This is a genomic window from Varibaculum sp. C0165D1 (assembly GCF_056590355.1).
Genome location: NZ_JBWPVY010000003.1, coordinates 288,357 through 346,027, shown reverse-complemented (window position 1 = coordinate 346,027; position 57,671 = coordinate 288,357). Strand labels below are relative to the sequence as shown.

Sequence of the window (57,671 nt, the reverse complement as noted above, 5' to 3'; positions counted from 1 at the left end):
GCGCGCTAAAAATGCGGCGGAAGGCATTGAACTATCTCGCCAAATGGTGGAACAAGACGGGCTGGGACACAGCGCCGCTATTCACTGTCGAGAGTGGGAAGTTATCGACAAGTTCGCCAAAGAAGTTAATGCGGTACGGATTATTGAAAACTCTCCCAGTTCCTTCGGGGCTATCGGGGGTCTATATAACGCGATGGTGCCCTCCCTGACTCTCGGCTGTGGCTCCTATGGTCACAACTCGGTGTCAAATAATATCAGCGCAGTTAACCTGCTTAATATCAAACGGCTAGCCAGGAGGAACCCGGTAATGACGCCTTTCCAAGTACCTAACCAAATCTATCTCGGTTCTGGCTATATTCGGCAGCTAGCCAATCTGGAGCTGGGGACCAAAATTACGGTGATCACTAACCAGCGCGCCGCCAATAGCGGGCAGTTGGATGTGGTGATGCAGCTGCTATATACGCGCAGTGAAAAAATATCTGTGCAGGTTATAGATGATGTCGAAAAGAGATTCACCCCAGAATATCTAGAAAAAAAGGTGCAAGAAATCGCGGGCTACGCTCCGCAAACAATTATTGCGGTGGGGGAGCGCTGCGTTATTAATGCAGCGAAGTTCCTGCGTCTATTCGTTGCCTGCCCCGAGTTATCAATTAAAGAGGTCTGTGCCGGACAAATTTCCTTGCCCTCCCATATTAATTCTCCGCAACTCATCTGCGTGCCTACTATTACCGGAGGGCGAGCTTCAGTAGCGCCCTCGACAGCAATTACCGACATTGATACCGGTTTTGCTCGCCCAGTCAAATCAACCGCATTCTTGCCGCAAATCGTGATTATGGATACTACCTGGGCACCCTTTTCTCGAAAAGATGCGCTGCGGCGGGGTTTCCAAGGTGTTTCCTGTGCGATCGAGGCGTACACCTCCACCCAAGCCAGTGAATACACGGATTCTTTGGCGCTGCATGGTCTGGAGAACGTCTATCAGACTTTGCCGCGGGTCGTTAATGCCGCGGAGGACAGTCAAGAATTGGTGGATCAGCGGGAAAAAGTTATCGAGGGGGCGTTCTTGATTTCTACCGCGCAAGGTAATACCGCGATGGGCTTGGCAGATTCACTGACCAAGACTTTTGCGGCCGCCTTCGGGGGGAGCAATCAGGAATACTTCCCTGCAGTACTCCCCAATGTGGTGCGCTTCTTAGGAGGTCGGCCGCGCAAGTTCGTGGCTTCTCCAAACTATTTGCGTTTCCAAGCGCCGCGGCAGCTAGCCGAAATTTGTCGTCGCCTGGGGATTAAAGCCCGGGAAGAGGACGCGGGGGAGGCTTTAGCGCAGGCTATGGAGAGCTTAGTTGCCACCTTTGGGGTGCCGCTAAAGGTACAAGACTTCCAGGTATCGGAAGCTGATTTCCTGGAGCGGCTACCCGAGCTTGCCCAGCGTACTTTCGATCGGGAGTCCTACACCGGTACGCCGCGTAAAGCTACCATGGCGGAAATAGAAAATATGCTTAAGGCCTGCTATTACGGGAAAGAATTCGTTTCCTAGTTCGTTTCTTAGCAAAAAAGTCTGCGGGGGCGTTATCGTGACGCCCCCGCAGGATTATCTTTGGTATTTGCTCTAGGACCCTGTCACCTAGAGAGTGGGGTCGCTGGCGAGGACCTCTGCGACCTCGGCTTGGGTAGGACCATAAGCCCCCACCTTACTTACCGTGATTCCCGAGGTGACGGTTGCCCGATGTAGGGCTGCTTGAATGTCGCTGAGGCGGGCCTTCCGTAGCCGCTGTTTGGCTTCTGCCGAACCCAGCAGCCCCGCATCTAGCAGTCCGGAGATCAGCCCTGCCATGAAGGAATCCCCGGCTCCTACCGTGTCTTTGACCTTGATATTTAGGGGATCGACCGCTAGCATATCTCGGTCATTAGCACATAGGGCATAGGAAGCCCACGGTCCGCGGGTAGCCACAATCAGACCCGGTCCCATAGTTTTCCACTTTTGCAACACGGTCTCTAGGGGAGTGTCTTTTCCGTAGAGCCAAGCAATATCCTCGTCGCTGGCTTTAACCACATCGGCTAGGCTGATCAGTTCTTCAATCCGCGGACGTACTTCCTCCGGAGTACCCATCAAGGCCGGACGCACGTTGGGGTCATAGCTGACGGTGCCCTGAGGCGCCATTGCTTTCACTGCCGCGACTACTGCCGAGGCACCGGGTGCTAGGGTAGCGGCAAAACTACCGGTATGCAGGTGGCTGAGAGTAGAGACTTCGGGCAGGGGTGGAACTTGCCACTCTAACTCGAATTCGTAGGTCGCTTGCCCAGCTTCATCTACATGAGCGTTAGCGATCGGAGTCTTGTCGGCATTAGCGCTGCCAGGAATAATGCCAACCCCGGCGGAGGCTAACTTTTCTTCTAGGCTCTTGCCGCGCGCGTCCTCGCCCCACCAAGAAGCCAAGGAGGTGGGGTGGCCTAAACTGGCTACTCCACAGGCAACGTTAAAGACGCTGCCTCCTACTTTTTCTTCGACGGTTCCGGCCCGTTCAATAACATCGATCAGGGCTTCACCCAAGCAAAGAACCGGGCGATCGGTTGTTTTTATTTCTGTCATGGTAGTTACTCCACTCCTAGTTTCTTGGACATTTCTTCAAGCGGAATTCCCTTGGTCTCCGGCATTACTTTCAGTACCCAAAGCAGCTGACCGCACATGCACAGGAAGAATATTAAGAATGACCAGCCGCCACCGAGGAAGGCAATCATGGAGGGGAATACTCCAGAGGTGATGGCGGCAAAAGTCCAGTGGGTAGTGGACCCTACTGATTGCCCAGCGCCACGTACCTTATTCGGGAAGATCTCGGAGATGAACACCCAAATAACTGAGCCTTGGCCGAAGGCGTGTGCCGCGATGAATACCAGCAAACCAATCAAAACTAGCACCGAGGAGCCAGAGGTAAAGTGTCCATCAAAGCGGAACATTACAAAGGTTAAGAATCCCAGGCTGCCTAGGTAGCCGAAGGAGCCCACCAACATTAGCGTGCGACGTCCCAGTTTGTCGATGACAGTCAGCGCGGTCATAGTGGCAACCAGGTTCATGAATCCGACGGCGATTGACATTAGGTAGGAAGCATTCTCGCCGGCTCCGGCCTCCTGCATAACCATCGGTGCATAGTAAAGAATCGCATTAATACCGGAAAGCTGGTTGAAAGCGGCAATTGCGATTGCCATCAGCATTACTTTCCGGTAGCGCTTGGAGAAGAAATTAACTTTGGTCTTGGATTGTTCCAAGTCGCGCTCAATCTGCTGTCTAATCTCGGTTAGTTCCTGATCAGATTCTTCCTGGGAGGAACAGAGTTTTAGGCTAATAGTTTCTGCCTCATCATCGCGTCCTTGTGCCATTAGCCAACGCGGGGTTTCGGGCACCGTGAACAGCAACAGCAAAAACACAATAGAGGGAACGGCCATAACCCCAAGCATCCAACGCCAAGCGGTATCTGCGGGGGCAATAGCGCGAATAATGGCATTGGAGGCATAGGCCACCAAAATGCCTAACACAATATTGAATTGCACCAACCCGACTAGACGGCCACGTTGCCGGGCGGGGGCAATTTCTGCGATATAGATAGGGGCACATACGCTGGCCATACCGACACCGACGCCTCCAAAGAATCTGGAGGCTAGGAACAACCAATAGGCGGAGGCTGGGGCTAGGGCAGTGCCTAGGCTGCCTAGCAAGAATAGGGCGCCGATAACAAATAGCAGTTTTTTCCGTCCATATTTATCGGCCAGACCCCCGCCTGACAGCGCACCGACGATAGTGCCGATGGTTGCTGAGGCAACAGTGAATCCGAGTGATTGCGGGGTTAGCTTGAATACTATTTCTAACGCGTGAGTTGTTCCTGAAATAACGGCGGTGTCAAAGCCAAAAATCAAGCCACCTACAGATGCCACTACGGCACTGCGGATAACTAGACCATTGGCACGGGAGCGTTCCAAGACGTTTGTCTCGCTGGACATAAAGGTTCCTTTCATTGATTCTTTCGAACAAGAAAGCGAATAGTTTCGGCACCTGAGGTCGGATCGAGGAACAATCTTTAACGATGATGCCTTGCTGTTATGTTACGCCGATTGGTGCTCAAAATCTCAGAAATGCAAATCTGAAGTTCCTTTATCCGGAGGTGGGAGGCCTGAATCAAACCCATTTCAATTTTCTTTTCTTAAGTAGTAGTAGCTGTTTGTTGGTTGTTCCCGCTGCCGGCACAGATACCTAGCAGCGAGACGCAGTCACCTATAGGTGCACCATTTTGAAAACCTGCATTTTCAAAGTAACAACCAGGATTTTTCTTAGGAACACCCAAAAGGGTGAAAACTATGCGAAAAGGGTGAAAACTCCGGGAAAACTGCGATAGCTTTCCCAGAGTTTTCACCCTTGAGATGTTGCCCCGTCCTTAAGGCACACTTGCTGAGTTAGATTCCTCAGTTCCCCTTAGTCATTAGCGCGTTGCTGCAGCAGGCGTAAACGTCGATGCAGGGGGTGGCTAGCGAGAATTGAGGCGGCCGTAACCGCTAAACCTGCCAGCATTAACAGGCTCATTTGAGTCACCGAATTCTCTGGTGTTTGCCCAGTCAGTTTATTTAGCATTTGCACCATCGGCATCGCGGCAATTATTCCCAAGATTCCTCCTCCTAGCACCGATACCGCTAGGGGTCCCAGGGTTTCCAGCCACATGGAGCGCAGTTCGAAGCCGCGCGGGGCACCCATTTTCGCCAAAGCTCGGGATTGCTCAGCATTTTCAATCACTGTTGCTGCCTGAGTAATTAGCATGGCGCAGGCACACAGCGTGAAGCTGACCGCCAAGGTAATCATGGTGCCAGTTTGGAAATCCCAACGGGTGGCTGAAATAAAGTTGCTGGAAATCTCATCGGAATATTCACTATTAACCAGCACTGGCGACATAGCTACGAAACCCGCGATAAAAGCTAAGAACCCCATACCACTTACGCGCCGCCAAGTAGTTTTGGGATCGGCCACTATCCTCCGAGAAGCCAGTACCATCGCGGGAATCGGTACCTTTGCCAGCAAGCGGGCATTTAGTTGCAACAGGTAGGGGCCTAGTAAATTGAACCCCAAAATAACTATCAGGATTACAGCGGAGACTATCGCTATCGTCCAGGTTTGTGATAGTCCCAGGGTCGCCTGACTGACTATGAAAGCGGCGACAAAAATAGTTACCGCAGCTACCAGGCGCCAAGCGCGCAGTGCTGGTTGACTTGCTCTGCGAGTAACTCCCAAGGGAGATACTCGCACCTGCTGCATTCCCCACCAGGAGGAAATCTGTCCCAGCAAAATGATTGCTGCCAGCACTATTAACAGCAGCCACCAGGGCAACAACATCTCTTTAACCGTTATATATTTGGCTTCTATTTCAAGAAAAGTCCAGGCAGGTAGGGTCGCGAAATAAAGGGCAGTACCGATCAGAGAACCGATAGCCGCTTGGATCAGGGTATCTAACAGGGTCATTTTGGTTACCTCCGCAGAGGACACACCCAGCAGCCGCAAGGAGGCTAAACGCTTTTCGCGTCCTCGTGCCCCCAATACTGCCGCCTTGGTGGCGAGCGAGCTTAAAGATGGGATTATTAGAGAGCAGGCCAAAATGGCTAAGAGGAAATAGAACTTTAGAATGATTTCGAAACTTGCCTCCGCTTCAAGTAACTGGGCAGCGATTCCCGTGGGGTTCCTCCAGCGGTTATAAAACATATAGGTGCCGCCAGCAACCGTTAACGCCAATCCGGCACACACCGTGTAGGCCAGGATTGACGCCAAATAAAGCAGAGATTCACCCTGGCGAGAGCGGAAACGGGCTTTGGTGAGATGCCAGGTTAACCAGTTTAGGTTTTGCGCGCGCGAGGAGGTAGCTGGACTGGCTATGTTAGTGCTCGACATTTACGCCCTCCCTGACTGTGGCGCTAGCGCGCGATCGGAGTGGATTTGACCGTCCCGAATCTCGATCAGACGTGAACACCATTTCGCTACGTTAATATCGTGGGTTACCAGCACTAATGCTGCCCCACAGCGTTGTGTTTCCCGGGTCAATGTTTCCATCATTTCGTATCCGGTAGCTTGATCGAGGGCGCCAGAAGGTTCATCAGCAAAAACCACTTTGGGGTTACCGATGAGGGCGCGGGCGATTGCTACCCGCTGGGCTTGACCCCCAGACATATCTCCCGGACGCCGTTTTTTCAGCTCAGAAAGCCCCAGTTGGGTGAGTAGTTGATCTGCGCGCTTTAAAGCTTTCGGGAGCAGAGTTCCGGTCAGAATCAGGGGGAGTGCCACGTTTTCGCGGGCAGGCAGCTCGGGGATGAGTTGCCCGTCTTGGAACACAAACCCGAACTGGCTGAGCCGCAGCCGGGAGCGCTTTACATCTTTTTGCGCCGCGATATCCTCGCCCCGGAATAGAACCTTTCCAGATTCAGGAACGAGGACGCCGGAGAGGCAATGCAGCAAGGTCGATTTTCCTGACCCCGATGGTCCCATGATTGCCACCGACTCGCCCTCGTGAATTTGTAGAGAAACCCCGGAGAGGGCGCGAACGTTTCCAAAACTTTTTGTGATGTTATCGGTGCTGAGCACCTCTTTTTCTTTATTTTGATTCATACCTTCTATTTCATTCCTTCTGCCGGGAGCAGGGAACAGTGCTGAAACTGATTTTTAGGTATTGCCAAAACCTACCCGGAGGTAGAGCTGTCACTACCCAAGGGCAGAGTGCGCCCTCTGAATGTTTTTGTGCCCTAGATCTTCCCCCACAATGACCTGATTCCCTTTGAAAAAATGGGAGCCCCGAAAGATGGGCGCAGTAACCCACTTTGGACAGTTGAATAAGAAGCCGAGTCTACGTTCTTAGAAGATAGCGAAAAAGCGATAGTTTGTAGTGCTGTCTATGGGTATCGTGGAAATATGAATTTCGGTATGCGAAAACCTAGCCCTAAGCGTTCCTACAAGGCAGCGACCTCAGGCAGAGCTAAAAGAGCCGCTAAGCGCGCAGTTAATCCCCTATATGGCAAGAAGGGCATGGGGTTTTTGAAGGATCCGTCTCGCGCGGTCAAAAACGCTATCTATCGGCGCACCACCTTCGGTTGGCGCGACCTCTTCAAGTAGCTGGCAGCCTGTTGCTCAAAGCGTCGAGCATTAATGCTCATGAGCTGTCTAAACTCGGGCGGTGATTCCGTACGGAAAACAAGGGAAATCAAGCTGCGGAGTTTTCCGATATTCTGACTGAGAGATTTTAAGGTTTTGTGGGACGGGAGCAGTGGTCATGCGGTGGTACGAGAATCCTGATCTGTACTGGGTTATTGGTTGCTGTTTAGCGGGGTGCAGTGGAGTTTTCGCGGTACTACTGTTCTGCGGTGCAGTCAGCGTTATTACTGGTGTAGCTAATATTCTTTCTACTTTAGCCCTCGCTATTACCTGTTATGTCTTGTGCTACCGCTTCAAACAATCTGCACCTGACTCAGATGATAGAAGTGTGAAAGAATCTAGTCAGCTCCATTAAGATCTGCCATTAACTCGGTGACGCTATCAAAGGAAGCTCCGGTGCGGGATTCGGCTTCAGCGCGAGCAATTAGGTTCGCTGATTTTTCCCTGCGCGGAGTGAACGGAATACCGTTGCTGACAATTGACTGCCTCAAGAACATGTTAATTGCAGTGCTCATATCTAGCCCGAGGTCGCGGAACAGCTCCGCTGCCTGTGTCTTGGTCTGGTCATCAGTTCGGAACGATATATTAGCCACCAGAAACACCTCTTTTCACGCAATTATTGTTACTATGTGCCTACAATAGCATTAATATTGCGTGAAATTAATGGCTTTAAGAAATAAATTTGCAGCCTTAGCGTTCCCGGTCGAGGGCTAATAACGGGGATGACTTGCTGTCAGATTGGCATTCAAGTGGAGGGGTATTCGGTCGCGGCGCTCCCTATGACATTTCTGATCCTCACTCAGCGCGGGTGTGGGCTTCACAGCCACTCAAAATGTTCGTGAAGCGTGAAAACTGATTAGTCTTCAATCCGGCCAACTATGTTCTCGATTAACGGAATTATCTCGTGTGACATCGTCTCCCACAGCATTGACTTGTCAATGTCAAGGTAGCCGTGCGCCATGCGGTTACGCATACCACGAACTTCGGCTAACGGTAGATCTGTGCATCGAGCCACGGTTTCAGCCGGAAGGTCTTCAAGCATTGCTTGTAGCCGAATAATTATCTGACAAGAGGCAAGGTAGAGGAGTTCCGCTTCGGAAGAATCCGACAAGAAAAGCTCTCTTCCCTGGCTGATGACATGCTTCACCGCCTCAGCGAGCTCGGCAAGTGCTTTAGCCACAACTTTTGGATCAGGAGTTGGGGTCATGATTTACCGCGATTGCCTGGGAACGTGCGTGGTCTGCCGCGTACCCTTTAGAAGAGCTCGGCATAATCTCAACCGGGTTGTGGAGCAGATTGCTTAGCTCAATTTCTAAAGCTGCCAAGTTGAAGTAGCTCGCACCCGGAAGGAATTCCACCAACAAGTCGTAATCCGAATCTTTGGTTGCTTCGTCCCTGGCAACCGAACCAAAAACCCAGTATCTTCCTGTGCCTTTATGGTGCTTGATAACATCACGTACGTCATCATCGGCAGCACGAAGCCGCTCTAGTGACGGAGCAGTCGTTGCAATCGGATTAGTCGTGATTATCATATTGCTATCTTACTTCGCGACCTAAAGATTAAATAGCCTTCTTCGCCTGTTTTTCCTTGGGTAGTACGGTCGAACGTCAGTGGAAGATAATCGCCGATGATGCTTATTGGAAGAGGCTTTGTCGCTGTAAGTTACTTCAGTCTTTCATCTTTCATAGATATCGCGGCGGTGTCCCAAATCAATCGCTAGGATCAGCAGCTCTGAGTCCACGATGTCGCAGATAACCCGGTAGTTTCCCACGCGATAACGCCAGTAGCCGGTTAGCTCACCTTTTAGGGCTCTACCTTTTGAGCGGGGGTTAGCTAGCTGGCTAACAGTATGGAGTTCGTTTAGGATTCGCTTCGCGGAGGTGGCATCAATCTTGCTAAGAGCCTTTTCTGCGCGCCGGGTGAAATCAATTTTCCATTCCATAGCGGGCCATCAGTTCTTCTAAGCTAACGGTATCAAGCTGTCCTGCGCGGTAGGCTGCCGAATCTCGATGTAAAGCGCGCGCGTAATCGGATACTGGCGCCGCTACTTCGAAGGGGATACGTCGTTCAGTCCCAACTTTTTTTGCAAAAATCGTAAAGGCGGCGGTAAGAGTCAACCCCATAGCTTTACATGCATCTTCCATCGACTCTTTGACATCAGTATCGAGCTTAAAATTAACATTTGATGTTGTTGATTTCATTACATATCCCCCTTTTTTTATAGTTATTATCAGTGTACTTCATTATTTAATATATGTAATCCATTATTCTGTTGGCTACCTCAAGCTTCGGGACGGCGACTATAAGCTGTCTAAATCCGGGCGTGATTCCGTAAGTAGAGCCGGAAAAATCAAGCTGCGGAGTTTTCCGGTATTCTGACTGAGAGATTTTTGGTTTTTATGAGACGGGAGCAGTGGTTATGCAGTGGTATAAGAATCCCGATCTGTACTGGGTTATTGGTTGCTGCTTAGCGGGGTGCAGTGGAGTATTCACGGTACTACTGCTCTGCGGTGCAGTCAGCGTTATTACTGGTGTAGCTAATATTCTTTCTAGTTTAGCCCTCGCCATTACCTGTTATGTTTTGTGCTACCGTTTCAAACGTTCTGCACCAGACGCAGATGAAAACTAAGTAAACCGGGTGTTCGGTTGCTGCGCTCCCTACGACCCTTCCTCACTCCGGTCACAAGCATTCAAGCGCGTTCCGCGCTTGTGCTTGCACCTCCGTTCGGAGCGGGTAGTTGCACCTGTGGTGCCTACCCTTCTTCGCTCGGATCAGAAATATGAAAGCAAGCTTTCATATTCACGATCCTCACTCAGAGCGGGTGACGAGAATCGAACTCGCCTCTACAGCTTGGGAAGCTGTCGTTCTACCGATGAACTACACCCGCGTTGGCATCTAGCCGCCTTTAGAGTATAACCAGTACCGCCGCCCCACTCAAAACGAGCAGTTAAAGTGAGAACAAACGACCGACAATGATGGACTAAGCGGCTAACTTGGACTCATCAACCCCAGGGAGGAACAAATGACTTTCGTAGTAGCGTTAGCGGCCATCTGCGACGGAAAACTGCTATGCGCGCAGCGATCCTACCCGGAAAAACTACGCGGCAAATGGGAGCTACCCGGCGGAAAAGTGCGCGAGGGCGAGGAACCAGTGGCAGCATTGGTGCGGGAAATAAAAGAGGAACTCGATTGGGAGATCCCTCCCTCCCAGTTGGGGCGGATCTTAGCTGGACCGCTCCCCGCGGGGAACTGGCCGCTGCTTAAAGGCGCCCAGATACGAGTAATGATTTACCATCCCCGCGAGCTACCGGCTCTGCAGGCGGGGGATTCCCATCTCAGCTTGCAGTGGAGCCCAGCAGAAAAAGTAACGCAGCTAGACTGGCTAGAACCCGACTTGCCTATAGCCGAAGCTATAAGTCACGTCCTGAAAAAACCAGCCTAGCTGCGTCCTCAAAAATAGATATCCAGCAACCGGAGCCTAAACCCCGGTTAACTTAGTGTTAGCTATCTTTTAGCCCCATGGCCTCAAACAACAGGTAGATTGGGTGGACAGCCGGCTTGCCGCCGCCCTTCTCCAGTTGCCAACGGCAAGTCTCGGTATCCGAAACTACCAGGTCAGAGTTGGTGCTCTTAATCTTGTCGAAGGCGGTCTTACCTACTGCCTGCGCAATATCGTACTTTTCGCGTTTCAACCCGTAGGTACCAGCAATCCCGCAGCAGGTGGCGCCCGATTCGTGGACGGTCAGCCCGGGAATCTTGTCCAAAAGCTGCTTGCCCGGGGTACCAATCCCCGTGGATTTGAGCTGGCAGGGAGCGTGATAAGTAACCGTCAGGTTCATCGGCTCCAGATTATCCAGATCCAGTTCGCCCCGGTCATACAGATCCAGCAGGAACTCGGAAATATCCCAGATGCGCCGCGAAACCTGCTCGAGCTCCTCATCTTGAACTCCCAGAATCTCGCGAGCCTCATGCTTGACCATGCCCACGCAGGAACCGGAAGACCCGATAATTGTCAGGTCATCTCCCGGAACGTTCAAATCATGCGCCAGCTTACGAATCAGCTTCTTTGCCCCGTCATAAAGACCGTTAGACTGCTGCGCTAGACCGCAGCAGCCATGAGGCGGTACCAATACCTCGTATCCCAGGTGCTCCAGAATCTGCACCGAGCGAATAGAAGTGGTGGTTTCGAAGAACTCACCTGCGCAACCGTGGAAGAACACCACTTTACCCTTGGTGGGGGCAGGAGCGGTACGAGTATGCTTCTTGAACCATTTTTCAAAACTGAACCCATCAGCTACCGGCATCGGCGCTTCATGGTGAACCCCGAAAGTTTTCTCCATGATCTGGCGAATCGGTTTTTGCCTTAGCGCCCAGTTAGCCAGCGGCGCCACCGGAGTCATCGCCTTGCCCATAAACATGGTGTTGGAGATGAGCACGTCGCGCAACGGACGGCCGTTTTGCTGCTTCATCGCGGCGCGGGCCACGTTGTTGAGCTCTGCAACCTTTACCCCCTGCGGACATACCAAGGTGCAGGTGCCACAGCTGGAACAGTAATCGATAGTGTGATCAACCGATAGCCCCTTACGGAAACGCTCCGCCTGCGGACCCACATACTTAGGTCCGGGGAACAGGGGAGTAACCGCTGCCACCGGGCATTGGGTTTCACAAATCGTACATTTGACGCAAGCATCCAAGCTGGCTCGCATCAGCGGATTGAACTCGGGTTTATTGCGTAAATCCTTAGTCATTGGTATCCCCCAAAATCGTGTCACAAGCCCGCAAAGCGGAAGCTACAGCAATGCCGTCACCTGACTTTTCCCGCCACCGGGTGGCTCCCGCCAGCAACCCGCCAGCGGCGTAAAGGTTCTCATATAGCGGAGCCCCAGAATCATCCAGTACCCGCATTTGGGAATCGACCCTTACCCCCACTTCGAACAGGGGCTGGTTTGGTCCCCAATAGTCTTCGTGAACTAGCGGTCCTTCCGGGATTGCTAGCGGTAAATCAAAGGCTCTTTCGGTGACGTTCCAGTAAGAATCCACGTGCAAAGTACCGGATTCGAAACCGCCACCAGCGTAGATAAAGTGCTTAGCTTCAAGAGTTGTCTCCGAGCCAGCAGAATCAAAGGTCACGGCTGCTACTCGGCCATCACTAACGTTAAGGCCGGTTACTTCACTGCCAATAATGTAGCGTACTCCCAGATCCCGTACCTTTTGGGTGAGAGTGTCGTTGATCCTCATCCCCGGAATCGAGGGCGGCAAAATCGGAATCTCAAACACCTCATGTCCCAGGCGGCGAGCAATATCTTTCCAAGCATGGTGATCTTTTAGTCCCAACACCGCGGGGAAACCAACTACTTCGCCGTCTTTCAAATGACGTTTGACCTCGTCACAGAAATTCGCGCGGAAATCTTCGGTATCGAGGGCGCGGGCAAAATTCAATCCGGAAGTGTCAACTTCGTCATGGCGCACCGGGATATCGATCCAGATATGGCGGGCAGAAACTTTACCCCCGCCGGGAATCTCTTCCTTTTCCAGGTTCTCAGCCACCAATTGGGGATAAAAATCCTTGAGGCGCCGCAATCCTACGATTACGTATTTCTTGCCATCCGCGGCTGCTCCCGCCAGCATTGACGGTTGGGGTAGGCAGGTGGGACGCCAAGCGCCTAGGCAGGTAGGCAAAAATACGTTCTTATCTGGGCTGCCGGCCAGCAAATCTGCCCCTAGCTGCTCTTTTAGCCAGTTAGCGGCGTCCGCAACTGCCTGCGATCCCAGTTTTCCGTAAGGGTGGGATTCCGGTAACTTCTCGATTGCCTCTAAAGGATTATTTACCCGGTCCGGGTCGTATCCATACAGGTCAATGGTGCCTTGACCGAGCTGGATTCCCCCGATGCCTTTGGTGATTAAATCAACTTCCCGTCCGGCCTCAAGCAGCCGAACTGCAGCGCTAAGACCGGAAAGGCCAGCACCGATTACTACTACGTCTCTCACGCTAGTGCCTCCTTTACGGCTTCACGTTCTTGTTTATCGCGTTCTTGTTCGACCGGGTTGAGCGCTACCTCACTCAGCTGGGCTTTTCCGGGGGCATGCTCCAGGTCGAAAATCCCCTGCATAATCCAGTTATCGAGGGCGGTTTCGCGAGTCGATTCCCCAAAGAGAATCGGTTTGATGCCAATCCAACGGTTCTTCATAAATAGAGAAATCATGTTGGTAGCGCGTTCAACTGAAGCGGCGCCCTCTTCGTTAACGATGCCGGCGCAGCGCATGGAGCAGAATCCGCCTTGACACGGTCCCATCCCGATCCGGAGTTGCCGGCGGAGATCATCGAGAGAAGCACTCGGGAATTCCCGAATCTTTTCTTCTAGCATCCGCCGGGAAACCAGTTCACATTCACAAATGATCTGGTCTTTATTCCATTCTTTTTCGCGCGCGTGCAGCCGGTCAGTAAGCCGGTGCTGCCGGGCACCCTCTTGACCGGGAACCGCTTCTTCGGCGGTGCGACAAGGACGCTCGTCTTTCATAATGTCGCACATAATGTTAACAGCGCGTTCAGCCATTAGGCGGCAGGTAGTTAGTTTGCCGCCGGCCACGGTGAGCATGCCCTTGACCCCGTCGCGTTCCTCGTGATCCATAACTGACATCCCGCGGGACATATGGCGCGAATCTGTGGCTGCCACCCGATTGTCTTTAACCAAGGGGCGGGCTCCTACCCAAACGTGCAACGGACGAGAATGACGGAACCCGGGCAGCAGCGCATCTCCGGCATCTAGCATTTGCTGGACTTCTTTATCTTTTATCTGCAGGAAGTCTGCGCTGGAGGCCACCTGGTCGGTAGTACCGATAATCGCGACCTGATGGGCAGGAACAATCAAGTCTCCATCCGAAGGATAAATACACCGGTTTATCACGTGCTGGCAGATGCGGTGATTCATGGCGATCATGATGCCCGCACCCGGAACCACATTCACATCGTGGCAACCTGCCATAGCGGCGATTTCGCCTGCCCAAGGACCACCGCAGTTGATGATGAATTTACATTCGATGCGGACTTTTTCCCCGCCGTGCTTATGGTCTTCACAGGTGACAGCACTGACTGCTCCATTGGTGACTTCAATACCGGTAACCCAATGGTAGGTAAGGATTTCGGCGCCATACTCTTTAGCGGAGTGCGCAAATCCCCAAACCATCTTCCAGCCATCAATAGTGGCATCCTGCACCGCGAAAGCTCGCTTGAGTTTCGGGTCCAGACGGGGCTCACGTTTGAGGGCCTCGGCCGGAGAAATTTCATAGGCCGGAACCTTGGTCTTGTTCGCACACTCTAAGAAAATATCGGCGTGCTCTTCACTGTCTTTTGAAGTAGTAACGAACAGACCGCCGGTATCTTCGATGGCGTGCGGAACCACTTTCCGTAAAATGTCATTTTCTTCCGCACATTCAGTAGCGGATTCGGGGTCGGATTTTACGTAACGTCCTCCCGAATGAAGTAACCCATGGAACCTAGCGGTGGTGCCTTGAGCTAAATCCACCCGATCGACCAGTGCAGCTTTGAATCCTCGCATGGCCACGTCGCGTACTACGGCACTGCCGGTGGCACCGCCGCCGATCACCACCACATCGACTTCTAGTTTTCTCACCCTTTGCCTCCAGAATCGAACGCAGCGTCGCTGCCGCGCGTCAATGACTGTCCCAGAATCTCCTCCTGTGACTCTTTTTCAGGTTATAGCTCATGTTTAGTTCTCGTGTGGATAGCAAGGACTTTGCACATATTTGCGTTTAGATTTTCATTTATACACGTCTTTTCAAAGACTAAAGCGTATCTAACTGCAATTATGTCCTCTGAAAAGCGTTGCACAGACTTGCAACAGGATCTACCCTGTATGTTTGGGTTTCTGGTTTTTCGTCTATTTTTTTGGGAATTTCCAAACACACGTGTTGCAATTTTAATTGCACAGGGCGCTAAAAGACCCACCTTTGGCTGGGCAACTATGGCAGTTCACTAAGGAATAAGGGGCGCGCCCTTTCACAAGCGAAAAGGTTTTTACGTGCCAAAAATCCCTACTTGGCGATTGCGCAGATTTACACCGTTTCCAGGCAACGGATAAACCTTCGAAGCGCGGAACGGTGGCACTATACTTACTAGATGCCGCGTCCTCCGTCTTCACCGCTAGTGCAGTTGACACTGCCTCTTTACGCGCCTTCGCTAACCTGGGGAATCGGTCTGGGAACCCTGAATGCGGTTATGGTAATCACCGCCCTGGAATTGGGAATGCACGCGTCCTTAGCCTCGGCGCTGGTAGGAATCGCCGGGATCACTGCGGTGATTACCGGCCCGCTAATCGGGCGTTTCGTGGACCGGCTAGGGGATCGCAACGCCCTAATTACCGGCTCGCTACTGGCAACCCTTGCCCTAGTTTCCACCCTGATTTCTTTGCAATTTCCCGGACACAGTTTTGCGCAACTGATTTACCTGTGCGCAATAGTGGCACTGGCGCTTTCCAGCGGGATTTGGCAGCTAGGAAGGCAATCGTACGTAACCGAAACGGTTCCGATTGCTTTTAGAGCTCGGGCAATGGCCATGTTAGGAGGGATCGCCCGGCTGGGCCGGCTGGTAGGTCCCGCCATCGGCTCGGTAGTTATCGCTGCCTGGGGAGTCGACGGAGCATTCTACTTACAGATAGCAACGGCGCTGCTAGCTGCGGCACTAGTGGCGGTTTTCACCGCCCCCGATCCCCATATGTTAGCTGCGGGAGCGGCGCGGACAGTCTCCCCACGCCAGAAAACATCCGTCACAAATGAGCCGGCAAAGCTCGGGAAGCGAGTTTCCGCCGACGCGCCCGCCACCGCCCTACTGGCGGTATGCGCAGTCTTGCTGTCCCTGGTGCGGGCAGGGCAGATAGTAGTCGTGCCCCTGGCGGGGCGGGCCCTAGCGGTTTCTAATGAAGTGATTTCCGCGACCTTCGCGGTTAGCGCTCTGATGGATGTGGCGGTGTTCTATGCCTCCGGGCAGCTAATGGATCGTTTGGGGCGCCGCGCGGCTATCATTCCTTCCCTGATGATTATGGGTGCCGGATTCGTTGCCTTAGGCCAGGCAGGTAGCATGGTTCCCTATTTTGTCTCGGCCTGCACCGTCGGTTTAGGTAATGGATTGGCTGCCGGTATCTTGTTCACGATGGGAGCAGACCTATCTCCTGAGGTAGGGCGTTCGCGGTTCCTAGGGATCTGGCAATCTATTTCCCAAATCGGCCCTACCATAGGTCCCTTCCTAACCTCCGCCATAGTGGGACTGGCCAGCGCGGCAGTAGCAGCCGAGATCACCGGGATCCTAGCATTTTGTGGTTGCCTCTGGTCATTCTTCGCGATCCCGCGCGCCTACCGCCGTATCGGGATGGATGAGCGCGCGCGGCCTCTTTAATAGCTGTTATCAAAACCCGGCGACAGGAAATGCCTCGTCCGTGCCCAGCGGTGCATGCCGCCTGCGCTAGACTGAAGCTATGCTTTTATCTGACCGTGACATTGCCAAACTGTGTGCCTGCGGAGAAGTTGAAATTGATCCTTACGATCCGCAGATGATTCAACCTGCCTCTATCGACGTGCGCCTGGATCGGTACTTTCGGCTCTTCGATAACCATAAATACTCGGTAATCGACCCGGCTCTGCCCCAAGATGACCTCACCCACCTGGTGGATGTGGGGGAGGATGCACCATTCGTGCTGCATCCCGGAGAGTTCGTGTTGGGATCTACTCTGGAGCGGGTGCGCCTAGCCGACAACGTGGCTGCCCGCCTGGAAGGAAAATCTTCCCTAGGGCGTCTGGGGCTGCTAACTCATTCCACCGCGGGATTTATCGATCCCGGTTTTAATGGTCATGTCACCTTAGAGCTGTCGAATACCGCCACTATGCCGATACTGCTTTACCCGGGGATGAAAGTAGGTCAGCTCTGTTTCTTCCAGCTGTCTTCACCTGCCGAAAAACCCTACGGCTCCCAGGAGAGAGGCTCACGTTACCAAGGTCAACGCGGCCCCACTGCCTCCCGCTCCTACCTGCGCTTTAGCCGCAGTGAAGTGCCGGAAATGGAACAGGAGCAGTGAGCGATAATCCGATTAGCGACACCTCTACTTTTGCCCGGATAGAAACCGGGAAAGTTCAGGCTATCCGGCTAACCGAGCAGGGATTACAACCCCAAACGCAAGTGGCAGCTATCAATCCCGGAGCCGCTTATATGCGCTCCCGAGGACGCTTGCAGGCCGCAGAATTTACCACTGAGGGTTGCCCACAGCTAGTAGTTTTTCCCGCTGAGGTCACCCCGGAAGAAGTAGAGGCGCTGGCGGTTTCCCTCTGGGAGGATGCCGGTTGGATAGCCCCCGGCCGGTTGCGCCTGAGCGGAGCGGCCGAGCTGAAAGGCCCATTCACGCTAGACCAATCAGTGCGAGAATCTCTGGGGCTTCCCGCGCATAGTAAAACCGCATTCCGCTTAGACTGTCCGCGGGAGCGCTCTGGGAAACTTTCGGAAGAATTGCGGGGAGTCGACTTGCTCACCGATGCTTTTGCAGCCAGTGAACCCCTCGGCCTGGAATATGAAGCACTCAGCGGTCTTTTGGCGATTTGCCGGCGACTGGGAGGGAGCCTGCGGGTAGGACCCGGCAATCGTGAGAAAAATTCCTCAGCCCAGCTTCTTTCCCCCGACCCGGACTCGGCGGTGAATCTGGCGGTGTATTCGCCCTATTGGATAGAAAAAAAGAGTCTTCAAAAACTGCTATCGCCGGTATTAGGGGAGTTGCGTACAGACCCGGGAGTTCCCGAACCCTCCAGTCGCCGCGAACAGCGCTGGAACCGGGAGGCCGAAGCAGTGGTCACCGCACAACTGGGAGAAGAGGAACTAGCTTGGATAGCGGCAGAGGCAGAGGCTTTCGACAAAGAAGTAGGTAGCCAGCTAAGTGATAACGACGCTTTTGCCCTGTACGGCTCCCTAGGCTTGGGGGCAGATTTCTTTCTCGGAGTCCAAGCCAGCCTGCAGGTGCCGTGCGCGCTGCGGTTCCACCCTCATCATGGAAAGCCGTTCGCTATCTACCAGCTGCAATGGTTAGGGCAGCCGCAAGGAAACCGGCGTCTTAGCCGGGTAGAACGGGTGGCCAGGATGAAAGTAACTAATGCCTTTGAAGATGCGGCGCGCCTATTGGCACAGGTAGCCCAGGGAACTGTGGTAGACGAAGACTCCTTTTTGGTGACTTGGAATTAGTTTCTCCTGCTGCCGGTAGCTACCAGTAAGGGCGGCAAACTAGCCGTTGCGATCACTGGCCTAAAAAATAGCTGCTTATTTTGTCAATAGGCTAGAAAACTTTTTCTAGCGGTGACTAGGATTTAACGGTGAACGCGGTATGCAAGGAGCTATATGAGTCTTAAGAACCAGGCCGCTCGGCCCGAACGATCTTCAGAGGTCTTGCAAGTTTTATCCGGGTTGCTGATGGTGTTATTCGTAGCGGTAATGTCCGTAACCGTCATTGGCACGGCGTTACCCACGATGATGTCTGCCCTTAGTGGTAGCGAATCGCAATACACCTGGATAGTTACCGCCATGATGCTGTCGGCTACGGTAGCCACCCCGGTGTCCGGCAAGCTTGCCGATATGTATGACTCGAAGAAACTACTGATGGGGGCGATCGGACTTTTTACTTTGGGATCTTTGCTTTCGGGAGCAGTCACTGCCGCCTGGCAACTGATTTTTACCCGCATTTTGCAGGGGCTAGGGATGGGGGCGATTATGTCGCTCACCCAAGTCGTTATGGCGCTGATTATTCCGCCTCGTGAACGCGGTCGCTATAACGGATATATCGGGGCAGTCATGGCGGTCTCCAATGTCTCCGGTCCCCTGGTAGGAGGGTTCATCGTGGCCACCCCTTGGCTGGGGTGGCGGTGGTGCCTGTGGGTTTCGATCCCCTTTTCTCTGGCAGCTATGGCGGTGCTTTGGCGTTTTTTGAAAGTTCCGGCAGCCGAAATCAGTAAACCGCGTATCGATTTCTTAGGAACTGGGCTGATAACTGCCGCGGTATCAGCCGCCCTGATTTGGCTCTCCCTAGCGGGCAAAGCCTTCGCCTTTACCTCTTGGCAAACTGCGCTGATGCTGGCTTTAGCGGTATTTTTCCTGGTGGCATTCGTGCTCTGGGAGCTGCATTTTCCAGAACCAATCATGCCTATGTGGATGTTTACCCAGCGGGCCACCCTGCTAGCAATTTTAGGGTCGATCTCGGTGGGAACCGCGCTTAATGCCCCACCCGTGTTTTTTACCCAGTTCTTCCAAATCGCCAAAGGTATGAATCCGGCACTGGCGGGGATGGCGTTGCTGCCGGGTATGATCGGTACTTTTATCGCTTCCACTTTAATCGGGCAACTGGTGTCGCGAATAGGACGCTGGAAGCGCTTCGTGGTCGGCGGTTTCGTGGTGATGTGTCTGGGTATTTTCTTTATCACCCTGATTGATAAAAACAGCCCCTACTGGTTCTGCGCCCTGGGAATGTTCCTGCTGGGTGCCGGTCAAGGGGCCAGTATGCAAAACCTGGTCTTAGCGGTACAAAATGGGGTTAAATTGCGCGATATGGGGGCCGCGACCTCGACAGTTACTTTCTGTCGGTCTATGGGCGGCGCGATCGGAATCCAAATCTGCGGTTTCGTGTTCACCTGGGAGATCACCCGTCAGGTTAGCGCCGGGATGTCGAAACTGGGGGATAAGGGTGCCGCCATGGCTGAGCTGTCTACCCTGGAATTAGATAAACTCACCGCTGCGCAACAACAGGTAGTCCGGGATGCCTACGCGGGCGCGTTGGGAGATATTTTTGTGCCCCTCCTAGTGCTATCCCTAATCGGTTTAGTTTGCGTGTCCCTAATGAAAGGGAGCGAGCTGATTTCTGAATACGCCGAACATGAGGCCCAAAGGCATCAGGCAACTGAGCGCGAACGGGAACTGGTGCGCCGCGCCCTCGAAAAAGATCAAGTTAGCCAGGAGCTCGCTCAGCTTAAGCAGCAAAAATATTCTGCTGAGACCGAGGATGATTCCCCTGTTAAGAGTGAAGATCAAGATCACCCTGGAAAGAGTAAATAGGATTTGGGAACAGGGCGTGGGCACCTAGGGTAGGTTAGTAGTAACTATCAAAGCGGAAAGGCAAACCATGGATATTGGCTGGAAAGTAGCAAGTGCCGCGAGCTTGGCGGGTGCAGGATTGCTCGCTAACCTGGCGATTAACACCGGTTGGAAACTCGTTACCGGGCACAAGCCCCCGCAGGATGGGGAGGAAGCAGCCCAGTCTTCGCTGGTAGAAGTAGTGCTTTTTGCCGCTATTTCGGGGGTCGCAGTTACCCTAATCCAACGGGCCGCAATGCGCCGGACAAACAGTTGGTACGGGGGACGCCATAAAGACGTCCTAGATCTAGGCAACTAATTTTAAAGCTGGGCGGCTCGCTAGCCGTATCGATAACCCATTTATTGAAAGCCGAATCATCCAAGGAATCTGTCCAAGAGGTGGGGCTGAAGGTTCAGCGCGATGGAACCTGTGTGGTGCCGCTAGCCACCTGACCGGTACAAAGCGCAGATATTTTAGGATCGGCAATAGCACTGGTTACAGTAATTGCGCTAGTGGCCTGGGGATCTTCCAAACACTTCTTGAGATAATCTGCTGCTGGTTTCCCACGATCGATTTGCCCAGTATCAATGATCCGGATAACCTTTTCTGCTCCTTTTAGTTCGCAGGAAACGCGATTGAATTGCACCTGGTAGGAACTGCCAGAACCGTCGGTATCACTAACTCGGATGCAAGAATCAACCGGGAAAGTAACACCGGGTTCCGCCTTGCTCATCGGATTGGCGGCTCCGTGCCCTACTGTCTGATTATCGCCGACCTGTCGCCCCCATGTCTGGATCCCTTCTGGGGCAAGAGTGTGCAGTTTTTTGTCATCCTTTACCGAATCGAAGTAGGCGTTGGCCGGAGTAGTGATGTTCCAAAGCTCAATTCCATCAGAGGTGGAAATCGCTTTAATCACGCCGTCATCATTGGTGTAGAGCAAAATATCTTGATGCAAACGCATCTCTTTTACATTCTCGCTAAACGACCAGATTTGTTTCCCGGTCTTTCGTGAATAGCAGCCGAGCTGGTTATTACTGGAGATATATAGCGATTTTGGGGTCGTTAGCACCTGGGTTCCAGTTCCCAGTTTCATGTCGGTTTCGTCAAAGAGGGTGCGTAGGGAGCGCAGTTTTTCCCAGTCCATATGGAAAAGCTTTCCCCCTTTTTGCACCAGATCTAACAGTTGCCCCGAGTTATCGGAGGGAACCGTAGTTCCTTGCGGGAGGGTAGTTACATGAGCGCGTTGGGGTTGAATAAATAGGGATCTGGCACAGCCATCTTCGGGGCTTAGCACCCAGGCAGTATCGTCAGCGTTGCGGATTAACCTTCCCGGACTGGAGGCTTGAATCTGGTTAGTTTCCGGATCCACCAGATAATTGATTCCTTTATGCCCGATAACCCACAAGGTGTCGGAGAAAATCTCAAAACGCTCAGGAGCCTGCTCAGTAGGCTTTTCGTCTAGATTGCAGTTACTCATATCTGGTTGGAATTGCGGATCAGAAGCTTTTTGGGAAACTAACCCTTCAGCTATTTGTTCCCCCTGATCCGATAGACGCAGCAGCGACAGATCCTCCCCAACCAGAATAATTTGGGATCCTAGGGTCGCGATATTTACATAAGAGTCAGGAGATTCCCATATCCAGCGGGCAGTTCCCATTTCCAAATCCACTACCGCTATTCCCGAACCATTCCCCGAATGATAAAGACAAGGCAGGTAGCGGTGGTCTCCATCAGCTCCCCCGATTGTTTGCCTGGCGCAGGCAGCTAAGGGGGCTTCTAAATTAACTGACCAGGCAGAAGTGCCATCCTCTGCGAGTTGTAAGATAACGCCGGAACCATCACTAGTGACTCCCGCGCCGATCCGATAATCCCCATAGGTTGCTGGCTGTAGTGAGGATTTTTCCCCCCAAAGAGGAAGAAAGGAGACGATTCCATAATCTTGGGCTCGAAAATCTTCTTGCAGTACTGGTTTAACTTTGAAGTAGCCAGTTGCTTGGGCTTGTCGGGAGTTGTAACGCCACCATAAGAAGGTTCCGCCCCCGATGATCGCTACTAACGCGAGGGTGAGGACCGCTATGACCAGCTTAAATAGCCGACGTTTTATGCGCCTGGAGCCAGCCACTAGATTCTCCTTCCCGAAAGTGAAATCCACCTTAGCTAAGTCTAACCCGCACTTGTTATTTCTCAGCCATGGCGGGGCGGATCGGAGAGTTAGAGATTAAGACGGGCGCGAAGTATCGCAAAAAACTTTCAGGTATCTATTCCCGGCGCGATATCGCTTTAGCTGGAATCACTAGGTTAAAGCAATGGAGCAATGGAGGTGGTAATACCGTTGCCGCCAAATTGATTCGCAAGCTACTTATTTATGGTTAGAATGAACGTATACGTTTAGGCCTAAAAGAATAGGTAAAACTGAGGCAAAATATGCATGTGAATCCAGGTGGGCAGACAGATCCGCGCGTGGCGGTAATTATTCCCGCAAAAGATGAGGCCAAGCGTATCGGAATGACTGTTAGAGCAGTAAAAGCGCTACCTTTTGTCGATCTGGAATTAATCGTAGTGGTAGATGATGGTTCTTCGGATGACACTCGCGAGGTGGCCAGGCAGGCCGGTGCTGTTACCGTTCGCCACACAGTTAATCGGGGTAAAGCATCCTCTATGGAAACCGGGGCGAAGGTAGTAGCCATGCGGGCTATCAAGGGAGAAAAGCCGCCGCTGCTGTTATTTTTAGACGCCGATCTAGGTGATAGTGCCGCTGAAGCGGCCCCCCTAATTGAACCGGTTATTAGGGGAGAAGCCGACTGCACTATCGCGGTTTTACCCCGGCCAGCCGGGGCGGGGGGACACGGATTTGTGTTGGGGTTATCCAGGTGGGCCATTAGGCGGACCACTGGATGGAACCCGCAGGCTCCGCTTTCAGGACAACGCTGCCTAACTAGCTCCGCGTTCCAAGCGGTCCTACCTTTGGCTGCCGGGTGGGGAGTCGAAACAGATATGACCATTAGTCTGCTTAGTGCTGGTTTTTCGGTCAAAGAGGTACCAGTAAACTTCTCTCACCGGGTTAGCCGACGGGATTTTAAATCGCAGATGCACCGCCTCCATCAGTTTGTTGACGTGGCAAAAGCTCTGGGACGGCTACGTGCCCGCCGAGTACACGTCAAACCCCACAAGTTTTTAGAAGCAGCCCGAAAGCAAAAACCGGGGAAAGTTTATCGAGCTGTGCCGCGCGAATCTCCTGGCAAATCGGCAAAGACCGCTGAACAGTAAGCTAGGGCCGTTAGCAATAATCCGGTGGCAGGCAGTTGCGTACCCGAATCGTTGAGTAGATAGGCGAATAACTGGTTAATGCCGATCGCTAGCAGGGTAATCCGCAGGCCGCTTTCTTTAATGGCAATTGGGGTTTCTCCCAGGCGTGGACGTATACGCGCAAAAAGCGCGGTAGCGGAGGTTCCCAGATTTCGCAGATAGGCGCGGCCGCGCAGCCAATAATTCCGCCTCCTTTTTTCCCGGGAATTCTCCTGGGGGAGGGAGGAAGACGCAAGATTGTCAGGTAGGAACAGGTTAGTCGGGATTGCGGTTTTTGACAGCGCGGGAACCACTAACAAACTGATAACTAGCAGGCAACATAGCAGTGACCAGACGTAAGTTGTCGATCCCCAGCTTGCCAGATTAGCGAAGATTTTTCGGGTAAGGATCGTCTGCAGGTCGCCGTTTAATACCGACTGTACAAAGTTTCCTAGATGTGTCCGTTGGGAGGCTGGGCGTATCCAGTCGGCAATTGCCAAGCTTACGGACACCCCCGCCGCCACCAGCAGCACCAGCGCTATCCGTTTTATTCCTATCCGTTTGCCGTTAAGTAGCAGCACCAGTATTAAGAATCCGGGCAAGAACGATATTGGCCCCCCGAAGTCCGCGCCAAAACGCGGGAGTCCGTCTATAACCATAAAGGCTATCCCCAGCAACGCGATCAGGAGGTTCGATAACCATATCTGCGATCGGGTAAGCGCTGTTTTCCCGAAAACTGCGCGCTTAGCAAGGGGAGTAAGACCCCCGCAGAGCAACAGGGTCCAGATGGCACATACCGAGTAGTAGACATTACCGAATCCAAAGAAACGGGCTCCTAGTAGTGAAAATGATCCGAAGGGGGAATCCATAGAAATGTGGGAACCGGTGGCTACATCCAGGCAAATGAAAAAGGAGCTAAACGCGGCCACTACCAGTGCCGGTCCGATGGGGCGGCGCCGCCAGGGACCGGTACAGGCAACCAGAGCTAGTAGCGAGGCAATCAAGATGCTGATTGTTACGAAAAAGGCGGTGGGTGATTCCGATTCCCACCAGGGAAGCATGGCGGCCCCTAAGCAGGCGGCGGGCAGGGCAGCGACTCCTAGGCAAAAGAATTGTCCGAGCAGGCCAAGTTGGGCTCTTAAATGAGGCCGCCGCGCGCTCGGTTTTAGTTGCAACAAAGCAACTAGCGACAGCGCCAGCACTAGCAGGGCACCGGCAGCAACGGTTACAAAACTGCTCGGGGTTAGTCCCAGACGTGCATAGCTAGCATCAGCGCGTTGAGAAGTACTCGCTAGGCGTTCGAGACGATCAGTAGCGCTTTGAGCTTCATTAGCGCTAACCATGAGGGGAGAACCCGAAGTGCTCAACTTTTCGTTGCGAGCTCCCAGCCAATCCAGTACTGTGGCCGGTAAATCTGCGGTCTGCGCAATCCCTACTTGATGGGTGGAGGGAGAATAAGCTATCCCCGCGGTGATACCTTTACCGTAGATCATGGCCGCTTGTAAGCGTTGTTGGGCAGCATCGGGGCTGGCGGAAACCACTAGGGCGCGAGTACCTTCGGGAAGCGCCGTCAAAGTGTTCCCCAGGGCTTGTATTTGTTTTTCTTGTTGCGCAATCGTGATCCGGGCAGGCAGCATTCCGCTCAGGTCAGGATAGGTCGATACTGTCGGAAACAGTCGGGCATTTTGCTTACGGGTTTGCGCTAAGTACTCCTGATCAACTTTTTCGTCGGGGCTAAGCACTGTTGAAAGCTCTAGGAGGTGTAAATTCTCGGGTGAGAACGGCTCGTCAGAATCCCCGAACAATTCGGGGGTGGTTGCGGGAGTGGGATTTTCCTGCGGGTTCATCTCTTCGCGGCGAAGTCTGTTGCGATCCGGTTCCTGCGGGCTGAGGTCTGCGGAATCGCTTACTAGGGTGCCTGCCTGTAAAGAGTTTCCTGAGAGAGAGCCGCCGTTTTGCAGGAGCCAAACCGGATCCCAAATCTGGGTTTTTTTCAGTTGAGATTCCCCCGAGGAAGGGTCGAGAAAATTGAAAATTTCTTCCTGTTGGGCGAGTACCTCTTGGGTTTGTCGCTCCGGGTTAAGGTTCTGGGGTGCAGCTTGCGCATCAATCAGGGTGAGGGTATGGGTAGATACCATCTTTTGTACTGCCTTAGCATATCGAGTTGCTAAGGGGGCAGTGTTGTCAACTTGCCCGCGGATAACGCCGTCCTCATCGGCTAGCGCCAAGGCGGCGCTATTGCCAATAGCTCCCGCAGAAATTTGGTTTTGACGCAATTGGTCGGCAAATCCCCCCAGTCGAGCCGCCAGGGAGCTCGCTTCAGCAGAGCGCTGATAGTACTCCCACATTTTTACTCGCTTACCTTCGTGTAAAGCTTCGGGCTGTAAACACAGGTTACGCCCGGCGAGAGAATATCGAGACGGGGCTTTGCCGGCCGAAAATGCCAGCCAGGCATCCTGGGGACAAGCCATGTCCTTAAGCGGGTAGGGAGCCAAAGAAAACAGCGTCCCGCTCTTTACTCCCGGAGAGTTTTCTACCAGCTGCGGCTGCGCGGCCACTAGATCCTCCCAAGACAGACCAGAAGTAAAAATTACCGCAACTTTAGTGTCTGCAGACTTAGGTAGGGCAGCAATCTTAGCGGCAGGAGCATCCGGATTAACCCCCCAAATGCCGATTATTCCCGCTCCCGCCAGGGACACCGCTCCCAATACTGCAGCTAGTGACACTACTCGGAAACCGGAGTGAGGACGCGAAGCGGAAGCTAGCTCCGGAACGGGAAGCGCGTAGGCCCTTAAAGCTAGGGTAAGAGGGGCGAGGAAAAGTAGACCGCAGAGCAAGGCAGATAAGCCTGCCCACAGGTAGAAGCAGGTCAGTAGGATGGCCGCTGCTACCGCAGCTATTACTCGGCATTTAAGGAGGTTTTTATCCCAGAAAGCACGCAGACGCGAAAAGGAAGTCAGGATACAAATCGCTGATAAAACTAAGCAGGAAAGCGCTAAGGCCGTGGCTTCGGCAGATAGCTGCCAAAAGAAGGGGCCCGCGAACACGTTATAGCCGAGCGGGGTTCCCAGCTGCACATAATCAGCTTCTTGGCGGGCAAACAGTAGAATCCCCAAGGTGAGGGCGCTGGTAGCTATGCCCGCCGTGCGCGCCGTTAAAGCGGGAGGGAAAGCAAAACTTTGGCGCAGCCCAAAAACCAGCAGCGCAAGCAAAGTGCTTAGCGTTAAAGCAATTAGAATTATCGCCCCGCTTATCCCGGCAGCAGACACCGACCGATTAGCACCTGCTAGCAGATAGGGACAAAAAGAAGCGGGGAAAAGCAAAGCGGTGAAAACTCCGGCGGCATTCAGGGCAAGCTGGGTCCTCCGATGCTTTTGCGGCTCTCGCAGCCGCCACCATAAATATCCCCCGAAAGTAAAGAAGAAACAGCAGAAAATAGCCAAATAAAACCAGGTTTTTGCGTAGGTGCTAGCGGTAGAGCGGTCTGTTTGGTTTTGTAAATACTCTAAACGCTCCTGCAGGTTTTGTTGCGCGGAATTAGTAGCGGCATTATCCAGATTTATTAATGGTTGTATCTGGTCAGGAAGATTACTAACTGTCAGTGGTGCTCCGTGGTTTTTATCGGGCACGGGTAGGGAGAAATCGAAAAGGATCTGGGTGTTAATATCCGCTAAAGTGGCTAGACCGGCAGCGTTAGTGCTAGCAGAAGGCACAAGGCCGGTAGCTTCAGAGGGGGAATAACTCAGCAAATGGGGGGCAGAATTCCCCGAACCGGCCATTAGGGACAGGGAAATCAGATCGGACTGGGCAGTCAAGCCGTCCAGCGCTCCCTCTAGCATTGCTAGCTGCTGGTCCCGATCCGGCAGGGAGCTCAAATCTACTACCGTGAGCCCGCCGGCGTCCATACCGGCCTTCACTTGTGCCGTAAGCTGCTGCGCGGAAGCGGGGAGCGCTTTATAGTCTTTAACTTCCCCCTTGCTGGAAGCGAGGAGTAAGCCGGCCCCGGGGCCTATCGCGCGCGCCTTAATCCCGAAGGCCTCCAAAATTCCCGCTAGTTGTCCCGGGGTTGTCTCCTTCGGTTCCCGCCAGTATTCTGCGGGCATTCCCGTTATTTTCCCGCCTGCCACCTCCGTTTGAGGACAGAGATTCAGGGCCGAGGACGCGCCGCCGTTTTGAATGGTCAACACAGATTCACTAAGGCATTTGGAGGTGATTAGGTTACCTATACTTCCCGCAGCTGCATATTTCATTAGCTGCGGGTATTTCTCGGAATTTTCCAAGAAATCTCGCCAGGATAGATCTTTAGTTAGTACTACCAGGAGCGGATTTCTTACCCGTGGCGCCGAATAGATATCGAGATCAGGGTAGTAAACCTTTTGCGCCGGGGTGAGGGTCTTAGGGGCAGGCTCCGGCTCCCAGGTAGTAGCCTCGGCAAGGCCTAAAGGTAAAGTAAGTAAGGTAAAGAAAAGGCTAAACAGAAGGGTGAAGCCCGCGAGGAGGAAGTGCTTAACCGTTCTTGCCATAGCTATATTCTACGGTCTAGATAGGGGAAAGAGCATTTTTCCTAGTATCGTGAAAGCAGTTGAAAAAGGAAGCGAAAATGAATACTGCTGTTAAAAACTATGCCTTCTTAGGGCCGGTAGGAACTTTCTGTCACCAGGCGTTGCTGCAAGTAGCCCCGGAGGATGCTCGGTTAATCCCCTGTGCGGGCGAACGCGTAGCCATGGACATGGTACGGGACGGGAAAGCCGACCGGGCCGTGGTTCCGATCGAAAACTCGATTGAAGGGGGAGTGAGCGCTACCCTGGATTCTTTGGGGTGGGATAAACGGCTACAAATAGTAGCGGAAATGATCGTACCAGTCGGGTTTACTTTGGCGGTGTGCAAAGGAACCCAGGTTTCCGATATAACCCGCATTGGCACCCATTCGCACGCTTGGGCGCAATGCCGCAACTGGGTGGCTGACCATCTGCCGGGAGCGGTCCACGTGGCCACCACCTCTACTGCGGAATCAGCGCGGATGCTTTCGGAGGGCAATGCGGGTTTTCAAGCGGTGCTTGCCTCTGGAGCGGCAGTAGCTACCTATGGACTGCAAGCTCTCTATGAGGACGTAGCCGATAATCCGGGAGCAGTTACTCGTTTCGTGGAAGTGGCGAACCCGGGTCAAGTTCCGGAAGCTTGCGGAGCAGATAAAACCACTATCCAAGTGCGTTTGCCCAATGACTATCGTTCCGGGGCCCTCCTAGAGATGCTGCAACAGTTTTCGGCGCGGGGAATCAACCTTAGTCGCATTGAGTCTCGTCCTCTGGCTGGACAACCGGGACGCTACGTTTTCAGTATCGACCTGGATGGACATGTGAGAGAAGAACGGGTGCAATCTGCTTTGCGTGGTCTTTATCGGATCAGTGAAGACTTACGTTTCCTAGGTTCCTATGCCCGCGCTGACCAGGTGAGAAACGACCATGCTCCGCGCACGGGAGATAGTGATTTTCAGCGTGCCCAGGGCTGGGTGGATTCTATTTTACGTAAATAGGTCACCAAGGTGGCTGCAGGTTCCCCTAGGGTACCCGCACCACTACCGCGCCATGTTCCAAGTTGGCAGAGATCTCGCGATATTTCCCAACGGAATCTCCGTCTACCTGAATCATCTGCGCCTCCCCATGCACCTTGGCGCTGGCGCTGCGGGTGCGCGTCACCTCGGTTTTGGAAACCAGGCCGGCGGTTAGCTTCCTGATCCCGAAAGTGTCACGGAAAACCCCGCTAATAACTTCGAGTAACCCAATCAAACCTCCCCGCACGCTTAGCATTAGTACCTCTAACCAACCATCATGAGGATTAGCTTCCGGGAGCAGGGGAAGGCCTCCTACCAGCTCCCCACAGGAAGCTAATAGTAGGGTATTGACTTTGCGAGTGCGCGGCTGTGACTGACCTCCGAAGGAAACATCCATAGTGATCGGGGGGTTATTCGAGGCCGCAATTCCCGAAACTATATAGGCGCCCCACCCGATCGACTCTTTTAGTTTGTCCGAAACCCGAGCCATAACCTGTGCGTCATAACCGATCCCCGCCATCACCAGGAAGGGGAATTCCTGTCCGGTCTCGGTTTTCAAATGCCCTAAATCAACCTCGGTGTTCTTGCCGGTGAACGCAATTTCGCAGGCGCGGCTCAGAGAATTTACCGGAATATTGAGGTTACGAGCTAAAAGATTCCCGGTTCCCAGCGGTAAGATTCCCAGCGGAATTCGGCTTTCAGCCAGGCTGGCGGCAATAATCCGCAAAGTACCATCCCCACCGGCAGAAATAACCAGACCTGCCCCCTGTTTAATTGCTTCTTCAGCTTGCCGCGCACCCAAAGATTCCTGGTCAGTTTCCACAAAAATTGGGTGCTCGTATCCGGTGTTCTCGGCGCGGCTAGTAACAGTGCGACAAAATTTATCTAAATTTGCAATCTTGGTGGGGTTTAAGATGACCACTACACGTTTAGAAAACTCGTTGCTGCAGGTAGTTGCGGGAGCAGAAAACCCTTGTTTAATCGCGATTTTCATGGCGCGGGTGGCAATCCGGCGGGCATTAACCGCCCACGATAAAGAGACGATCCCTAGGATTAGCGCCGCGATCACAAAAATCCAGAGCACAGTGGTCATAGTTGCTAGTTTAAAGCATTCTAGAGCGGCGACAGGGCGGAGGACACAGGTCAAACATTAGCAGTCACCAAGCGGACAATCCCGGACTTGAAAGCTGCCACTGGGTTGCTGCTTGGTAGGCAAGATGAGAAGCAATGCTAGGGGACGATATGATTACAGCATGATTGATATTCGTCAGCTGCGTGAAGATCCGCAGCCAGCTAAAGATTCGCTAGTTGCCCGCGGGGAAGATCCCGCCCGGATTGATGAGGTACTTGCCGCCGATGCGCGCCGGCTAAAGAAACAGCAGGACTTCGAGGCAATGCGTGCAGACCAGAAGGCGCTTTCTAAGAGTATTGGACAGGCAGCTCCCGAGGAGCGCGCCGCGGTGCTGGCACAGGCCAAAGAACTGGCTGGAAAGGTAAAAGAAGCAGAGGCCGAGGCGGGGGCCGCCTCGGAAGAAGCTCAGCAGTTGCTGGCAGCGCTGCCTAATATTATTATTCCCGGGATTCCCTCCGGAGGTGAGGACGACTATGAAGTTCTTGCCCACCGCGGCCCTAAGATTCGCGATTTTGCTGCCGAGGGCATCAAAGTTCGCGATCACCTGGAAATCGGGGAGATGCTGCAAGCGATTGACGTAAAACGAGGCGCGAAAGTCTCGGGCTCACGTTTCTACTATTTGCGGGGGATAGGAGCTCGCCTCGAACTGGCCTTGCTCACCTGTGCTTGGGATTTGGCGGAGCAGCATGGATTTATCCCCATGACCACCCCCACCATGGTCACTCCGGACACGATGCGGGGAACTGGATTCTTAACTGAACATTCCGAAGAAATCTATTACCTACCGGCAGATGACCTCTATCTGGTGGGTACCTCCGAAGTAGCCTTGGGCGGCTACCATGGCGGAGAAATCCTAGAGCTCGGGGAAGAACCTTTACGTTATTCTGGCTGGTCAGCATGCTACCGGCGGGAGGCTGGTTCGCATGGTAAAGATGTGCGCGGCATTATTCGAGTGCATCAGTTCAACAAAGTAGAGATGTTCTCGTACTGCCTGCCCCAGGTTGCGCAAGAAGAACACCAGCGTCTGCTGGCTTTGGAAGAAGAGATGCTGAACAAAGTGGAGCTGCCCTATCGGGTAATTGATACTGCTGCGGGGGATTTAGGGACTTCGGCGGCTCGCAAGTTCGATTGCGAAGCCTGGCTGCCCAGCCAAGAACGCTACCTAGAGCTAACCTCCACCTCCAACTGCACCACCTATCAGGCCCGTCGCCTGGGAATCCGTTACCGTGACGAGAACGGAAAGACTCAGCCGGTAGCCACTTTGAACGGTACCCTAGCATGTACCCGCTGGTTGGTAGCCATCTTGGAAAACCATCAGCAAGCCGATGGGTCAGTGTATGTACCTCAGGCGCTGCGTCCCTATCTAGGAGGAAAGGAAGTCCTGGAGCCAGTACCGAACGCCTAAATCTGAGCGCAAAGCGTGAAAGGATAAGGAGAAAGCGCCCTCGAACATAAAAATAGCCACTGAAAGGACGGAGAATATCAATGGCTGATTACCTGCAGTATCCTCAAGGAGATTATGTTCCTAAAGTGGTGGAACGCGCCCTCGCCCTTGCTCGCAGTTACGGGGAAGACATTGCCACTGCAGCGCTCGTGCCAGAACATGACCGTGCTCGTGTACAGTTTGTAGCCCGCCAAGATGGCCGTATCTGCGGGATACCCGTTGCCCGCGAAGTGCTAGCGCAAGTGCTGGGGGACTATGAACTGCATCTGCGGGTGGCTGATGGCACTACGGTAACTGCAGGAACTCCGGTTTTGGAACTTAGTGGGAGCACTCGCGGTCTTCTGGAGGCGGGGGAGCTTTGCCTCTGGTTCTTGTCACACCTGTCGGGGATTGCTACTAAGACCGCGCAGTGGGCGGAGGCGCTCTCGCAGACGAAACTGGTGGTGCGGGATACTCTCTCGGTTACTCCCGGATTAGGGGAGCTAGAAAAATATGCAGTTAGAGTCGGGGATGGGATGACTTCTCGTCTCGCTGTCGGTTCTTTCCCCCGGGTTACCTTGGAGCATCTGAAACTGGGAACCGGCCTGGGGGATGTTATTAACCATGTGCGCACGGCGGCCATGGGAAAACCGATCGAAGTGGAAATCGATCGGCTTCAAGAACTGGATCCGCTCTTAAAAATGAAGGTTGATCTAATTGCGCTGCAGGGTTTCACCCCTGAACAGGCAACTCTGGCTGCCGATCACCGTCAAACGATTAATCCGGGAACCCTGCTGGAAGTTAGAGGAGATCTGAGCCTGGAAGATGCGGGTGCCTATAGTGACTCCGAAGTCGATTACCTGGCGGTTTCGGCCCTAACTGACGCGGTAACTCCGTTGCGATTCCAGATGGAATTTGTCTAGTTTTTAACCTGTCCCCAGAAAAGAAAACATCAACAAAGGAGCTGAGCAATGTTTTGGTTCGACTCAATCGAGCATAACCGTTGGCTGTCTGCCTGTTTGCAGGACTTGCTGGATTACGGGCGCAAATCTGAGGTAAATACCGGATTTGCCTGCCTAGATAGAAACGGTGAAGTCGACTTAGAGCAACCGATTCAGTTATATTTAACTGCTCGGATGGTGCACGTGTTTTCTCTGGGGGTACTGCTGGGGATGCCTGGGTGTCGGCGGTTAGTAGAACACGGGATTCGCTGTCTAAACCAGTACTTCCGGGATCCGGAAAATGGGGGTTGGTTCGACGCGATTGAGCATGAGCTAGATGCGGACGGACACGCCATTCCCTACGCCGGACGTGATGATAAACGCTCTTATTCGCACGCGTTCGTGCTATTAGGAGCAGCTTCTGCGACGGCAGCTGACCGTATTGGCGCTCATGAGTTAATGCAAGAGGCTATCCGCGATAACGATTTACACTGGTGGGATTCGCAGGCAGGAATGGTACGCGAAAGTTACAACCGTGATTATTCCCAGTGCGAAGATTACCGGGGTACCAACTCCAATATGCATATGGCAGAGGCATATATGCTGGTGGCGCAGGTTACCAATGAAGGAGAATGGTTAACGCGAGCAATGCGGATCCTGGAGCGAGTGGCGCAAGTTTCCCGCGAATATAGCTGGCGGATTCCAGAGCATTTCGATCCAGATTGGAAACCACTGATCGGTTACAATCGTGAAAATCCGCAAGAGACGCATCGTGCCTACGGATCCGATGTCGGACATTCCTTTACGCTCTCACGCTTGATCTTAGAGGCGCGGGCGATGCTCAAGAATGCGGGAAAACCGGTTCCCGAGTGGATGGTTACGGCGGCAACTGGCATGTTTGAGCGTGCTCGCGAGGACGCATGGCGACGCGACGGAGCCCCCGGCTTTGTGTTCACTGTGGATTGGGAGGGCAAACCCGTGATTCGCGATCGCCAATCCTGGGTACAGTTCGAGGCAATCGGCGCGGCGGTTACTTTGCTGCGGGTGGCGCAAGAAGAAGGCGCGCAGGCTGAAGACGTGGAACATTATGAACATTGCTACCGCGTGTGGCTAGATTTCGCCTATGAGCATTTCCTGGTGCGCGGGGGAAGAATCGTGCATCGACTCTCCCCAGAAAATCGGCCTCTAGATTTAGAAAATCAAAGATTACGCGATAGCGTCTACCACGCGGTGCAGGCGCTACTGTTACCCCGGTTGCCGCTGACTCCGGCATTTGCAATGGCGCTGGCGCAGGGACGGTTGGATAAGCCCGTCGCGCAAGAGCCACAGCGTAAAAAGAGGTTTGGTGGATTTTGATTCTCGGATGCTGCCTCGGTAGCATAAAGTTTGTCCTAGCGCTTTAGCGTAGGCCAGGAGAGTTGTCCGAGTGGCCGAAGGAGGCGGTCTTGAAAACCGCTGTACCGCAAGGTACCAGGGGTTCGAATCCCTTACTCTCCGCTCTTTGCTTTGTCGGTGTGCTGGCGTTTTTGTCTGCCAGAGGTGCGGATATCTTCCCCACCGTTGACTAATTGCTTATGGTGACACCTGGTTTGGCGCGCCAAGAGTTCTAGTCCCTTTCTTGCGTGAAAGTACTTTCCCGGCGCGGGCTTATAATCGGTCGCGGCTATTTCACGCGGCCGGCTGCCGCAGAGGGTAGCGCGGAGAGGAATCGTGGCTGGTTAAAGCCGGCTTTGGCGAAGGCCTCGCCTACGGCGCGGGCGGTTGCCTCTACCTGGTCGCTGCTAACCAAAGCGATCGCGCAACCTCCGAAGCCTCCTCCGGTCATCCTGGCTCCGAATGCACCTGCCTTTCGGGCAGCTTCCACCGCTACGTCTAGCTCTTCGCAAGTAACTTCGTAGTCACGTCGCAAGGACTCGTGGGAAGCATTTAGTAGTGCCCGCCACTCGTTTAGGTTGCTTCCCGCCTCTAATAGCTCGCATAGTCTCTGGCAGCGAGCAATTTCGGTCAGTACGTGCCGGACTCGCGAAACTTGCTCCGCATCCTCCAGTTTATCTAGCTGCGCCTGCACCCAAGCGGGAGGGTAGTCTGCGGCTTCCAAATCGGTAAGGTTGTCGGAAGGAGAAATGCTCTTCGGTACCAGCTCCCCAAGTTCTTTTACCCCCAGAATCTGGGCGGCATCTTCACAAGCCCCACGGCGCGCCCCATACTGTCCGTCGGCAAGATCATGAGAGGTGCAGGTATCTATTACCAGTAAGGATAGTCCTAACGCCGGTAGATCAAAGGGATGAGAATGAGTTTGCCAAGTGGAACAATCGAGCTCCAGGACGCTGTCTTTTTCACAAAGCATGGATGCAGATTGATCCAGTCCGCCGGTGGGGGCGCCCACATACTGATTTTCAGCTACTTTTCCTGCCTCTACCAGCAATTTTCGTCCCTCAAAGCTATCTGCTAGCCCCAGGGAGGCAAGTTCATCAATTCCCACTGCGATGGCACACTCTAGTGCGGCGGAAGAAGACAAGCCCGCGCTTAAAGGAACGCTAGAAGCGATCGCGACTTCTAGGCCAGGTATCTTCAGAGCGAGTTCTTGTGCCTTTTGGGTTTCGCCGCGCTCTCTTAGCACTTGCGCTAACCCCAGGATCACGCCCCCGACGAAGGCAGCCGGACCACTGGCAGGGTAGTTTTTCTTTAAATCAGAAAGACTGCGGATGTTCAGTTCCGGAAAATCTTCGGAAATAATTTTTAGCTGCTCATCATCGCGTACCCGCAGCGCTACGTAGATCGCGTGGGGGAGGGCGAGGGGCAGCGCCTTACCGCCGTTGTAATCGGTGTGTTCGCCAATTACATTGACCCGGCCGGGAGCCCGCCACACGCCTGTCGGCGCTGCCGCATAGGTTTTTTCAAAAAGTTCTCTGGCCCTGTGCGCGCCCTCGTGGGGTTCATACGCAGCGATAAACTCTGGTTTCATGTTTACGTTAACGCCTCTGTGTCTAGCCCTCCGCGAATCATTTTACCTTGTAGACAACCCCCGCAGACAGAGTTTTTAGAACAACAAACGGGAGAGGCGCCCGCGCGCCAATTTCACCGCTTCGGGGTTGCGCGACAGCCGGAATAGCTCCAATAGCCGCTGACGATATTCGTCCCGCTCCTCGCCAGCAGACTCTGCAATCAGCGATAGCAGCAGGTCGAAAGCTTGCGCCTCGTTACCGGCTTGGAAAAAACGATCTGCCAAAACCAGGGGGTTAGAGTCGTCCTGGCCTTCTTCACCTTGCAAACGCTGCGCCATAGAAACTTTATCCACCAGCGCCTGATAGCGGGCGGCTTCCTCCGGGGAGTTCCGCAGCAGCTTTTGGGCCTGGTCCATCGCCTCGGAAAAATCTCCTGCCTCGACCAGAGCCTCTACTGCTTTTTCTTCTTCGGTCCGCGGATCTTCCTGGCCCGAGTCAGCTTCTCCTGCCATAGTTCCGGTCAACCCTGCCTGTCCGGCAATCTCTAAAACTTGATCGATAAGCGATTTTACCTGGGCCTTAGGCTGGGCACCTTGGAAAAGAGGCGCGGGCCGCCCTCCAATAAGCGCAACTACCATGGGAATGGACTGTGCTTGGAAGGCCTGCGCTAGCTGCGGAGATTCATCCACATTGATTTTCACCAATTGGAATCGTCCCTGATATTCGCGGGTCAGTTCCTCTAAAATCGGTCCGAGCTGTTTGCAAGGACTGCACCAGGGGGCCCATAAATCAATAATCACCGGCACCTGAAGCGAAGTCTTAGCTACTTCCTCAAAGGTGTCATCGCTGGCATCGCGAATATAAGGTCCCGCAACCACGCTGCCACCCTTTGTATTCACCGGAATTGCGTCGTTAGCTGCAGTCTTGCTACCTGCGGGATTAGCTGTCGGTTTTGCTTCCGAACCCAGAGGTTTATCTGCAGCGAACTGAGAAAGATCTACTGCTCCATGTGTTTGCGCCAATCGAAACCTTCCTTACTTAGCGGCCGCTGTCAAAACCTCAGAAGCCGCGATTACCCGCACCTTCCCATCTTTAGTGCCCTTGGGGGGTATCTGCAGTAGTACGCAGATAAGCCGGCTCCACGAAGCTTGCTTGGTGACCTTACCGTTGTCAAGCAGATTAACCACATCACCGCTGAGGGTAACGGGTTTATCTTGAGCTACATCGGTCAGCTTAACTTCCTGGGTATAGGTGGTCGCCACCAACGCCCCATTTTTCGCGGGCAGATTAATCGCGAGGGTATTATTCTTCAGATCGGTAGCAGTAATCGTGGATGCCACCTTACCGGCATTCCCCACACCCTCGGTCAGGGACTTCAGCTCCGAACGTTTGCCCTCCATCAGGGGATCGACGAATACTTTATCGGCATTCTTTGCCTTAGCATCGAAGACTGTCTGAGCCCAAGTATTGACGGCCACTTCGGGAGAAACCATCAGATTGGCATCACTGGCGAGATCTAAAGTTTCCGACCCGCGAGCCACCACGTCAGTTTCCGGTAACGAGGCTTTTGGTAGGAGTTGCATCCATTGCCATAGCTGGTAGGGGCTAGTTGCTTGATTCTGGCGGATTATTTCTACATATTTCGCGCCGCTACTATCGGCCCCGGTAACGTTAAGTAAAGCGCGAGGCCAGCTGTTTCCGGAGGTTACGGTAGTGATTTCCGAGGACGCGGGCAGCGCAGTCGGGACTGCTTTGTTGTTCTTTTGATGCATTTGGTATTGGGCAGTGCGCATAGCCAGTGCTGGACCTGCGACTCTCGGTTTTAATGCTCCGGCGTCAAATTTGGCATCTCCGGCTGCTAAAGCGGCGTTAACTGCCTTGATAATCGGATCTACCTGTTCGACTTGCAACGCTGGATAAGTCGCGGTGGTGGTGGATTTCGGAACTTCTTTGCGCTGCGCGACGCTAGTGCATCCTGCCAGGCTGGTGATTGCTAAGCAGCTAGCTGCGGTAAGGGACAGTAGTACTCGCACTTTTCTCATCGATCGTTACCTCCTTGGCGCTGATCGAAGGTAGATTCCCCTTCGAAATCTGCCACATCCGGACCTTCTCCCAGTCCGTCTAGGTCAAAGTCCTCATTCTCAAACCACTCTTCTGATTGGTCGCGAGATACGTTAGTTCGTTCGGCGGGCGGATGATATGAATTCGCCGGCTGGTACGACTGCGCGGGTTGCGCAGATTCCGTCGGGTTATAGGAAGCCGCCGGCTGGTACAACTGCGCGGGCTCCTGGGATACTGCCGGGTTGTAGGACGCCGCCGGCTGGTACGACTGTGCGGGTTGCGCCGACTGCGCGGGCTCTTGAGATACCGCCGGGTTATAGGAAACCGCCGGTTGCGCCGACTGTGCCGGGTTATAGGACGCAGCGGGTTGCGCCGACTGCGCGGGCTCCTGGGATACCGCGGGGTTCAAAGAAGTTCCCGGTTCGGTTACTGGGGTGGGCGAGTATGCGGCGGGCTCAGGACTATGTGTAGCTTCAGAAAGCTCAGTCGCTGGCCTCGTTGGAGCTGGAAGCTCGCTGGTATCCGTAACCTCTGGTTGCGGTGAAACTGCTGCGGCGGGATTGATTGCTTGCCCGTCGGCGTCAGTGCGGATTACTGGCACCAACCCCGTGGGAAACTTGACCCCTTCTACCTCGATGGTGGCTTCTCCGCGTTCGCGGGCTTTGCGTAATTCGGAGCGTGAGGGCGGTTTAGAAACCGCGTCGAGTGCCGGTATTTGCACGGTTTGCTCGCTTTGCGCCGCCGCCGCTTCCTGGGCTTGCTGCTCACGGCGCTTACGTACTTCTGCTTCTTCCTTTGCTGCTGCGGCGGCCAGACGATTAATAACCACCGCCACGACCGCTCCGATCAGTATTAATAGCAGTCCTGCAATCAGTAGCGGCCAGAACCAAGGAGTAGCAGCTGCTTGGTTCCACTGCATAGTCAGCTGCACGTTCCCTTCCTCTGACCAAGCAATCAGAGACCAGGCGCCCTCAGACCGGTCCCAGGTTTCGCTGATCTGGCCGGTATCGACTTCTTTAAACTTCACCCACATATCTTTTCCGGCCGCTTCTCCGGGTTGCCGGGGATCAGCTTTGCCCGGGTGAGGTTCGGTCAATAAGGTGTGGTCATCTTTTTGTCCGGTGACTTCCACATAGTTCTGGTCTGCCGCCCAGGCAGTGACATCGGTGGAGCGGCCAATCGCTAATGCTACTTTCCCCTGACCGGAAACGGTGATTTTGGTTGGGGAGTTATAAAGCTCAAACATTCCCGGCCGGGTAATCGCCAAGGTTTGCTTTTGGCTAGAGGTAGGTAAAGATGCCGATACCTGCGAAGATGGTTTCCAAATAGTGGCGGTACCCACCCCGCAGAGCGCAACTAGAGAACCGACGATTATTAAAATCAGCGGAAGCCAATATCTACGTAAGAAAATGTTCACTAGTTTCCCCCAAGTAGTAGCTGAGCAACTATAACTACACTGTACTTTCTTTACCGCAGTGATGCGTACATCTTGTTAAGGGTGTGACTAGTGTCAATTTTAGCGGAACGTTTGGTTTCAGCCCTAAATAAGTGAAAGACTAGGCAGTGATACGGGGTTTCGCACTACTCGACTAATGGAATAATATATTCCAAGTAATGCCTAATCTCAGTGGCTTATCTTTAGGGAGGACCAGGTGGAAGAACAAACCGATTTCCCGATCGTAATGCGCGGTTATGATCGCGTTCAGGTCGATTTGCAGATTCAAACTTTGAACAACCAGATTACCGAGTTGCAGCAGAAGCTCGACACGGTTGATCAGCGCAATGTGGATCTAGGGGAACAGCTGGCAGATGCGCAAAAGCAGTTACGTTCCTCCGATCGCAGTTCTTACACGGGAATCGGCGCCCGGATTGAACAGCTGTTGCGCAGCGCGGAAGAACAATCGACTGCCGTTATTAACAAGGCCAATGCCGAGGCCGAGCAGCTGATGGAAAAGACCCGCAAGAACGCCCAGGATATGGCGGAGCGGGCAGAGGCCGAAGCTGCTTCCCTAATTTCTGAGGCGCGCCGTGAGGCAGAAGAACGTACGACTACGGCGGCCACTGAATCCGAAACGGTGTTGACCAATGCGCAGCATCGCGCAGATGAACTGGTAGCGGCGGCAGAGCGGGAAGCCTCCTCCCTGCGGGCAGAAACCAATACCCAGGTCTCTGACTTGAAGGCAACGGTTGACCGGGAAACTGAGCTGCAGCGCGCCCAGGCCGAAAAAGACTACGTCGAGATGCGGGTCAAGGCCGAGCAGGAAGCCTCCCAATTGCGCAATGACGCTACCGCGGAGGCGCAGGCACTGCGCGAGTCTTCGTTGACAGAAGCTACTAAGGCTAGGGAAGAAGCCAAGGCGCAGGCAGAAAAGACTCTGGCTGATGCTCACGCGCAATCTGAAAGCATTTTGAAAGAAGCGCGGGAAAGCGCTGATAACATCCGTGCCGAGATTCAGCAGATGCGCCAAGAGGCCGAAACTGAGATCGCGGCGGCGCGGGCGGCTGCTCGCGAGGCCGATGCCCAGGCACATGAGCAGTCTCGCTCCGAGACTTCCGCGATGGTGGCTGCAGCTAAAGCTCAGGTCGCCGACGCAGAGAAGCACTTGGGTGAAACCTTGCAGCGGGCAGAGCGCTTGCTGACCGATACTGACGCAGTGGTTCGTCGTCGTCAAGAAGATGCACGCCGCGCTGCAGAAGCCACGATTGCCGCTGCCGAGGGCGAAGCCGAGCAGGTACGCGAAGCCGCCCGGATTGAAGCGCAGGCCGAGCGGGCTGCGGCGCAGCGTACTGTGGAGCGCCTGGAGCGTCAGCGCGAGTCCATTGCCGCTTATCTCGAAGAGATGCGCGGCCTGCTAGGCACCGAGACCGCAACCGGTCTAGAAGGGCTCACCCCCATGCAGCAGTTGCCAGCGGTGCTAGCGCAGCCGGAGGAAGAATCCGAGGGCGAACAGCCGGCTCCGGTGGAACCACCGGTATCGCCAGTAACCCCCGATGAAGAATCGGCGGCTACCGATCTGTTTACCAGCGAGGACTAATAACTTCGTTTAAATAAGTCTGGGCGGGTCTTTGGAAAATCAAAGACCCGCCCAGACTTTTAATGTCTTGTTTGCGGTTTCGTGCCATTATAAGACGAAACCAGAACTCGCTCTATAGGTTATTAGAGTTTGAAGATTTCACGCGGCTGTTCATCGGTTAGCCGGTGAATCCAGAACTTCGCCGAAGAAAGTGGCAAACGCCCCTCTGTTACGTAACGAGCAAGGAAAGCCGCGTCCAGGCGACGATTCATGTCGTGACGTGCTGGAATGGACAAGAATGCCCGGGTATCATCAATGAAACCGGATAGTCTGGAGAACCCGGCGGTTTCCGTCGTGGCGGCATGGAATCTCAAAATCGAATCTGGCGAATCAATAAACCACCAGGGTGCTCCGATATATACGCTGGAGTAATAGCCCGCTAGAGGTGCGATTTCGCGCGAGTACACGGTTTCATCCAGGGTGAACAAGACTAGGTGCAAATCTTTTTCATTACCGTAACGCTCTAAGAGGGGACGCAGTGAGCGAGTATATTCAGTGGCTACAGGAATATCATGCCCGGTATCAGCTCCAAATCGGTTGAACGCGGCAGTTGAGTGATTCCTAAACACGCCCGGATGAATGGTCATCACTAAACCATCCTCCAGGCTCATCCCAGCAAAGCGGGTCAACATTGCAGCTTCGAAAGCATCTGCTTGTTCGGTGCTACCCTCACCAGAAACCAAAATCTTAAGTAAGCCTGCTAGTTCAGCATCATCGATATCCAGGGCTGCCGGTTGTGCCACTCCAAAGTCGGCCGAAACCGCTCCGTGCTCAATAAAGTGGCGGCGGCTTTCCCGCATAGCGCGCAGGTAATCACCGAGATTATCCGGCGCGCCGCCAACGCTAGCGGTTAGCGCCGTAACTTTCTCGGCAAACTCCGGTTTACGTGCGTCTACATAGGCATCGGGGCGCCAAGTGGGTACGACTCGTCCGCCCAGCTCACCCTGCCGGGTGAGCTTAGCCAGTTCCGCATGCTGATCCAGACTATCCAGAGGATCGTCTGTGGTAGCAAGAAAGGCGATCGGGAAGGAGTTGAAGAGAGCGCGCGGACGGAAATCTTCCTCGCGCAAGCGAGTGCTGATTTGGTCGTAGATCTGGTCAGCGTTCTCGGCGTTGGGTTCTTGGTCGATGTTAAATAGGGTGACGAATTCGTGGGTGAGCCAGTACCCGGAGGCGGTTCCGTCGAAGAGATGCCAGTTCTGGCAGAAAATCCGCCAGGCTTCGCGCGGGTTGGCCATTGCTACTTTACCGACACCGATTTCATTCAAATCGATTCCCGCCGAGTTGAGTAGGCGAAACACATAATGGTCGTAGCGCAAAAACAGTTCCGAAGCGTTGGGAAAAGCCGCGTTATCCAGCAGCAGCCCGGGATCCACGTGCCCATGCGGGGAGATAATCGGTAAGTCTTTTATAGTGGCATAGAGCTCTCGAGCGACTTCCCGGGTGGAAGGATCCACCGGAAATAGCCGGTCAGGTTCTAAGGTTAAAGTTTCCATTTTCATCCTTTTATCTCCCCGCAATGGGTTTTTCTTATCTGTGGTTTAGTGGTTACCGCCTGACCCGCGCAGAGCCTCCGGCAACCAGGTTCTCAATTTCGGCCAAGCTGGCCATCGAAGTATCCCCCGGGGTAGTCATGGCGAAGGCTCCGTGGGCGGCTCCGTAATTGACGGCTTTTTCAATGTCTCCGAACTCCATCAATCCGTAGATTAGTCCGGAGGCGAAAGAATCGCCCCCGCCTACGCGGTCAAGAATCTCTAGTCCATCACGCTGAGTAGCTTGGAAGAATCCTTGCTGGCGATCCCACGCCACCGCGCCCCAATCATTGATAGTCGCAGTGCGAACCTCACGCATAGTCGTTCCGATGCACTGGAAATTCGGGAAGGTCTGGGACGCCTGGTCAATCATTGCCCGGAAGGATGCAACTTCCAGATTGTCAAGATTTTCATTTGCGCCCGCGATTTCAAAACCAAGAGAAGCCGTGAAGTCTTCTTCGTTACCAATCATGACATCTACGTATTGCGCCAAGTCCCGGTTGACTTCCTGGCATTTTGCCTTACCACCGCTATCTGCCCATAGGCTAGGACGGTAGTTCAAATCGTAGGACACAACGGTGCCGTATTTCTTCGCGACCTGCATGGCGGTTTTTGCCACTGCTGCGGTGCTTTCAGAAAGTGCGGTAAAGACTCCGCCAGTGTGTAGCCAGCGTACCCCCAACTTCCCAAAGAGCAGTTCCCAATCGATATCCTCGGGCTGCATCTGGGAAGTGGCAGTATTTCCGCGGTCACTGCAGCCAACAGCTCCCCGCACGCCATAGCCACGTTCCGTAAAGTTGATACTGTTGCGTACGGTGCGTCCAACCCCATCAAACTCCACCCATTTGATAAAGGAGGTGTCTACGCCGCCTTGCAGAATTAAGTCTTCCAGCAGGAGCCCAATCTCGTTGTTAACCAGGGCAGTTATGATGGCAGTACGCCGAGAAAAAGCCCGCCGAGAACCGCGTGCCACGTTGTACTCTCCGCCACCTTCCGAGGCTCTAAAAGCCCTGGAGGTACGGATTCGACCCTCACCTGGGTCTAGCCGTAGCATCACCTCTCCTAAAGAGACGACATCGTAGTGACATTCTGAGGCGGGGCGTACTTTCAAGCCACTAGGCCTACCCATTTGTAATCTCCTTTACTTTCGCGATGGCTTCGGCACTTAGCCGAGTAATCTCATTGAAGTTTCCGGCGTTTATAAGTTTGGCGCTGGCCATCCACGAGCCGCCAACTGCCGGTACAAAGGGCGCGGCAAGCCATTCGCCCAGGTTGTCAAGGTTTACGCCTCCGGTAGGCATAAACTCAATCTGGGGGAAGGGGCCAGCAAAAGCCTTGAGCAGCCCAAGTCCTCCCAGAGCCGTAGCCGGGAAAAACTTTACGGTTTTTAGACCCCATTTTGCTGCCGCCATAATATCCGTAGGGTTAGCAATCCCGGGGAGCAAGGGCATTTGGGCTTCGTCGGCTGCCTTAGCGACTTCCTTGGAAATACCCGGGGAGACCAGAAACCTGGCGCCTGCTGCAATCGCAGTTTGCGCCTGCTCCTTGTTGATGACTGTGCCAGCACCAACGGTTATTTCCGGTACTTCCTTAGCGATAGCGGCAATACAATCCGCTGCTACCGGGGTGCGAAAAGTTATCTCCGCCGATTTAATGCCGCCTGCTAGGAGGGCGCGTGCAGTCGGCACGGCGTCTTCAACTTTATCTAGCACCACCACTGGCACGATGGGGTTCTCTGCTAAAAATGGCGTTGCGGATGGTATCTTCATAACTGCTTTCTCTCCTACTTATCTTCGTGGCTTTTTACAATTGCTTCCCACAGTCCACCGAGGTAAACCGCTCCTAGCGCCCGGTCGTAGAGGGGGTATCCGGGGCGTCCGGTTTCACCCCAAATCATGCGGCCATGGTCGGGGCGAATGTAGACGTCCGGATTGGTTTCATAGATAGCTTTCATAATGGCGTACATATCTAGGTTGCCAGTGGAGGACGGGTGGGGGGCTTCGTGGAACTTCTTGGGCCCTAGGTATTTGACGTTGCGCACGTGAGCGGCGTTCATCAAACCACGTTTACCGAATTCGCGGAAAATCGCAGGAACATCATTATCGGGGTTAGAGCCCAAAGAGCCCGCACAGATACAGAAACCGTTAAACTCAGAATCATATAGACCTGCGATCTTGTCCATATCGTCGCGGTTTCGATAGATACGAGGTAGCCCGAATAAATCCCAAGCCGGGTCATCCGGGTGGCAGGCCATCTTAATGCCGACTTTTTCAGCGGTAGGAATGATACCTTCCAGGAAGTACCGGTAGTTGGCGCGCATCTTATTGTGGTCGACTTCCTGATACTGGGCCATCACGGTATCCAGGTGTGACAGGCGCTCCGGCTCCCATCCGGGCAAGGTTAATCCGCCGGATTCTTTGGCGGTCAGTTCCACAATGTCACGGGGAGTCATTCCTTCAATCTGGGCGTGATCGTAGTAAAGACAGTTGGAGCCGTCCTCGGTAACGTGTGCCAGCTCCGTGCGTAACCAGTCAAAAACAGGCATGAAGTTATAAATAACTACTTTTACCCCGAACTTTGCCAGGTTCTCTAGCGTCTTGTTGTAGGCATCTATGTACTTATCACGAGTGGGCAAGCCCAGCTTAATATCTTCATGCACATTTACGGATTCAATAACTTCGCATTCGAGCCCGGCTGCATGCACCCCGTCAATCAAATCTTTGATTTCAGGTTCTTCCCACACTTCACCAGCAGCTTTGCCGCTCAAGGTGCCCATGATTCCGGTCATTTCCGGGATCTGTTTGATGTAGCGCAGCGGAATCGGGTCGTATCCTTCTCCGTACCAGCGGAATGTCATTTTCATTGGTTGAACTCCTTATCCAGGGTTGAACGCACGGCACCGGTGCCGGCGACTAATTGTTTAAAATATTTTTCGGTAGCCTCCGCCAGTGGCGTGGCGTAGAGATCAGTGCGGAAAATATCAGTGTCAGATAGGATCGGCTGCAGTGCTTGGTGGATTTCTTCCACAGAGTTACTTCCATCTAGTTTGATTCCCGTAAGGTGTTTGTGCAGCTCTTCGTACCTGGGGTCAGGTGCTGGTTCGAAGGGTAGACCATCGTCGCCGATGCCCATCAGGAAACGACACCAGAGGGCAAATACAAACGGAATCGCCCGCAAAGAATTGAGGTCAAGACCGCGCGCCAGATATTTCTTAATGGTTTCCCCGAAACGAATAGGAATTTTTTGCGAGGTATCCATGGCAATCCGAGCGGGATTATCCGGCAAATACAGGTTTGGTAGCCGCACTTCCAACACTTCACGCAGAAAATCTTCGGGGTTTACCACTACCGGATCAGTAACTACCGGCAGTCCTTCCTTAAAACCTAATTCGTGAACGAGGGCGCGCAGAGCGGGATCGCGCATTTCCGCATCAATAGTGGGGAAACGCAGCAGGGAACCGGCCACCGCTAGCGCAGTGTGTAGGGGATTCAGACAAGTTGTGACCTTCATATTTTCAAAGTCATCACAGACTTGTCGTTTTACCACCTGCACGCCGAGATCATCCCAATTTGGACGTTCTCCCGCGAACTTGTCTTCGATAATCAGGTATTCCACCGGTTCAGTATTCACAAATCCGGCTAGGGGGGTGCGGCGCGGAGTTTGAACCGCCATATCGCTGAATCCTAGTTTTTCTAGTTTTTCACCGATCCCTGGGTTGGGACGCGGAGTTATTTTATCGATAACCGTAATCGGGAAAGCCACGTTGTCTTCGTCTTGCAGCCATTCCAGGAACCCCTCGGGTGCCGTACCCTGCTGTGACCATCCCTGAGCAATCCTCAGTACTGATTCGCGTAACTTATCGCCATTATGCGAAAAGTTATCAAAACTGAGCAGAGTGATGGGCGCTCCACCAGCGCTAAAACGCTCCCTTAAGAGGACAGTGGAAAGCACCATTGTAGAAGCCTGGCTTCCCTCTAATCCCGCAGGCGTATCGGCCTCTATTGCTGTCTGGACCCCTGGCTGCAGGTTCCCGGAGCCATCTCCAATAACGTAACCTTTCTCGGTAATGGTATAGCTCATGAGGGCGACGTTGGGGTCGCGGGCAACCTCAAGCAAACGAGCGAACTCATCCACGTCTTGAATCCCTAATGCTTCGCTGATTCCCGCCACTACCCGCAAATCCTGGGTGCCATCGGGATTCAAAGTAACCTTCAAAGTCATGAGATCATGTTTACCCAACTGGGTATCCATGTCTTCGGGGTCGCGAGGAGCAACTGCAGTAATCGGCCAGTGCTCCCCGCGCTCTAACAAATCCGCCGCTACCCGCGCGGGATAGCATCTAAACAAGTTACCGGGTCCAATATGAATCCAGCGGGGACGTTTCTTGCCCTCCTGCTGCATTTGCGCCACGTCAAAGCGGGGAAGAACAATTTCCGGGGCTTTGGTTTTGATATCTTTCAGTCCTGCCAGGTTTAACTTCATGCTTTCTCCTCTATCTAGCAGTTATCTGCTGATTACCGCGCCACTAACTGACTCTCTAATGTCCATTATTCCCGGTTTCAGCAGGTAGTTCTGAAAAATGCCAATAGTTGCCAACCGGGATTGCCAGCATTAATTGATGGTTTTCCAGGGGGGAGTGGCCGGCAGTAGCTGATTAAAGTCCGCTATCAGCTGCTCTTGGTAATCGCCGCGGAAAGTTCCTTCCAGGAAACGCTGCAAACCTACGTCGTGGAACTCTTGCCAGGACTCGGCCTCGTGTCCCGGGCGAATCGGGAACCACAAAGCATTATTATCGGCTGCCGCCTGACCATCACCGGGAGCATCTCCCAGCAATAAAATCCGGTCCGGATGATACTTTCCTACTGCTGCTTTTGCTAGCTGCTGGGATTTGGTACCCATTTCCTGTCCGGCAATCACGGACATATAGCGTTCCAGGTCGTGCTCTTCCCATTCATGGTCGAGCATTTTTAGCGAGGCAGCCGAGACCACCATCGCATCAACTTTCCCCTGCATGGCCTCCAATGCTTCGCGAACCCCATGGAAAGGTGCGCAGTTTTTCACTATCCACGCCACCAGTTTGTTTACGGTTTCCCCCCACTTAATACAGCGTTCGATCTCCTCTGAAGGATGTTCGGCGGCCCACTGGTGGATTCCCGCTTCGCTGAGCGGCAATCCCGAGGTCACGAAACCATGGAGTTCTTTGCCCTCCGGGAGTTTTACCCCGGATTCGAGTACCTCGGGCCGCTGTTTGAGAAGATCAAACAGGAGATCAAGCCCTGCCCAGCGGTTAATGCCGCGATGAATCGAAAACAGGTTCATATAAATCGCGGTTTCGCGGGTTAGCGTAGAAATAGCTTGCAGGTCAAAGGCTTCGATATACGCCGGAGTAAAACACTCAAAGTGCTTAATGTTCATCTGGTCGATGGCGCAACCATCAGAATCAACCCCGATAAAATACTCGGTCTTCGGTACGAATTCCTCTAGAATTTTTGCGTCGCTCACTAATGTTCCTCCTAGATGCGGGTATCCGCGAGCCCACAGAAGGCATCAACCGAACTGATCCCTTTGAACTCAGATTTGCCTTCCAGCTTGTCTACCAGTGATTCCAAAGTGAAAGGCTTATCGTCGTAACAGTTGATATAGGTCCTGACCTGCGGTACGTCCACCAACGCATAGGGCGTGGCGGTAGAAACATAGATAGTGGGCAGTTCATAGACGTACCAGGGAATATCCACCGTTCCTTTCGTTGCTGGCCACATCACTCTTTCTGTGGGCTGCATCATTCCATCAATCTTGGAAATCAAAAGCACCAGATCATAACGGTCAGTAAGGTCTGCAATCGGCGCTTTACCGGCATAGACATTCTTGACCGCTTCGCCCTGTTCCTCAGGGGTCATCTCGGCAAGTTTATCCAAAAGGGATTCGTGACGATCCACTTCGTAGCCCCGTTCGCGCAGTATTTCTGCCACCCGATCTGCAGGGTGGGTGGCCTCTCCGCCGCCTCCGAAAGCTCTCGAAATCGGATTTTGCGGTCCGGAAACCGAAACCACCAATACCCGCCGGTGGGTGGCGGGAGAAATCGGCAGGTTCTCGGGCTGCTTATGCTTGACCAAAGTGATGGAGTCTTCGGCCAGCCGAGGAGCCACCGCCGTGTTTTCCGGCAGTCCGATTCGGCTCATTGCCTCTGCCTTGGGGGTGAGAATTTCTTCTCGGGGAGTGCGATGCAAGCCTAGACGAGCTTTCAATCCCAGAATGCGCTCAAGAGCATTCTGTAGGGTATTTTCACTGATGCGACCGTCTTTTACGCCCTCCATCATCCAGGCGAAATCTTCGTCCGGATCGTTGAAGAACAAGAACAGGTCAATTCCGGCTGCAATAGCTGCCGGGAGGATATCTCTACGCTTCATAGCCCCGGTCATCGCCACCATATGGGAGGCATCGGTGACTACCAACCCGTTGAATCCCAGCTTGCCCCGCAGCAGTCCGGTTATTAATTCCGGGCTCAATGTTGCCGGTAGCAGGTCATCATCACTCATTTCCGGGTTGAAATGCTTTTGATATGCCGGCTGCATAATGTGACCCACCATAATGGAGGGTAAACCGTCATCAATCAGACCTTGGTACACCTTGCCAAAAGTCTGATCCCACTGCTCGCAGCTATAAGAGTTCACCGAATTCGACAGGTGCTGGTCGCGCTCGTCCAGACCGTCGCCCGGGAAGTGCTTAGCTGCGGGCATAATGCCCGATTCCATAATGCCCCGCATATAGGCACGGGAAAGCGCTAATACCCGATCGGGATCCTCGCTGAAGGCACGGTTAGACAGAATCGGGTTATGCCAGTTGCGCATAATGTCCACAATCGGAGCAAAGCTCCAGTTGCAGCCAATAGCTGAGGCTTCCACCCCGGAGACTCTGCCCATCTCGTAGGCGTACTCCTCGCCGAGTTCACCCGGTGCGGCTCCGATTTTGACCTCGTAACCCACATAGGTGCCATCCGTGCAGGCGCCGTTCCCACCCGCCTCAGTGTTAGCCGCGATCAGCAGAGGAATCTTGGATTTGGTTTGCAAAATGTAGTTTTGCTCCCAAACTTCCTCCGCGGTACCGGGGTTATAGCGAACGGCGCCAATATGGTAGCGATTGAGCACATCGGTGAGATATTCTTCAGTGCGCTCGGCTCCCATATTTACAAACAGCTGCCCAACCTTTTCTTCCAGGCTCATGCCGGCAATCGTGTCCCGCACCCACTTGGCGTCCTCATCGCTGAGGCTATAAGGTTTAGCGCTTAAATCAACCATGTGTTTCCTTTCTAGGAGTTTCCTTTAAAGGGGTGTTTAGTCTTGAGCAGGGAATTGAAGATCCTCATCAGCGAGTGCCTTCACATCCACTTCAGCAAGCGGTGAGATGTCCTCCGGGGAGATTTCTGCTGCGACCGGGGCACCATCCTGCTTAGCCTTCTCGGCCTTCTTGGCAGCGTGACGCTGGCGCAGTGCCTCGGTATTGGCCATAACCTGTTTGCGACTCAGGGGGTAGAGGAAGAGGAAGATTAGACCTACAACCACAATTAGAATGGCGGGAACTAATAGGTAGAGAGTATAAATGCCCTGCCGAGTGGCCTCTGATTGGTGGCCTCCGGCTTTTGCAAGTTCCGCATCGTAACCCACCGCGTTAATGGCGAAGCCTACCAGCCAGCCCGCCAAAGCTTGACCAAGTTTGCGAGCCCAGGAGTAGATGGCGTAGACCGTGCCGTCGTCACGTTCCCCGCTCTTAAGTTCCTGATAATCTAGCACGTCAGTTAGCACTGCCCAAATCAGGATATTGAAGGTATTGGGCCCCATCTGGATAAAGAAGAGGATTACTACGAAAACAATCGCGCTCTTGATACTGAGCATCCAGGTTAGGAAGCAGATAGCGGAAGTAAAGAACATGGCGCCAACAATGATTTCTTTCTTCCCTAGCTTCATCGCCACTGGGGTGGCAATGATGGAGAGCAAGAATACCGGCACAACTGAAACTATCTGACCGGTGCTCATCATCCCGGCGTTTTCGAAGTAGTCTTTCCATAGGTAGGCCAGGGTGCCGCTCATCAAGAAGGTTGCCAGCAGGAACAATATGGCTCCTAGTACCAACGCCCATAGCGGTCGGTTGGTCAGCAGGGTTTTTAGGAATCCCTGAGTATCGACACCTTTAGCTTTTTCAGCAGCGATTTCTTCGCGGGTCTTGCGCTCAAAAACAATCCGTTCGGTGACCATCGAGTAGCAGGCCAAGTAGCAAAGAATTGCACAAATTCCGCAGACAATAGCGGAAGCAGCCATGCGGGTAGCGTCTACCTTATTGTTGACAAAAATCACATGCGGCAGCACGGAGGAAATCAGTAGTACTGCCAACTGGCCGCCTACAGATCGGAATACGGACAGCGAGGTGCGGTGCTTAGGATCATCGGAGATAACCGCCGCCATAGAACCGTAGGGAATATTAATCGAGGTGTAGAAAATCGAACCCCAGATAAAGTAGGTAACTGCCATATAGGTGACACGAACTGTATAGCTGGAATCCACTACGAAGGGCATATACATCATGGTGGAGGCCAGGGTTACCGGGATGCACATCCGCAGAATCCAGGGACGGAAACGCCCTCTTTTTCCGGGCTTGAGCAGATCCAGTAGACGTCCCATACCCACATCGGTAAAGGCGTCCACAATCCGTGCTGCCAGGAACAAAGTTCCCACGTGAACAGGATTGATGCCCATGACATCGGTGTAGAACACCATAAAGAACAGCATTTGGAGTATAAAGGTGAAGTCGTTTCCAAAATCACCGAACATATAGCCTAGCTTGTCCTTTATTCCGAAGGGACGTTTCATCGGTGCAGATGCGGTTGGGGGTTGTGAATTCGTCATTGAAGTTCCTTTGTTCCTTTTGGTCCCACCGGGACAGTAGCAGCGGTGCTAGCGCCCTCTGTGGGTTTCCCAAGCGGGATGTCTCAATCTTTTCATGTAAACCGGCAATAAAATGGCTGTTGCCAAAAATTGCAAAAGCGTTTCGGCATACTGCAGGCGAAAGCGTGCAGTTAAGCATTTTGGCAACTTTTGGCAACTTCTGTGCTAGGGGTGGTTTTTCTGATTCCATTGAGGTTAGCAGGCAAAGCAGCCTGGTTTTAACTACAAGCCCCTAGAAATAGCGAAGCAGCAGTAAGGAGCCGCTAAATGTTAACAGTTCGAGAATCATCGTCCCGTAGTGTTTTTGACCTAGATGGGATCTGGGACTTTAAAATTGATAAAGACAACCAAGGCGTAGAGCAAGGTTGGTTTAAAGCACCTCTGTCGGAATCCTCGCCAATGCCCGTGCCGGCCTCGTACAACGATGTAGTAACCGATACTGACCAGCGGGACCACGTTGGATACCTGTGGTACCAACGAGAGGTACGGGTTCCCCGCAAATTAGGTAGCGACCGCCTGGTGCTGCGCTTTGGCTCTGCCACTCACGCCGCTATTGTTTGGGTAGACGACAATGAAGTTATGCGTCACCAGGGGGGATACCTTCCCTTTGAAGCAGATATTACAGACAATATCGCTGGAAAAGAAACTTTCCGTTTAACTGTGGCGGTAGATAACCGTCTGGCGTGGAGTACCATTCCTCCGGGTTACGTCTCCACCGACTCTACCGGTAAGCGCGTCCAGACCTACTTCCACGACTTCTATAACTATGCCGGGATTCACCGCAGCGTGAAGCTTTATACCCGCCCCGAAACCTACGTTAAAGACATCACTGTGGTCACCGAGATTGAAGGAACCACCGGAATCGTGAAATATGACGTAGTGACCGGTGGTAGCGGGGATGTGTCCGTAAACTTGAAGTGTGCCTGTGGCAAGGTCGTGGCCAGTGCCGAGGGAGCGCAGGGTGAGCTCCGGGTAGAAGATGCACATTTCTGGGCTCCGGGAGATGGATACCTCTATACCCTGGAGGTACACGCCGGAGAAGACGTGTATCCGCAAACCGTGGGAATCCGTACTGTAGAGGTCAAGGACTCGCAGTTCCTGATTAACGGTAAGCCTTTCTATTTCCGCGGTTACGGCCGTCACGAAGACAATACTGTGCGCGGTAAAGCTCACGATGACGTGATGATGGTTCATGACTTTGAACTGATGAAGTGGCAGGGAGCTAACTCTTTCCGTACCTCTCACTATCCTTATGCTGAAGAAGTCATGGATTATGCTGACCGGATGGGCTTTGTAGTCATTGACGAGACTCCAGCAGTGGGTATGAACACCGGGCTTGCCGGAGGAATCTTTGGGGAGCAAGGCTTCAAGACCTTCTCTCCGGAGACCATTAACGAAAAAACTCAGGAAGCACATCGCCGGGAAATCGAAGGTTTGATTGCTCGCGACAAGAACCATCCCTGTGTGGTCCTCTGGGCGATTGCGAATGAGCCGGAAACTAACACTCCCGAATCCCGGGAGTACTTCGAGCCCTTGGCTGCCGCCGCCAAAGCGGCTGACCCCACTCGGCCGGTGGGTTATGTGAACGTGATGCTCTCCCCGCCAGAAGTTGAAAAGATTACCGATTTCTTCGATGTGATTATGCTAAACCGCTACTACGGTTGGTATGTCAATACCGGGAACTTGGCAGATGCCGAAAATGCGCTGCGTAACGAGGTGAAAGGGTGGATTAAGGACTACCCGGGCAAACCAATTCTCTTCACCGAATACGGACCGGACACTATGCCGGGTCAAGCGGACTTGTATCGTCGTCCCTGGTCGGAGGAATTTCAAGTCGATATGCTCTCCATGTTCCACCGGGTATTTGACGACACTCCAGAAATCGTTGGTGAACAGATGTGGAACTTTGCTGACTTCCTGACCATACCGGGAATCATGCGGGTAGGTGGCAATAAGAAGGGAATGTTCACTCGCGATCGTGATCCCAAGCCGGCTGCCTATGTAGTTAGGGAACGTTGGTTAGCAAAGAAAAAGGAACAAGGCTGCTAATTCTGCCGACTAGAGTCAGGTATAAATAGCAGAAAGTAGTGCTGAAACAGTTAAACAGAAGAGGGGGGCAATGCCGCATCGCAAGAGAGTCACCATTTATGACATAGCTGCAGATGTAGGCGTTGCCCCCTCAACTGTTTCTCGCGCACTATCGCGCCCCGATCGGGTAAGCGCGGACACCGGTGCACGGATTTTTGCTGCCGCAGAGCGTTTGGGCTATTCCAAGGTTGGTGCTGCTTACAGCGGAGAGGCGCATCTTGCAAAAACTCTTCTATTCGTGGCAGCAGACATAGCTAATCCGGTGTACGCAGAAATTTCCGCTGGATTTCAGCAGACCGCCAGTGAAGCTGGATATAGCACCCTGATTATCAACACTCAGGAAAGCGGGGCGTTAGAACACAGAACCATTCAAGGAATCATCGCTAAAGTCGGGGGAGTTGCCTTGGCAGCCTCTCGCCTGGATGCCGGTTCCATCAAGAAGATTGGGAAACAACGTCCCCTGGTGCTACTCAATCGCTTCATCACCGGTTATACCAGCGTGGTTCCGGAAACCGAGCGGGGGATGATTCACGTTTTTCGCTATTTAAGCGACTTGGGACACCGCAGTGTTCTCTATATTTCGGGACCCGAAATGTCGTGGGCTAATGCCATTCGCTGGCGAACCGCGACTCAAATTTCTGCCCAGTTTGGTCTCACCTTGACTCGCACAGATCATGCTGTTCCTGAGCCGGCATCCGGAGCCGCTGCTTTCAGCGTTTGGAATAATAATCCGACTACTGCGGTGTTGGCTTTCAATGATATGTTGGCGGCAGGTTTTATGCGGGAGGCACGCAATAACCAGATACGCATTCCTGAGGACGTGTCGGTGGTGGGTATCGATAACTCCAGTTTGGCATCGCTAGTTTCTCCGGAACTATCCTCCCTGACTTCCGCGTCTCTGGAAATCGGTAAGCGGGGTGCTGATTCACTAATCTGGCAGGTCACCCACCGTTCTATTCGGGAACGTAAACTTTTGCGACTCCCGATTGATTTTATTCCCCGCGCCTCTACTGGGCCGGCGAAAGATTCTTAACAGGCGGCGGGGTAATCCCTTAGTATCGGAAACCTAGTTCTTAAAGGAATGTACCAGGGCGGGGATGCGCCCGCCTCGGGCGGCAAAGTTTGCAGAAGAAAACGGGGACACTTCCATAATCGGTGCCCAGCCTAGTAGCCCCCCAAAATTAGCCTGGTCTCCTACGCCCTTGCCCGGCACCGGAATCACTCGCACCGCCGTAGTTTTTCCGTTAGCCACCCCGATTGCGGCCTCATCAGCAATTAATCCGGTAATGGTGGCAGCAGGCGTGTCACCGGGAATCGCGATCATATCCAGGCCCACTGAACAAATAGCGGTCATAGCTTCCAGTTTTGCCAGGTTTAAGGAACCGCGCTGCACCGCTTGGATCATATTCGCGTCCTCGGATACGGGAATAAACGAACCGGAAAGCCCACCTACCAGGGAACACGCCATCAAACCGCCTTTTTTAACCGCATCGTTGAGCAGCGCCAGGGCGGCAGTGGTGCCGGGGGCACCCACCGCCTCTACCCCCAGTTCTTCTAAGATAGCGGCCACCGAATCTCCCACTGCCGGGGTAGGAGCTAGGGATAAATCCACGATCCCGAAGTTCACGCCTAAGCGTTTAGCCACGGTTTGTCCCACCAGTTGCCCCATCCGGGTAATCTTGAAAGCTGATTTCTTAATGGCTTCCGCGCATTCTTCAAAAGGACGTCCGCGTACTCCTTCGAGCGCCCTCTCGATTACTCCCGGACCAGAAATCCCCACTGACACTACCGCATCCGGTTGACTCACCCCGTGGAAGGCGCCCGCCATAAAGGGATTATCGCCCACGGCATTGGCAAATACCACCAGTTTCGCCGCCCCAATTCCATCTTGATCAGCGGTTTCCTGCGCAGCGGCAAGCACCTGCTGCCCCATTTTGGCGGTCGCACTCATATTGATACCGGTGCGGGTGGAACCGATATTGACCGAAGAACATACGATATCGGTACTGGCCAGCGCCTGGGGAATGGATTCGATTAGCGCCAAATCGCTGCGGGTCGCGCCCGCCTGCACTAACGCCGAATACCCGCCTACGAAATCCACTCCTACCGCCTTGCCGGCCCGATCGAGCGTCTGTGCAAAGGGCAGGGGATCGTCGGTGCGGCATGCCGCTGCTATCAGGGAAATCGGGGTGACCGAGAGGCGTTTATTGATAATCGGCACCCCGAACTCGCCCGCGACTTCCTCGGCAGTCGAAACCAAGCGGGAGGCAGCGCTTAGAATCCGTTCTTCAATCCGCGCACACGCCCGCTCGATATCGGTGTCTGCGCAGTCTAATAACGACAGACCCAAAGTGACGGTGCGTACGTCCAGGTTGTCCTCGGCAATCATCTGTATGGTTTCCAGGATTTCCCCAGTGGTATCGAGCCCCATGATTCTCCCTTTGTGATTACGGTGCTTGGACTAGGTCAGCGGCAAGCCGATTTAGAGTTTATGCATGGCGTTAAATATCGCCTCGGCCTGCACCTTTATAACTAGCCGCTCAGATTCCTCTACTGGCGCCATCGCTGCCTGTACTTGCGCTAACCCGATCTGGGTCTCATCAAATTCCAGCTGCATAATCATAGTGAAATATTCATCCATCAGCGTCTGGGACACATTGGTGATATTCACTTGGTTTTCGGCTAATGCCTGGGAAACCGCCGCGATAATTCCGGTGTGGTCGATGCCGGTAACTGTCATAATTGCTTTCACGTGCTTCAGCTTACGTTCTTTCCCCACTTTTTCGCGATTTCTTGACCCGGTTTCTTCACTTGCGCGGTCTTTGATAATAATGGTTTGGTGACCTCCACTTTGATTGTTTCGACCCTCGTTCAGGCACTGGTGCTGTTTGTAGCCACCAACATTGACCACTTGGCGTTACTGGCATTGTGGTTTGTGCACGGCCAGAACCGCCCCGGAACTACCGCGCGTATCTGCGTTGGTCAATATGTAGGTTTCGGAGCAATCCTGGCAGTAACTCTGGTGCTCAGTACGATTTCTGGTTTTGTGATTCCTCAGGAGCACCTGCGGCTTTTAGGATTGATACCGCTGGCCCTGGGGGTAAAAGCCGGGATCGGCGAAATCCGGGAGCGCTGGCATTCAGAGGAATCCGAAGAGGAGGACGAGGCAGCGGGACAACTAAAGGGGAAAAAGGTCAGTGTGGGCGCCGTTGCCTTGGTTACTATGGCCAACGGAGGCGATGAAATCGCGGCCTATCTCCCGGTTTTTGCCCTGTCTGTCTGGTGGCAAATGGCCCTGTTTTGCGCCGTATTTTTAGTGCTCGCAGGGGTGCTCTTGGCGTTGGCGCGCTTTATTACCGGACGCCTGCATCTAGCAGAAGTCCTAGAACGCTTCGAAGCGATTATTTTTCCCAGTGTACTTATCCTGCTAGGAGTGCTAATCCTCGCGGATCTGCTTTAAGCACGTCTACGCAGGCGCGTGATTAGCAGGGCGATGCCCCATAGCAGCAACGTGAAAACTATCTGCACCCCGATATTTACCCAGAACTGGGAGGCGGAGGCGCCGCTAAAGCTAGCCATTTCCGCTAGAGCGTTGTTGTTGTCGATGTAGTAGAAGGTGGGTAGCGCCCTCCCGATGGCTACTACCGCATCGGGCATTAGTTCCCGGGGAATAAAAGCCCCACATAGGAAAGCACTGGCTAGCGCCACCACGTTCACGATGGCGCTAAGGGCTTGCTTGTTATTGGTAATTTTTGCCATTAAGAAGCCTATGCCCAAAACGGGCAGCCCAAAGGCCGCAATGTTAAGCGCATACAGTCCCTGGCGTCCGGTGTCCGCAATGCCGGGCAGTAGCAGTCGCACTAAGAGCACGTTGAGTGCCACGAGGAACGCTACGATTAGGGCGCATCCAGCTATCAAGCTCAGGTCAATTCGGAAGGGATGGGCGGGGGAAACCAGAGTACGTTTACGTACGTTTACTACGGAAAAGGCCGCTAGCACCATAGTGATTACATAGGTGGCGCCGGCCATTAGGGTGTAGCTGCCAAAGTTATACAGGGCGGTCACGTTGTGGAGCGTTTTTTGATCTAAATGCGAAGTGAGTGTGACTTTACTATCCAGTTTCAGGCTAGAGTTTACCGCTTTGACCAGCTCGTCCTCGTCCGTTAGATATTGCCCATATCCGCTAGCCAGTCGCAGGAACCGGCTAACTAATACCTCGGCAGAGGCGCTCTCGGAGCTGGCGCGAGATTTTACGTCTACAGTAGGTTTTTCGCCGTGAAGAATTTTAGAAGTGAAGTCGCTGGGCAGGTAAACAGCGTAAGAAAGCGATTGATAGTAGAGGGCGTCGTCAATCTCGCGTTCGCTAGTACCGGTGTCTGCTTTCGTGGTCTGCCCGGTCAAGTAGGAGTTAAAAGACCTGG

General features: G+C 53.4%; 48 protein-coding genes and 2 tRNA genes (2 of these 50 cut by a window edge). 19 read left to right on the top strand and 31 right to left on the bottom strand.

Translation table 11 applies throughout. The annotated features are described in order from the left end of the window. Positions 1–1,537: the 3' portion of an aldehyde dehydrogenase family protein gene (locus AC1EKS_RS06305; protein WP_481009250.1), read on the top strand. It extends 1,091 nt beyond the left edge of the window; 1,537 of the gene's 2,628 nt are visible here — the last part of the coding sequence; its start codon lies off the left edge, out of view; the stop codon is at positions 1,535–1,537. Positions 1,538–1,624: 87 nt separating this feature from the next. Here AC1EKS_RS06305 and AC1EKS_RS06300 read toward each other — a convergent pair whose 3' ends face one another. From AC1EKS_RS06300 to AC1EKS_RS06285, 4 genes are all read right to left on the bottom strand, one after another. Then, positions 1,625–2,590, bottom strand: coding sequence for a carbohydrate kinase family protein (locus AC1EKS_RS06300; RefSeq protein ID WP_481009249.1), 966 nt, complete (start codon positions 2,588–2,590; stop codon positions 1,625–1,627). Between the two features lie 5 nt (positions 2,591–2,595). Beyond that, positions 2,596–3,993: a sugar porter family MFS transporter gene (locus tag AC1EKS_RS06295; protein WP_481009248.1), complete on the bottom strand. Its 1,398-nt coding sequence runs from the start codon at positions 3,991–3,993 to the stop codon at positions 2,596–2,598. 469 nt (positions 3,994–4,462) lie between these two features. Beyond that, positions 4,463–5,920 (bottom strand): FtsX-like permease family protein, encoded by a 1,458-nt coding sequence (locus AC1EKS_RS06290; protein ID WP_481009247.1) that lies wholly within the window; start codon positions 5,918–5,920, stop codon positions 4,463–4,465. After that, on the bottom strand, positions 5,921–6,631 hold the full coding sequence (locus AC1EKS_RS06285; protein WP_481009246.1) for an ABC transporter ATP-binding protein: 711 nt from the start codon (positions 6,629–6,631) through the stop codon (positions 5,921–5,923). A 300-nt stretch (positions 6,632–6,931) separates the two neighbouring features. On the opposite strand from AC1EKS_RS06285, the gene AC1EKS_RS06280 reads away from it, so the two are divergent. Continuing rightward, positions 6,932–7,132, top strand: a complete 201-nt coding sequence (locus AC1EKS_RS06280) for a hypothetical protein (protein WP_205407868.1) — start codon at positions 6,932–6,934, stop codon at positions 7,130–7,132. Positions 7,133–7,509: 377 nt separating this feature from the next. Here AC1EKS_RS06280 and AC1EKS_RS06275 read toward each other — a convergent pair whose 3' ends face one another. The 6 genes from AC1EKS_RS06275 to AC1EKS_RS06250 all read right to left on the bottom strand — a co-directional run bounded on the left by AC1EKS_RS06275 (position 7,510) and on the right by AC1EKS_RS06250 (position 10,060). Then, entirely contained in the window at positions 7,510–7,764 is a 255-nt protein-coding gene (locus AC1EKS_RS06275) for a type II toxin-antitoxin system RelB/DinJ family antitoxin (RefSeq protein ID WP_481009245.1), read from the bottom strand. A gap of 263 nt (positions 7,765–8,027) precedes the next feature. After that, the gene (locus AC1EKS_RS06270; protein ID WP_481010314.1) at positions 8,028–8,282 is read right to left on the bottom strand and encodes a HepT-like ribonuclease domain-containing protein; all 255 of its coding nucleotides are present in this window, start codon (positions 8,280–8,282) and stop codon (positions 8,028–8,030) included. A 79-nt stretch (positions 8,283–8,361) separates the two neighbouring features. Beyond that, the gene (locus AC1EKS_RS06265) at positions 8,362–8,703 is read right to left on the bottom strand and encodes a nucleotidyltransferase family protein (protein WP_481009243.1); all 342 of its coding nucleotides are present in this window, start codon (positions 8,701–8,703) and stop codon (positions 8,362–8,364) included. Positions 8,704–8,847: 144 nt separating this feature from the next. Then, positions 8,848–9,114, bottom strand: coding sequence for a type II toxin-antitoxin system RelE family toxin (locus tag AC1EKS_RS06260; protein ID WP_481009242.1), 267 nt, complete (start codon positions 9,112–9,114; stop codon positions 8,848–8,850). Further along, complete coding sequence (locus AC1EKS_RS06255) at positions 9,098–9,373, bottom strand: type II toxin-antitoxin system RelB/DinJ family antitoxin (protein WP_481009241.1); 276 nt, start codon at positions 9,371–9,373, stop codon at positions 9,098–9,100. Before AC1EKS_RS06255 ends, AC1EKS_RS06260 begins: the two co-directional genes overlap by 17 nt. Positions 9,374–9,989: 616 nt before the next feature. Continuing rightward, a tRNA-Gly gene (locus AC1EKS_RS06250) sits at positions 9,990–10,060 on the bottom strand. Between the two features lie 135 nt (positions 10,061–10,195). Between AC1EKS_RS06250 and AC1EKS_RS06245 the strand changes: the two genes are divergently transcribed. Then, positions 10,196–10,615, top strand: a complete 420-nt coding sequence (locus tag AC1EKS_RS06245) for an NUDIX domain-containing protein (RefSeq protein ID WP_481009240.1) — start codon at positions 10,196–10,198, stop codon at positions 10,613–10,615. A gap of 58 nt (positions 10,616–10,673) precedes the next feature. Here the strand turns inward: AC1EKS_RS06245 and AC1EKS_RS06240 are convergent, their stop codons facing one another. From AC1EKS_RS06240 to glpA, 3 genes are read right to left on the bottom strand one after another with little or no spacing between them, the layout of a single operon-like run. Beyond that, positions 10,674–11,921, bottom strand: a complete 1,248-nt coding sequence (locus AC1EKS_RS06240; protein ID WP_481009239.1) for an anaerobic glycerol-3-phosphate dehydrogenase subunit C — start codon at positions 11,919–11,921, stop codon at positions 10,674–10,676. Continuing rightward, a complete protein-coding gene (glpB, locus tag AC1EKS_RS06235; RefSeq protein ID WP_481009238.1) occupies positions 11,914–13,161 on the bottom strand; it encodes a glycerol-3-phosphate dehydrogenase subunit GlpB in 1,248 nt (415 codons plus the stop codon). The genes AC1EKS_RS06240 and glpB overlap by 8 nt, the downstream gene beginning before the upstream one ends. Next, the gene (glpA, locus tag AC1EKS_RS06230; protein WP_481009237.1) at positions 13,158–14,804 is read right to left on the bottom strand and encodes an anaerobic glycerol-3-phosphate dehydrogenase subunit GlpA; all 1,647 of its coding nucleotides are present in this window, start codon (positions 14,802–14,804) and stop codon (positions 13,158–13,160) included. Before glpA ends, glpB begins: the two co-directional genes overlap by 4 nt. Positions 14,805–15,310: 506 nt before the next feature. Between glpA and AC1EKS_RS06225 the strand changes: the two genes are divergently transcribed. The 5 genes from AC1EKS_RS06225 (at position 15,311) to AC1EKS_RS06205 (ending at position 20,600) form a co-directional block, all read left to right on the top strand. Beyond that, entirely contained in the window at positions 15,311–16,582 is a 1,272-nt protein-coding gene (locus tag AC1EKS_RS06225) for an MFS transporter (protein ID WP_481009236.1), read from the top strand. A gap of 79 nt (positions 16,583–16,661) precedes the next feature. Next, the gene (dcd, locus tag AC1EKS_RS06220) at positions 16,662–17,258 is read left to right on the top strand and encodes a dCTP deaminase (protein ID WP_481009235.1); all 597 of its coding nucleotides are present in this window, start codon (positions 16,662–16,664) and stop codon (positions 17,256–17,258) included. Beyond that, the gene (locus AC1EKS_RS06215; protein ID WP_481009234.1) at positions 17,255–18,406 is read left to right on the top strand and encodes a hypothetical protein; all 1,152 of its coding nucleotides are present in this window, start codon (positions 17,255–17,257) and stop codon (positions 18,404–18,406) included. Before dcd ends, AC1EKS_RS06215 begins: the two co-directional genes overlap by 4 nt. Before the next feature lie 153 nt (positions 18,407–18,559). Then, entirely contained in the window at positions 18,560–20,263 is a 1,704-nt protein-coding gene (locus AC1EKS_RS06210) for an MDR family MFS transporter (RefSeq protein ID WP_481009233.1), read from the top strand. A gap of 67 nt (positions 20,264–20,330) precedes the next feature. Continuing rightward, positions 20,331–20,600 carry a DUF4235 domain-containing protein gene (locus AC1EKS_RS06205; RefSeq protein WP_481009232.1) on the top strand — a complete coding sequence of 90 codons (270 nt, stop codon included), beginning with the start codon at positions 20,331–20,333 and terminating at the stop codon, positions 20,598–20,600. A gap of 94 nt (positions 20,601–20,694) precedes the next feature. Here AC1EKS_RS06205 and AC1EKS_RS06200 read toward each other — a convergent pair whose 3' ends face one another. Further along, on the bottom strand, positions 20,695–22,404 hold the full coding sequence (locus AC1EKS_RS06200; protein ID WP_481009231.1) for an outer membrane protein assembly factor BamB family protein: 1,710 nt from the start codon (positions 22,402–22,404) through the stop codon (positions 20,695–20,697). Between the two features lie 68 nt (positions 22,405–22,472). Between AC1EKS_RS06200 and AC1EKS_RS06195 the strand changes: the two genes are divergently transcribed. Then, entirely contained in the window at positions 22,473–22,655 is a 183-nt protein-coding gene (locus AC1EKS_RS06195) for a hypothetical protein (protein WP_481009230.1), read from the top strand. A 51-nt stretch (positions 22,656–22,706) separates the two neighbouring features. Further along, a complete protein-coding gene (locus tag AC1EKS_RS06190; RefSeq protein WP_481009229.1) occupies positions 22,707–23,549 on the top strand; it encodes a glycosyltransferase family 2 protein in 843 nt (280 codons plus the stop codon). Here the strand turns inward: AC1EKS_RS06190 and AC1EKS_RS06185 are convergent. Continuing rightward, the gene (locus AC1EKS_RS06185) at positions 23,492–28,090 is read right to left on the bottom strand and encodes a hypothetical protein (RefSeq protein ID WP_481009228.1); all 4,599 of its coding nucleotides are present in this window, start codon (positions 28,088–28,090) and stop codon (positions 23,492–23,494) included. The two genes, AC1EKS_RS06190 and AC1EKS_RS06185, sit on opposite strands and share 58 nt — an antisense overlap. 77 nt (positions 28,091–28,167) lie before the next feature. Here AC1EKS_RS06185 and pheA point away from each other — a divergent pair, with 77 nt between their 5' ends. Continuing rightward, a complete protein-coding gene (gene pheA, locus AC1EKS_RS06180) occupies positions 28,168–29,100 on the top strand; it encodes a prephenate dehydratase (protein ID WP_481009227.1) in 933 nt (310 codons plus the stop codon). 25 nt (positions 29,101–29,125) lie between these two features. Here pheA and AC1EKS_RS06175 read toward each other — a convergent pair whose 3' ends face one another. Beyond that, a complete protein-coding gene (locus AC1EKS_RS06175; protein ID WP_481009226.1) occupies positions 29,126–30,211 on the bottom strand; it encodes a diacylglycerol/lipid kinase family protein in 1,086 nt (361 codons plus the stop codon). Between the two features lie 160 nt (positions 30,212–30,371). Between AC1EKS_RS06175 and serS the strand changes: the two genes are divergently transcribed. The 4 genes from serS to AC1EKS_RS06155 all read left to right on the top strand — a co-directional run bounded on the left by serS (position 30,372) and on the right by AC1EKS_RS06155 (position 34,111). Further along, positions 30,372–31,655: a serine--tRNA ligase gene (gene serS, locus AC1EKS_RS06170; RefSeq protein ID WP_481009225.1), complete on the top strand. Its 1,284-nt coding sequence runs from the start codon at positions 30,372–30,374 to the stop codon at positions 31,653–31,655. A gap of 80 nt (positions 31,656–31,735) precedes the next feature. Continuing rightward, complete coding sequence (locus AC1EKS_RS06165) at positions 31,736–32,596, top strand: nicotinate-nucleotide diphosphorylase (protein WP_481009224.1); 861 nt, start codon at positions 31,736–31,738, stop codon at positions 32,594–32,596. Positions 32,597–32,644: 48 nt separating this feature from the next. Further along, positions 32,645–33,970, top strand: a complete 1,326-nt coding sequence (locus AC1EKS_RS06160) for an AGE family epimerase/isomerase (protein ID WP_481009223.1) — start codon at positions 32,645–32,647, stop codon at positions 33,968–33,970. 56 nt (positions 33,971–34,026) lie between these two features. Then, positions 34,027–34,111, top strand: a tRNA-Ser gene (locus AC1EKS_RS06155). 166 nt (positions 34,112–34,277) lie between these two features. Here the strand turns inward: AC1EKS_RS06155 and galK are convergent. From galK to AC1EKS_RS06135, 4 genes are all read right to left on the bottom strand, one after another. Beyond that, entirely contained in the window at positions 34,278–35,579 is a 1,302-nt protein-coding gene (gene galK, locus AC1EKS_RS06150) for a galactokinase (RefSeq protein ID WP_481009222.1), read from the bottom strand. A 75-nt stretch (positions 35,580–35,654) separates the two neighbouring features. Next, positions 35,655–36,581 carry a tetratricopeptide repeat protein gene (locus AC1EKS_RS06145; protein WP_481009221.1) on the bottom strand — a complete coding sequence of 309 codons (927 nt, stop codon included), beginning with the start codon at positions 36,579–36,581 and terminating at the stop codon, positions 35,655–35,657. A 12-nt stretch (positions 36,582–36,593) separates the two neighbouring features. Further along, on the bottom strand, positions 36,594–37,601 hold the full coding sequence (locus AC1EKS_RS06140) for a hypothetical protein (protein WP_481009220.1): 1,008 nt from the start codon (positions 37,599–37,601) through the stop codon (positions 36,594–36,596). Then, positions 37,598–39,037 carry a hypothetical protein gene (locus tag AC1EKS_RS06135; RefSeq protein WP_481009219.1) on the bottom strand — a complete coding sequence of 480 codons (1,440 nt, stop codon included), beginning with the start codon at positions 39,035–39,037 and terminating at the stop codon, positions 37,598–37,600. Before AC1EKS_RS06135 ends, AC1EKS_RS06140 begins: the two co-directional genes overlap by 4 nt. Before the next feature lie 265 nt (positions 39,038–39,302). Between AC1EKS_RS06135 and AC1EKS_RS06130 the strand changes: the two genes are divergently transcribed. Further along, positions 39,303–40,655, top strand: a complete 1,353-nt coding sequence (locus AC1EKS_RS06130) for a coiled-coil domain-containing protein (protein WP_481009271.1) — start codon at positions 39,303–39,305, stop codon at positions 40,653–40,655. 122 nt (positions 40,656–40,777) lie between these two features. On the opposite strand, the gene uxaC is transcribed toward AC1EKS_RS06130, so the two are convergent. The 8 genes from uxaC to AC1EKS_RS06090 form a co-directional block, all read right to left on the bottom strand. After that, a complete protein-coding gene (uxaC, locus tag AC1EKS_RS06125) occupies positions 40,778–42,190 on the bottom strand; it encodes a glucuronate isomerase (RefSeq protein WP_481009218.1) in 1,413 nt (470 codons plus the stop codon). 52 nt (positions 42,191–42,242) lie between these two features. Then, positions 42,243–43,355 (bottom strand): sugar kinase, encoded by a 1,113-nt coding sequence (locus AC1EKS_RS06120; RefSeq protein ID WP_481009217.1) that lies wholly within the window; start codon positions 43,353–43,355, stop codon positions 42,243–42,245. After that, positions 43,348–43,995: a bifunctional 4-hydroxy-2-oxoglutarate aldolase/2-dehydro-3-deoxy-phosphogluconate aldolase gene (eda, locus tag AC1EKS_RS06115; protein WP_481009216.1), complete on the bottom strand. Its 648-nt coding sequence runs from the start codon at positions 43,993–43,995 to the stop codon at positions 43,348–43,350. The genes AC1EKS_RS06120 and eda overlap by 8 nt, the downstream gene beginning before the upstream one ends. 14 nt (positions 43,996–44,009) lie before the next feature. Further along, positions 44,010–45,089, bottom strand: coding sequence for a mannonate dehydratase (locus AC1EKS_RS06110; RefSeq protein ID WP_481009215.1), 1,080 nt, complete (start codon positions 45,087–45,089; stop codon positions 44,010–44,012). After that, positions 45,086–46,708, bottom strand: coding sequence for a mannitol dehydrogenase family protein (locus AC1EKS_RS06105; RefSeq protein ID WP_481009214.1), 1,623 nt, complete (start codon positions 46,706–46,708; stop codon positions 45,086–45,088). The genes AC1EKS_RS06110 and AC1EKS_RS06105 overlap by 4 nt, the downstream gene beginning before the upstream one ends. Positions 46,709–46,837: 129 nt before the next feature. Then, positions 46,838–47,728, bottom strand: coding sequence for an HAD family hydrolase (locus tag AC1EKS_RS06100; RefSeq protein WP_481009213.1), 891 nt, complete (start codon positions 47,726–47,728; stop codon positions 46,838–46,840). An 11-nt stretch (positions 47,729–47,739) separates the two neighbouring features. After that, positions 47,740–49,521, bottom strand: a complete 1,782-nt coding sequence (locus tag AC1EKS_RS06095) for a glycoside hydrolase family 3 protein (RefSeq protein WP_481009212.1) — start codon at positions 49,519–49,521, stop codon at positions 47,740–47,742. A 36-nt stretch (positions 49,522–49,557) separates the two neighbouring features. Beyond that, positions 49,558–51,123: an MFS transporter gene (locus AC1EKS_RS06090; RefSeq protein WP_481009211.1), complete on the bottom strand. Its 1,566-nt coding sequence runs from the start codon at positions 51,121–51,123 to the stop codon at positions 49,558–49,560. Between the two features lie 306 nt (positions 51,124–51,429). Between AC1EKS_RS06090 and uidA the strand changes: the two genes are divergently transcribed. Both uidA and AC1EKS_RS06080 read left to right on the top strand, forming a co-directional pair. Continuing rightward, positions 51,430–53,211: a beta-glucuronidase gene (gene uidA / locus AC1EKS_RS06085; RefSeq protein WP_481009210.1), complete on the top strand. Its 1,782-nt coding sequence runs from the start codon at positions 51,430–51,432 to the stop codon at positions 53,209–53,211. A 70-nt stretch (positions 53,212–53,281) separates the two neighbouring features. Continuing rightward, entirely contained in the window at positions 53,282–54,283 is a 1,002-nt protein-coding gene (locus AC1EKS_RS06080) for a LacI family DNA-binding transcriptional regulator (protein WP_481009209.1), read from the top strand. A gap of 33 nt (positions 54,284–54,316) precedes the next feature. Here the strand turns inward: AC1EKS_RS06080 and AC1EKS_RS06075 are convergent, their stop codons facing one another. Further along, entirely contained in the window at positions 54,317–55,681 is a 1,365-nt protein-coding gene (locus AC1EKS_RS06075) for a DUF711 family protein (RefSeq protein ID WP_481009208.1), read from the bottom strand. A gap of 51 nt (positions 55,682–55,732) precedes the next feature. Next, a complete protein-coding gene (locus AC1EKS_RS06070; RefSeq protein ID WP_481009270.1) occupies positions 55,733–55,990 on the bottom strand; it encodes an ACT domain-containing protein in 258 nt (85 codons plus the stop codon). A gap of 99 nt (positions 55,991–56,089) precedes the next feature. On the opposite strand from AC1EKS_RS06070, the gene AC1EKS_RS06065 reads away from it, so the two are divergent. Continuing rightward, positions 56,090–56,710 (top strand): cadmium resistance transporter, encoded by a 621-nt coding sequence (locus AC1EKS_RS06065; RefSeq protein WP_481009207.1) that lies wholly within the window; start codon positions 56,090–56,092, stop codon positions 56,708–56,710. Here AC1EKS_RS06065 and AC1EKS_RS06060 read toward each other — a convergent pair. Beyond that, positions 56,707–57,671: the 3' portion of an ABC transporter permease gene (locus AC1EKS_RS06060; protein WP_481009206.1), read on the bottom strand. 184 nt of this gene lie beyond the right edge of the window; the window shows 965 of its 1,149 coding nt (coding positions 185–1,149); its start codon lies off the right edge, out of view; the stop codon is at positions 56,707–56,709. The two genes, AC1EKS_RS06065 and AC1EKS_RS06060, sit on opposite strands and share 4 nt — an antisense overlap.

Coding starts and splice junctions, on each gene's coding strand:
- AC1EKS_RS06300 (WP_481009249.1), bottom strand. CDS start 2,590: ATGACAGAAATAAAAACAACCGATCGCCCGGTTCTTTGCTTGGGTGAA.
- AC1EKS_RS06295 (WP_481009248.1), bottom strand. CDS start 3,993: ATGTCCAGCGAGACAAACGTCTTGGAACGCTCCCGTGCCAATGGTCTA.
- AC1EKS_RS06290 (WP_481009247.1), bottom strand. CDS start 5,920: ATGTCGAGCACTAACATAGCCAGTCCAGCTACCTCCTCGCGCGCGCAA.
- AC1EKS_RS06285 (WP_481009246.1), bottom strand. CDS start 6,631: ATGAATCAAAATAAAGAAAAAGAGGTGCTCAGCACCGATAACATCACA.
- AC1EKS_RS06280 (WP_205407868.1), top strand. CDS start 6,932: ATGAATTTCGGTATGCGAAAACCTAGCCCTAAGCGTTCCTACAAGGCA.
- AC1EKS_RS06265 (WP_481009243.1), bottom strand. CDS start 8,703: ATGATAATCACGACTAATCCGATTGCAACGACTGCTCCGTCACTAGAG.
- AC1EKS_RS06260 (WP_481009242.1), bottom strand. CDS start 9,114: ATGGAATGGAAAATTGATTTCACCCGGCGCGCAGAAAAGGCTCTTAGC.
- AC1EKS_RS06255 (WP_481009241.1), bottom strand. CDS start 9,373: ATGAAATCAACAACATCAAATGTTAATTTTAAGCTCGATACTGATGTC.
- AC1EKS_RS06245 (WP_481009240.1), top strand. CDS start 10,196: ATGACTTTCGTAGTAGCGTTAGCGGCCATCTGCGACGGAAAACTGCTA.
- AC1EKS_RS06240 (WP_481009239.1), bottom strand. CDS start 11,921: ATGACTAAGGATTTACGCAATAAACCCGAGTTCAATCCGCTGATGCGA.
- AC1EKS_RS06225 (WP_481009236.1), top strand. CDS start 15,311: ATGCCGCGTCCTCCGTCTTCACCGCTAGTGCAGTTGACACTGCCTCTT.
- dcd (WP_481009235.1), top strand. CDS start 16,662: ATGCTTTTATCTGACCGTGACATTGCCAAACTGTGTGCCTGCGGAGAA.
- AC1EKS_RS06210 (WP_481009233.1), top strand. CDS start 18,560: ATGAGTCTTAAGAACCAGGCCGCTCGGCCCGAACGATCTTCAGAGGTC.
- AC1EKS_RS06205 (WP_481009232.1), top strand. CDS start 20,331: ATGGATATTGGCTGGAAAGTAGCAAGTGCCGCGAGCTTGGCGGGTGCA.
- AC1EKS_RS06195 (WP_481009230.1), top strand. CDS start 22,473: ATGGCGGGGCGGATCGGAGAGTTAGAGATTAAGACGGGCGCGAAGTAT.
- AC1EKS_RS06190 (WP_481009229.1), top strand. CDS start 22,707: ATGCATGTGAATCCAGGTGGGCAGACAGATCCGCGCGTGGCGGTAATT.
- AC1EKS_RS06185 (WP_481009228.1), bottom strand. CDS start 28,090: ATGGCAAGAACGGTTAAGCACTTCCTCCTCGCGGGCTTCACCCTTCTG.
- pheA (WP_481009227.1), top strand. CDS start 28,168: ATGAATACTGCTGTTAAAAACTATGCCTTCTTAGGGCCGGTAGGAACT.
- AC1EKS_RS06175 (WP_481009226.1), bottom strand. CDS start 30,211: ATGACCACTGTGCTCTGGATTTTTGTGATCGCGGCGCTAATCCTAGGG.
- serS (WP_481009225.1), top strand. CDS start 30,372: ATGATTGATATTCGTCAGCTGCGTGAAGATCCGCAGCCAGCTAAAGAT.
- AC1EKS_RS06165 (WP_481009224.1), top strand. CDS start 31,736: ATGGCTGATTACCTGCAGTATCCTCAAGGAGATTATGTTCCTAAAGTG.
- AC1EKS_RS06160 (WP_481009223.1), top strand. CDS start 32,645: ATGTTTTGGTTCGACTCAATCGAGCATAACCGTTGGCTGTCTGCCTGT.
- galK (WP_481009222.1), bottom strand. CDS start 35,579: ATGAAACCAGAGTTTATCGCTGCGTATGAACCCCACGAGGGCGCGCAC.
- AC1EKS_RS06140 (WP_481009220.1), bottom strand. CDS start 37,601: ATGAGAAAAGTGCGAGTACTACTGTCCCTTACCGCAGCTAGCTGCTTA.
- AC1EKS_RS06130 (WP_481009271.1), top strand. CDS start 39,303: ATGCGCGGTTATGATCGCGTTCAGGTCGATTTGCAGATTCAAACTTTG.
- uxaC (WP_481009218.1), bottom strand. CDS start 42,190: ATGGAAACTTTAACCTTAGAACCTGACCGGCTATTTCCGGTGGATCCT.
- AC1EKS_RS06120 (WP_481009217.1), bottom strand. CDS start 43,355: ATGGGTAGGCCTAGTGGCTTGAAAGTACGCCCCGCCTCAGAATGTCAC.
- eda (WP_481009216.1), bottom strand. CDS start 43,995: ATGAAGATACCATCCGCAACGCCATTTTTAGCAGAGAACCCCATCGTG.
- AC1EKS_RS06110 (WP_481009215.1), bottom strand. CDS start 45,089: ATGAAAATGACATTCCGCTGGTACGGAGAAGGATACGACCCGATTCCG.
- AC1EKS_RS06105 (WP_481009214.1), bottom strand. CDS start 46,708: ATGAAGTTAAACCTGGCAGGACTGAAAGATATCAAAACCAAAGCCCCG.
- AC1EKS_RS06095 (WP_481009212.1), bottom strand. CDS start 49,521: ATGGTTGATTTAAGCGCTAAACCTTATAGCCTCAGCGATGAGGACGCC.
- AC1EKS_RS06090 (WP_481009211.1), bottom strand. CDS start 51,123: ATGACGAATTCACAACCCCCAACCGCATCTGCACCGATGAAACGTCCC.
- uidA (WP_481009210.1), top strand. CDS start 51,430: ATGTTAACAGTTCGAGAATCATCGTCCCGTAGTGTTTTTGACCTAGAT.
- AC1EKS_RS06080 (WP_481009209.1), top strand. CDS start 53,282: ATGCCGCATCGCAAGAGAGTCACCATTTATGACATAGCTGCAGATGTA.
- AC1EKS_RS06075 (WP_481009208.1), bottom strand. CDS start 55,681: ATGGGGCTCGATACCACTGGGGAAATCCTGGAAACCATACAGATGATT.
- AC1EKS_RS06070 (WP_481009270.1), bottom strand. CDS start 55,990: ATGACAGTTACCGGCATCGACCACACCGGAATTATCGCGGCGGTTTCC.